This window comes from Nonomuraea harbinensis (assembly GCF_019396385.1).
Lineage (GTDB): Bacteria > Actinomycetota > Actinomycetes > Streptosporangiales > Streptosporangiaceae > Nonomuraea > Nonomuraea ferruginea.
The window spans coordinates 55,353-112,885 of record NZ_JAHKRN010000025.1 but is presented as its reverse complement, the minus strand read 5'-3'; the positions used below and the strand labels follow the sequence as shown (position 1 = coordinate 112,885).

The window sequence follows — 57,533 nt, the reverse complement described above, 5'->3', positions numbered from 1 at the left end:
GGCGATGGTCCCGACGTACACGAAGATCACGCCGGAGGTCGCTTCGGTGATCACGCTCGGCACCTACCCGAGCGAGCTGAACGCCGACCGGCTGCAGAAGGTCGCCGACCTGATGCTCGAGTACAAGTACCTCGAGAAGCCGATCGACGTGAAGTCGATCATCGTGGCTCCCCCAGCAGCAGGATGAGAAGTGCCCAACTGACCCGCGGCGCCATCGGCGTCGCGGGCTTCCTCATTCTCGGCGAGCTGGTCGTCAGACTCTGGGTGTCCCGGACGTTCGACTTCCCGGCTCCGTCGGTGATCCTGTACGAAGCCGCGCTCCTCCTGGCGGACCCCGAGTTCCTCGAAGGAATGCTGGTCACGATCGGCAACTGGGCGCTCGGCCTGCTGGTCGCGATCGGCGTCGGGGTGCCGCTGGGCGTGCTGCTCGGCGCGCTGCCCCGGGCGGAGCAGGCGGTCCGGCCGCTGCTGGAGTTCATGCGGCCGATCCCGTCGGTGGCGATCATCCCGCTGGCGATCCTGCTCATCCCCGAAGACTCGCTGATGAAGGTCTCGGTCATCGTCTACGCGTCGCTGTGGCCGATCCTCATCAACACCCTGTACGGCATGCATGACGTCGACCCGCTGGCCAAGGAGTCGATGCGGACCTTCGGGTTCGGCCCGCTGGCGGTGCTGGCCCGGGTCAGCCTGCCCAGCGCCGCGCCGTTCATGGCCACCGGCGTGCGGATCGCCGCCGGGATCGCGCTGGTGCTGGCCGTGAGCGCGGAGCTGCTGGCCGGCGGCGTCAACGGCATCGGCGTGTTCGCGGTCGCGGCCGGCTCGGGCAACCGGATGGACCTGATCATGGCGGCCACGCTGTGGGCCGGGATCTTCGGCGTAGTGGCGAACCTGGCGTTGCAGACGGCCGAGCGGCGCCTGTTCCGCTGGCACTGGCTGCGGACGGGAGGGGCGCGGACGTGAAAGTGCTCAACCGGCTCTGGTTCGTACCCCTGGTGATAGTCGCCTGGGAGCTGGTCACCCGTTTCGTCTACGTGGACGACGACTTCCCGCCTCCCAGCGAGATCGTCGTGCGGATGTACGAGCTGTGGTTCTCCGGACCGGCCTCCCGGCTGTTCCTCACCGATGACGCGTTCGCCAACATCATGCCCAGCCTCGGCCGCATGTTCGGCGGCTGGGTCCTCGCCTCGCTGATCGGCGTGGTGGTGGGGGTGGTCCTGGGGCGCTCGCGGACCATCTCCGGGTACGTGGACGGGCTGATCGAGTTCGGCCGGGCGGTGCCGCCGCCGATGCTGCTGCCGCTGTTCCTCGTGCTGTTCCAGTCGGGCCTGGCGACGCAGCTGGCCACGATCGTGTTCGGCGTCATCTGGCCGGTGCTGCTCAACAGCATCGACGGCGCCCGGTCGGTGGACCGCACCTACACCGAGACCGCCACCGTGTTCGGGCTGTCGAAGGCCCAGCACCTGCGGGTGGTCGTCATCCCCGCGGCGTCACCGAAGATCTTCGCCGGGCTGCGGCTGAGCCTGTCGCTGGCGCTGATCCTCATGGTGCTCTCGGAGATCTTCGGCGGCACCGACGGCATCGGCTACCAGATGCTGCAGGCGCAGCGGAGCTTCGACGCGGCCGGCGTCTGGTCGGCGATCGCGCTGCTCGGCGTGCTCGGCTATCTGGTGAACGCGCTGTTCGTGCTGGCCGAACGGCGGGTCCTGGTGTGGCATCGCCAGGCCACCCGCAGACCATGACGATACGAGATCGAGAAAGGAATCCATGCGTCACTCCGACGACCTCATCTGGGACGCGATGGCGGATCTTTCCCGCTTCGCGGCCCTGCTGACCATGGCCGAGCTGGGCGTGGCCGACGAGCTGGCCCACGGCCCGCTCGAGCCGGCCGAGCTGGCCAGGCGGTGCGAGGCGGATCCGCGCGCGCTCCGCAGGGTGCTGCGCGAGCTGGCGGCCATGGGCCTGGTGCGGCGTGCCGGAGACGACCGTTACGACCTCTCCGAACGGGGCACCGCGCTGCGCTCGGACGTCCCCGGCTCGCTGCGCTCGTCGATCCGGATGCTGGGCGACGAGAGGCTCTGGTATGCGATGGGCAACCTGCCCGCCACCGTCCGCTCGGGATCGTCGGCGCTCACGGCCCGCTACGGCCCTCTCTACGAGAGCCTGGCCACCGACCCCGAGGCGAGCAGGATCTTCGGCGAATACATGTCGACCAGGGCGATCCCGTTCATCGAGGGCCTGGTGAAAGGCTACGACTTCACCGGCGTGCACAGCCTGGTGGACGTGGGCGGCGGGCGGGGACACATCCTGTCGGCGATCCTGCGGGCCAACCCCGAGATGCGCGGAGTGCTGCTCGACCGGGAGCACGTCGTCGAGCAGGCCAGGCAGGCGCTCGCGGACGACGGTCTGGCCGGCCGCTGCGAGCTGGTGCCGGGCGACTTCTTCCGGTCGGTCCCGGAGGGCCGGGACGCCTACCTGCTCGGCAGCGTGCTGCACAACTGGGACGACGAGGACGCGGTGGCGATCCTGCGCACGGTGCGCCAGGCGATGAGCCCGACCGGCCGGGTGCTGATCCTGGAGATCGTGCTGCCCGACGACGACGCTCCCCACCTGGGCAAGGACCTCGACATGCGGATGCTCGCCGTCTTCGACGGCGGCGCCGAGCGCAGCAGGGCGGAGTACGGTGCGCTGCTCGCCCGCGCGGACCTCACCCTGACCAGGGTCGTCGGCCTGGAGGCCGCCGCCAGCGTGATCGAGGCGGTTCCCGCCTAGCCGTTCCAGCCGGGGACGGCGGTGCGCACGGTCAGGGCGTGCTCGACCAGGTGGATGAGCGCGCCCTTCACCGATTCCTTGGAGCGCGCGTCCAGGCGGATGAGCGGGATGTGCGGGACCAGCGAGAGCGCGTCGCGTACCTCGCTGTCGGGGTGCGGATACTGCCCGTCCCAGCCGTTGACGCCCACGATGAAGGGCAGCTGGGCCTCCTCGAAGTAGTCGATGGCCGGGAAGCTGTCGGCGAGCCGGCGCGTGTCGACCAGCACCACGGCCCCGATCGCGCCGCGCACCAGGTCGTCCCACATGAACCAGAACCGGTGCTGACCCGGCGTGCCGAACAGATAGAGGATCAGGTCACGGTCCAGGGACACCCGCCCGAAGTCCATGGCCACGGTCGTGGTCGACTTCAGCGGCGTCATGCCGAGGTCGTCGATCCCCGCCGACGCGTCGGTCATCACGGCCTCGGTCGTCAACGGCATGATCTCCGACACGGCGCCGACGAACGTCGTCTTGCCCACCCCGAAGCCGCCGGCCACCACTATTTTGGTCGAGGTCAATTCCCCGCTAGAGCCTGCGAAGTCCACTGAGCACCCTTTCCAGCAAGTTGACGTCCGGACGGCCGGCATCCAGCTGCGGCTGGTGCACGCGTACGAGCCCTTCAGCCGCCATGTCGGCGATCAGCACCCGCGCCACCCCCAGGGGGATGTGCAGCAGAGCCGACACCTCGGCGACCGACCGCACCTGACGACACAATCGGGAAATCGCTTGATATTCAGGGGTTATATGGGAGAACTCCCGGTGTTCGGCGGTGGCCGACGACACCAGCGCCTCCATCGCCAGCTTGACCCGCGGCGCCGTCCGCCCGCCGGTCACCGCGTAAGGCCGCACCGGCGACGCCGGGTCGGCCTGCGATCGGGGCGGGAGGCCCTGCTCCCAGCCGCCGCTGTTCCACCGCGAATCCGTCACCCGCATCACCTGGTCTGGGCCGCGCGCAGTTCCGCACGCACCGCGGGCGTGAGCACTTGCCCCGCCCGGTCCACCATCAAGGTCATCTGGTACGCCACCAGGCCCATGTCACAGTCGGGGGCGGCCAGCACCGCCAGGCAGGAGCCGTCCGAGACCGACATGATGAGCATCAGCCCCCGCTGCATCTCGACGATGGTCTGCGCCACCCCGCCGCCTTCGAACACCCGGGCCGCTCCCGCGGTCAGCGACACCAGGCCGGACGCGATGGCCGCGAGCTGATCAGCCCTGTCCGCGGGGAACCCCGACGAGGCCGCCAGCGGCAGCCCGTCGGAGGAGACCACCACGGCGTGCGCCACGCCCGGCACCGTGCTGACGAAATCGGTGATCAACCAGTCCACGCCACGTGCGGCATGGCTCAGCTCGTTCATAGGTCCTCGCCTGTGTCGTCGTTCCTGCCGTTGATGCCGCCGAAGGTGTTCCCTCCGGACGCGTTCCCGCCGAAGGCCGGGCCGGGCGGGGGCGTGTTCGCCGGTGTCCGGCCGCCGTTGATGTCGTCGCGCGCCGCGCGGAAGCCCTGCTGGAAGCTCGACAGCCGGGAGCGGGTCCGATCCGGCGAGACGGCGGGCACCGGCATGACGCCCTTGGGCGCCGACGCGGTCTCGGCCGAGCCGGGCACCAGGTTCGCCCTGGGCACCCGCTTGGGCAGCCCGGCCGCGGTCGAGCCGTCGCGTACCGGCTCCACGGCCGCCTGCGCCGCCGACCAGCCCTCGTCCGCCTTCGACGAGCTCCAGCTCGAACCGCCGCGCTCGAACCAGGCCGACTCCACCGCGGCGTAGATCGGCAGGTAGTCGTCCCCGCTGCCGGAGGAGCCGGGGCCGACGGCCGGGAGCGGGCCGGTGGACGGCTCGCTGCCGGGGAACTCGTACTTCGGCCGCTCCGGCGGGTCGATGCGCTCGCCGTACGCGTAGCCCATGGGCTGCCGCTGGTCGGGCATGCCACGGCGGGGCATCGGCGGGTTGCCGCCGTTCCATCCGGGGGTGCGCGGGGGCACCCAGTCGTTGGTCTCGTACGACCCGCCGCCGCCCCGGCTGGGCTCCGGCCAGCTTCCGTCCGGCGGCCACGGCGGGGCCGGCCAGACGGAGCCGGCGCCGTCCGCTCCGACGTCGGGGCCTGGGAAGGAGGGGTGTCCGGGGCCCATCGGGAAGACGTTGAGCGGCATCGGCGCGGGCTGGGGCCCGGTGTACGCGTCGCCCTGGCCGCCGGACGCGCCCGCGAGGGCGGCCGACTGGGCGAGCAGCGACTCGGGGATGAGCACCATCGCGGTCAGCCCGCCCGAGGCGTGCGGGCGCAACTGCACCCGGACGCCGTGCCGGTGCGCCAGCCTGGCCACCACGTACAGGCCCATGCGGCGCGAGACCGCGACGTCCATGCCGGGCGTGTCCGTCAGCCGTTCGTTGGCCTGGGCGAGCTCTTCCTGGGTCATGCCGATGCCCGAGTCGGTGATCGACAGCATCACGCCGCCGCCGTCGATCCGGCTGCCCGAGAGCGTCACGCGGGTCTCGCGCGGGGAGAAGGACAGCGCGTTCTCCACCAGCTCGGCCAGCAGGTGGATCACGTCGTTGACGGCCTGACCGGCGATCGACACCCCGTCGGGGACCTGGAGCACCACCCGCTCGTATCCCTCCACCTCCGACAGCGAGGCGCGGGCCACGTCGACCATCTTGACGGGCTGGCTCCACCGGCGGGGCGGGTCCTGACCGGCGAGGACCAGCAGGTTCTCGGAGTTGCGGCGCATGCGGGTGGCCAGGTGGTCCAGCTTGAACAGGTTGGCCAGCCGCTGCTCGTCCTGCTCGCCCTGCTCCAGGCCGTCGATCAGGGTGATCTGCCGCTCGACCAGCGTCTGGCTGCGCCGCGACAGGTTCACGAACATCGCGTTGACGTTGGCGCGCAGCCGCGCCTCCTCGCCCGCCAGCCGCACCGCTTCCCGGTGCACCTCGTCGAACGCCCGCGCCACCTCGCCGATCTCGTCCTCGGTCTTGACCCCGATCGGCGCGACGGGGGCGGGCGTCGCGTCACCGCTGTCGCGCAGCGTGCGCACGGTCTCCGGCAGGCGGTGGTTGGCCACGTCCAGCGCCTCTCGGCGCAGCCTCCGCAGCGGCCTGATCAGGGAGCGGGCGATGAGCGTGATGACGGCGAGCACCACGAGCAGCAGGATCATGATGAGCCCGGCCGAGATCAGCGCGGCCCTGTTGGCGCCGTCCTCCAGCGCGCGGGCGCGCAGGATGAGGGAGGAGGACAGCGAGGTCTCCACCTTCCGCATCGCCTCGATCTTGCCGGAGCTCACGTCGAACCAGGTGGCGACGTCCTTGGCCGGGTCGGTGCCGATGCTCAGCGGCCGGTTCTGCGCCGACTGCGCGATGGCCCGCAACCGGAACAGGTCAGTCTGGTCGATGTCCTGGCCCACGACCACGTTGCGGAAGAGTTCGAGCTGGTCCTGCGTCGCCAGCGTGGCGAAGAGCGTCTCCTCGCTCTCCTCCCGCGCCTTGGACGTGGTGAGGGAGTCCAGCTCGCCGGCGTCGAAGCTCTTCTTGTCCAGCGCGCTGGCCAGGATGCCGCGCTGCCTGGACGCCTGCTCCTTGGCCCGCGCGATCGCCGCCATGGCGCCCGCGGTGTGCGCGACCACGTCGTCGACGGCGACCTGGCCGAGCTGGTCGTGGAACTGCAGGATGCCCGCGTTGATCTGGGAGTACTTGACGATCGTCGGCAACGGCTGGATCTTGCCCTCGACGGCGGTGTCGCGCAGCGCCCGGATCTCCTCCAGCCTGCGCAGCACCGGGCGGACGGCGTCGCCGTGGGTGTCGTTCACGGCGGTGGCGCGCTGCCTGACGTCCGCGATGAGGTCGTCGACCTCGTTGTGGATGCCGCGCAGCTGCGGCTCGCGCACGTCGGGCCTGCCCTGGGCGATGTAGAGAGCGGTCTCGTCCCGCTCGGCGGCGAGCGCGTGGGAGACCGCGCCGAGCGACTCGCTCAGCTCGGCGACCTCGCGCAGGGTCTGGTACGTGTTCGCGTCCTGGAGCGAGGTGATCACGTTCAGGCCGCCCAGGGCGACGCCCACGGCCGTGGGCACCGCGATGAGCGCGACCAGGCGCGATCGCACGTGCCAGTTGCCCAGACGGAATCTGCTCGGGAAAGGTCTGGTCCGGTGTCGGTCCTGGTGGCCGTGCGGTTCGCGGTCAACGGAAGCTACAGCACCCTGCTTACTCACTGCCTTCGCAACCTCTCGCCCCGGACGGGGAATCTCGATGACCATTGCGGGTGGGGGCTCATTGACTATCGAGATGAGGGCCATTTCGAGCACGGGGCGCCTAATCGTCCCCGATATCGCGACACGGTCACCAGACCGCCCATCACGTCATGAGAAATGAGGGCAGCCGACTCACAGCTCGTATTGGCCGATCATCGAACGCATCACCAGTATCGGGAACCCACCCATCACCTCCTTCACCGCCCGACCCGAGCCCCTCAACCCCAGTCAAGGCAGGCGAAAGCACGAAGATTGTTAATTGTTCAAGCCAATCACCACGATAGAACGTCAAACCGGCAATGCAACCATAAGTGTTATTTTCGCGATGATGGAGCGCCATCTGGTGCTACCGTCAGTGCTTGTTGCGTGTCCAGGCGCACCTCCCGCGAGAAACAGACCACCCCCCTACCTTCAGGCTCCGTCTAACCGTGCGAAGGGAGTCCCAGACATGAGGCTTGGCCGTCCTAGCAGGGCCGCCGTCATCGGGCTGGTCCTGGCGCTGGGAATCACCGCGTGCAGCGGTGACAGCACCACGACCAGCGCGCCGACCTCAACCGCTGCCGCCAACGGCGGCCTGGAGAAGACCGAGATCAAGGTCGTCGGCCTGCCGGCCATCGACACGGCCGCCCTGTACGTGGCCATCGACCAGAAACTGTTCGAGAAGGAGGGGCTCAAGGTCACGCCGCAGATCGTGCAGTCGTCCCCCGAGGCCATTCCCATGCTCCTGAATGGCGAGATCGACGCCATGTTCGGCAATTACGTGTCCATGTTCCAGGCCCACGACCAGGGCGCGCTGAAGCTGCGGATCCTGGCCGAGGGCTCTCGCGCGGCCCCGGATTCCCTGAGTGTGATGGCTTTGCCTGATTCGCCGATCAGGTCGGCCAAGGACCTCGAAGGCAAGACGATCAACGTGAACGTCCTGCACAATTTCCAGGAGCTCGCGCTGACCCAGGTCCTAAAAGCAAATAATGTCGATCCGAAAAAGATCAAATACGTCCAGGTGACGTTCCAGAACATCATGCCGGCCTGGCAGAAGGGCCAGATCGACGCGGCTTACCTGGGTGAGCCCATGGTGACCGCGGCGACCTCCCAGATGGGCGCCCGTAAGATTCTCGACCCGGCGTCCGGCCCGGCCGCCGAGTTCCCCATCTCGGGCTACGTCAGCACCCAGGAATGGTACGAGAAGAACCCGAACACGGCCGCCGCCTTCCAGCGCGCGCTGCACGCCGCGGCCAAGATGATGGAGTCCAACCGCGAGCTCGTCGTCGACGTGCTGCCCAACTTCACCCAGATCGAGAAGGCGACCGCCGCCACCGTCACGTTCCCGTACTTCTCCAGCTCCGACAACCCGGTGCGGCTGCAGCGGGTGGCCGACTGGATGGTCGAGGCCGGATGGCTCGGCAAGGACATCGACGTCGCGTCGCTGATGTCGCCCACCACCTCGGGGTGAACGCCCCCGTACTCACCCGCTCGCCTCTGGCGCGTCCCCGGTCCTCCCGGTGGGCGCGCCGCGTGACGGGAGCGCTCGCGTTCGCCGCGCTGGTGGAGATCGCGGGGCGGGCCGGCCTGGCCGAGTTCCTGCCGCCCGCCTCGGAGATCCTCCAGCGCGCCGCAGCCCTGCTGTTCGACGAGGGCTTCCGCGCGCACGCGGGCACGAGCGTGCTCGCGTGGGCGATCGGGCTGGCCGTGGCGGCGCTGGTCGCGGTGCCGCTCGGCGTGCTGTTCGGCAGCGTCCCGGTGATCGACGCGGCGACGCGGGCGATCGTGGAGTTCCTGCGGCCCATCCCGTCCGTGGCGCTCATCCCGCTGGTGGCGCTGCTCATCGGGACCGGCCTGCAGCTGCGCGTCACGCTGGTGATCTACGCCGCCGTCTGGCCCATCCTCTACAACACGATGTACGGGTTGCGCGGCGTGGACCCGGTGGCCAGGGAGTCCCTGCGCTCCTACGGCTTCGGCCGTCTCTCGGTGCTGTGGTGGGTGTCGCTGCCCTCGGCGGCGCCGTTCATCATGACCGGCTTCCGGCTGGCCACCGGGGTGGCGCTCATCCTGACCGTCAGCACCGAGATCGTGGCCGGGCGGGGCGAGGGCATCGGCGTGTTCATCTACTTCGCCGGCATCGCGGTGCCGGCCCGGATGGACGACATCCTCGCCGGGGTCGTCTGGGTGGGGCTGTTCGGCGTGGTGGTCAACGCCCTGCTGGTGGCGGCCGAGCGGCGGCTGTTCCGGTGGCATCACACACGCGTGGGAGGCGGCTCATGACCAGGTTGGGCGGGGCGCTGCTCCGGTGGCCGCTGCTGATCGTGCTCGTGATCCTCTGGGAGGTCGCGACCAGGGCCGCGGGCAGCGCGTTCTTCCCGCCGCCGTCCACGATCGTGACCCGGATGCACGCCCTGTGGTTCTCCGGGCCGCCCGGCAGGCTGTTCCTGACCGACCAGGCCGTGGCGGACATCCTGCCGAGCCTGGGCAGGATGGCGGGTGGGCTGGCCGGCGGCGCCACCGCCGGGATCCTGCTCGGGCTGGCGCTCGGGCTGTCCTCCAGGGCCTACGACTATCTCGACGGCGTGCTGCAGTTCCTGCGGGCGATCCCGCCGCCGGCGCTGGTGACGGTGTTCCTCGTGGTGTTCGGCTTCGGGATGCGGATGCAGCTCGCCTTCATCATGTTCAGCATCATCTGGCCGGTGCTGCTCAACACCGCCGACGGCGCCCGCGCGGTGGAGCCGCTCTACCTGGAGACCGGGCGGGCCTTCCGGCTGTCGCGCCGGGAACGGGTGCTGCGCATCGTGCTGCCCGCCGCGCTGCCGAAGGTGTTCGCCGGGCTGCGGCTGGCCCTGTCGCTGTCACTGATCGTCACCGTCTTCGCCGAGCTGCTGCCCGGCACCACGAACGGCATCGGCTTCCAGCTGACGGTCGCGTACTCGATGTTCAACCTGCCGGCGATGTGGGCCGGGATCGTGCTCCTGGGCGTCCTGGGCTATCTGCTGAACGAGGTGTTCCTGGTCGTCGAGCGCCGTGTGCTGGGCTGGCATCACGCCCGCGAGACGGCGGGCGCCTGACATGAACCTGTGCGGCGTTACCATGTGCAACCAATCTGGCCTTCGGTAGAGTCGCCGTGTTATCTCTGGATTCGCCCCCTTTTAGGACAATCGCCTTGCTTGAGATAGAGAACCTCACCCACATCTACGGCGGCGGCGGGCCCAGCGCGCACCACGCCATCGACCAGCTCAACCTGAGCGTGGCCGAGGGCGAGTTACTGTGCATCGTGGGCCCCTCCGGCTGCGGCAAGTCCACCCTCCTGCGGTCCATCGCCGGCTTGATCACCCCGACCGGCGGCCGCATCAAGGTCGACGGAGAGCTGGTCAGGCAGACCCCCGACAACCTCGCCGTGGTGTTCCAGGACTACAGCCGGTCCCTGTTCCCCTGGATGTCGGTGGCCGACAACGTGGCGCTGCCGCTGCGCCGCAAGAACATGGACAAGAAGCGCCGCCGCGAGGCCGCGGCCGAGGCGCTGGAGTCGGTGGGACTGTCCGGCGCGGGCCGCAAGTACCCGTTCCAGCTCTCCGGCGGCATGCAGCAGCGGGTGGCGATCGCCCGCGCGCTGGCCTACCGGCCCACGCTGATGCTCATGGACGAGCCGTTCGGCTCGGTCGACGCGCAGACCCGCGAGGACCTTGAGGACCTCGTGCTCAAGGTGCGCGGGCATCACAAGATGACGATCGTGCTGATCACCCACGACATCGACGAGAGCGTGTACGTGGGCGACCGCGTGGTGGTGCTCTCCAAGGCGCCCGCGCACGTCGTCGCCGACCTCCAGGTGGACCTGCCGTCGCCGCGCGACCAGATCAACACCCGCGAGCACCCCGACTTCGTCCACCTGCGTGCCGAAGTGGGCCGCCTGGTCCGCGGCCAGCCGGTGGCCCACTGACCTCCCGGGGGCGCGCCGGAGACACACGGCGGCCGCCGCCGGAACGCGGCGGCGGCCGTTCTCCCGTCCGGATCAGGCGGGGGCGTGCATGTGGCGGGACAGCGCGTGCTCGACCAGCGCGATCAGGGTGGCCTTGACCGAGTCCCTGACGCGGGCGTCCAGCCGCACGATCGGGGTCTGCGGGCCGATCGACAGCGCCTCGCGCACCTCGTCCTCCGAGTGGGCGAACTGCCCGTCCCAGCCGTTGATGCCGATGACGAACGGCAGCTTGGCCTCTTCGAAGTAGTCGATCGCGGGGAAGCTGTCCGCCAGCCGGCGGGTGTCGAGCAGCACGACCGCGCCGATGGCGCCGCGTACGAGGTCGTCCCACATGAACCAGAACCGGTGCTGACCGGGCGTGCCGAACAGGTAGAGGATCAGCTCCCGGTCCAGCGACACGCGGCCGAAGTCCATGGCCACCGTGGTGGTCGTCTTGTTGGGGGTGAGCGAGACGTCGTCCACACCGGCCGACGCGTCCGTCATCACCGCCTCCGTGGTGAGCGGCAGGATTTCGGACACCGCTTTCACGAACGTCGTCTTGCCCACGCCGAACCCGCCCGCCACGACGATCTTCGTCGAGGTGAGCCCGGCGCTAGAGCCTGCGAAGTCCACTGAGCACCCTTTCCAGCAGGTTGAGGTCCGGCTTGCCCGCGTCCAGGGCAGGCTGGTGCACGCGGATCAGGCCTTCTGACGCCATGTCGGCGATCAGCACCCGGACCACCCCCAGAGGTTGCTTCAAGAGGGCGGAGATCTCGGCAACTGACCGGACGTTCCGAGTCAGCTGAATGATCGCCTGATATTCCGGACTCAGCATTGAAATGTCTTGGTATTCGGACGTCACGGAGGACACCAGCGCCTCCATGGCGAACTTCATCCGCGGGGCGGTTCGCCCCCCGGTCACGGCGTACGGCCGGACCAGGGAGCTGGACTTCGGCGGACGGGGAGCCGACGGATGCGGCGGAGTATTGCTATCACCAGCCCAACCCTGACCTGACACCATGATCTCCTGTCACCGCCCGGCTAGCGGGGGCGGGCCGCCTGCAGTTCAGCGCGTACGGCAGGCGTCAGCACCTGCCCCGCACGCTCGACCAACAGCGTCATCTGATAGGCCACCAGGCCCATGTCACAGTCGGGTGCGGCCAGAACCGCCAAACAGGAGCCGTCGCTGATCGACATGATCATCAACAGTCCGCGTTGCATCTCGATGACGGTCTGGGTCACCATCCCGCCCTCGAAAACCCGGGCGGCGCCCTGGGTCAGGCTGATCACGCCCGAGGCCACCGCGGCGAGCTGGTCGGCCCGGTCCTTGGGAAAGCCCTCGGAGTAGGCCAACGGCAGGCCGTCGGCCGACACCACGACGGTGTGCGCGACGCCGGGCACGTTGTTGACGAAATCAGTGATCAGCCAGTTGATGCCACGCGCTCCCTGGCTCAACTCTCTCATTGCTCCTCCTCATTCACATCTCCGCGGGTGAACGCGCGGCCTTGCCGTACACCTTGCTGGAAACTCGACAGCCGGCTCCGCAGCCGCTCGGGCGAGATCTGCGGAGCGGGCGAGGTGACCGCAGGTTCGGCGAGGCTCGCCGTACCGGGGACCAGGTTGGCCTTGGGCACGCGGCGCGGCAGGCCGGACGACGTGGTGCCGCCCTGCGCGGGCTGGGCGGCGGCCTGCGCGGCCTGCCAGCCGCTGTCGGCGGGAGAGGACCACGACGCGCCCGCGCCCGACTGACCCGGAGTGCGCTGCGGCAGCACCGGACGGTCGGTCACCGCCGCGTGCTGCGCCGTCTCCGCCTCCTCCACCGGAGCGGCGGCCCGGAGCTCAGGCTCCGCGCTCTGCTCGGACTCGGGCCGGCGGAACCAGTCGGAGCCGACGGAGGAGAAGATCGGCAGGAACTCCTCGCCCTGCTCCTCCATCGGCGAGTTGCGCACCGCGGGAAGCGGGCCGGTCAGGTCCTGAGAGGAGTACTCGCCGGGCCCGAACGGGTCGGCGCTGCCGTTCGACGGGTAGGACTGGGCGGCCTTGACCGTCTCCGCGAAGGAGGGCCAGCGCTGGTCGCCGAACGAGTTCGACTCCGCGCCGAAGGGCTGGCTCGGCTCCGCCCCGAAGGGCGCCTGCGGGGCCGGGTCGCCGAAGGATCCCCAGCGCGGCTCCTCCCGCTGCGGCGGCGGCTCCGTGGCGAAGGACGGCCACTGGGCCTCGTCGCGCCGCGCCGCGGGGTCCTCGGCGAACGAGGGCCAGCGCGGCTGGTCCTGCTGCGCGGGCGGCTCGTCGGCGAAGGACGGCCAGCGCGGCTCCTCGGCCTTGGCCGGCGGCGGCTGGTCGGCGAACGACGGCCAGCGGGAGTCGTCGGAGTTGACCGGCGGCTGCTCGGCGAAGGACGGCCAGCGGGGCTCGCCCTGCTGGCCGGCGGCGGGCTGCTCGGTGAACGGCGGCCAGTCCTGCTTGCCGGGCTCGGGGTAGGACGGCCAGCCCTCGCCACCGGGCGCCGGGATCGTGCCCGGCCACTGGGTGTCGAGCGGCGCGCTGTCGCTTCCCCGGACGTCCTTCGTCTCCATGGACAGGGACGACGGGGCGGGGAAGACCGAGCCGTTGGCCGCCGCGGCGGCGGAGTCGAACTGGGACGGGTCGAAGCTGGTGAACGCGTCGTACTGGGAGCGCTGGTGCGGCACCGAGCCCTGCCCGCCGATGAGCAGCGTCGCGGGCAGCAGCACCATCGCGCTCAGGCCGCCGCGCTCGCGCTGCTTGAGCTGGACGCGGACGCCGTGGCGCAGAGCCAGGCGGCCGACCACGAACAGGCCCATGCGCCGCGAGACGGCGACGTCCACGACCGGCGGGTTGGCCAGCCGCCAGTTTGCCTCGCCCAGTTCCTCGGGGCTCATGCCGATGCCCTGGTCGTTGATGGTCACCAGCACGCCGCCCTCGGCGGTCTGGCTGCTGACCTGCACCTTGCTCTCGCGCGGCGAGAACGAGATGGCGTTCTCGATCAGCTCGGCCAGCAGGTGGACGGTGTCGGTGACCGCCGGGCCGGCGACCTGGATGCCGGACGGGATCTGGATCTGGACGCGCTCGTAGTTCTCGACCTCGGACAGCGAGGCGCGGGCCACGTCGACCAGCGGCACCGGCTCGCTCCACTTCCGCGCGGCCTCCTGGCCGGCGAGGACCAGGAGGTTCTCGCTGTTGCGGCGCATGCGGGTGGCGAGGTGGTCCAGGCGGAACAGGTTGGCGAGCCGCTGCTCGTCCTCCTCGCCCTGCTCCAGGCCCTCGATGAGCTGCAGCTGCCGTTCGACCAGAGTCTGGCTGCGGCGGGAGAGGTTGACGAACATCGCGTTGACGTTGGCGCGCAGCTTGGCCTCGTCGCCGGCCAGCCGGATCGCCTCGCGGTGGACCTCGTCGAAGGCCCGGGCCACTTCCCCGATCTCGTCGCGGGTGTTGACGCCGATCGACGGGACCTCGGGGATCTGGGCGCCCTCGCCACCCTCGCGGAGGATGCGGACCGTCTCCGGCAGCCGGGTGGTGGCCACCTGGAGCGCCTCGGCGCGCAGCCGGCGCAGCGGGCGGACCAGCGAACCGGCTACCCGGCTGGTGATCACCAGGACGAGGAGCAGCAGGATCAGGATGGTCGCGCCGGAGATGATCGCGTTGCGCTGCTCGGCGTCGCTCAGCTCCCTGGTCTGGGTCACGACCCTGGTGGCCAGGCTGTCCTCGACCTTGCGCATGGCGTTGCCCGCCAGCGTCGTGCTCTCGTACCAGAGGCTGAGGTCACGCCGGGTGGTGATGTCGAGGTCCCTGATGGTGGAGTACTCGCGCAGCTGGGCCAGCGCCCGCTGGCGCATCGCATCGGCGCGGTCGATCTCCGGGCCGCGCATGGCCTGCCGGTAGGCGGCCTGGTCGGCGGTGCGCGCCTCCTGCGTGAAGCTGTCGAGCTCCGACTGCTGCCGGTTCCAGGAGCCCAGGAAGTCGGACAGGTCGTCGTAGTCCAGCTTCCGCTCGACCAGGGCGACGACCAGGATGCCCTGCTGGCGGGAGACCTCTTCCTTGGCCCGCTGCAGCGCCGTCAGCGCGGCCGCGTCACCCTGGAGCCCGTCGTCGGCGATGCCCTCACCGAGGTCGTTCTGCAGGTTGGCGAGCACCCCGATCATGTCGGTGAAGGTGCTGATGGACGCGCGGGGCGGGACGTTCTGGGCGGTCATCGAGTCACGCAGGCCGTCGAGGCCGTTCAGCCAGCGCAGGATGCCGTCGACGTCGGCGCGCACGCGGGCGGCGTGGCTGTCGTCGATCGCACCTGCCGCCTCAATTACCCGCTTTTTGGCGTTATCGACCGTTCCACGCTGGGTACGCAACTGGGCGAGACGCCCCGCACGACGGCGGTCGGCGATGTACCAGGCGGTGAGCGTGCGCTCCTTGCCCAGCTCGTGGGCGAGCGCTCCGACGCGCTGCGCCAGCTCGGCCACCTCGGTGAGGCGCCGATACTCGGTGCTCGTGTTGATCGCGCTCGCGAGCTGCAAACCGGCGAGCAGCACACCCACGACCGTGGGGATGAGGATCAGTGCTACCAGCCTCGAGCGCACGCGCCAGTTCGCCAGCCGGAAACGTCCGCCTGTGTTGTCCCCCGGCCTCGTGTGCTTGGGGTTTTCCGTCCTCACTGACTCTCGCTACCTCTCGCCTTACGTGCTCGAAGAAATCAGACACGCGTGTGGCGCATGGGAATCTGCCGGGCTGGGTAATTGGAACACACTCCGTACCAGATCGGCCAACCGAACATATCCCATCAAATGCGCCCAAGTAGGCATTTTGGGCGACATTCCGCCGCACACGCTTTCAGGCTGGCCTGAAGGAGTCCCGCTCAGCGGGCGCCGCGTGTTTGATCATGAGATGCCGCGTCACCGCGTACTCCAGGACCGCCTCCTGGCTCATGTCCTTGCCGGACCCGCTGCCCTTGACCCCGCCGTGCGGAGCCTCGCTGGCGATCGGGAGATGGTCGTTGACCCAGGTCACACCCACGTCCAGCCGGTGTGAGACGCGCATGGCGCGGGCCACGTCGCGCGACCAGATCGACGAGGCCAGACCGTAACGGGTGTCGTTGGCCAGCCGCACCGCCTCGTCCTCGCCGTCGAAGGGCAGGACCACGAGCACCGGCCCGAACAGCTCGCCCTGGACGATCTCGCTGTCCTGTGCGACATCCGTCACAAGCGTGGGCGGGTAGTAGAAGCCCGGCCCGGCGACCGGCGCGCCGCCGTGCGCGATCCGGCCTCCGGAACGTGCCACGAAGCCGTGCACGCGCTCCCGGTGCGTCTCGGAGATCAGCGGGCCGATGTCGGTCTCCGGGTCCCAGGGGTCGCCGGCCCGGATTTCGGCAAGAGTTGCCCGCAGCGCCTCCACGACCTCGTCGTAGACCTGCCGGGCCACGTACACGCGGGTGGCGGCCGTGCAGTCCTGGCCGGTGTTGTACGTGGCGCCCATGGCCACGCCGCGGGCCATCTCGGCCAGGTCGGCGTCCTCGAAGACCAGCGCCGGAGCCTTGCCGCCGAGCTCCAGGTGGACCCGCTTGAGCGTGGCTGCGGCGCCGGTCATGACGGCCCGGCCGGTCTCGGTGGAGCCGGTCACGCTCACCATGTCGACCCCCGGGTCGGTGACCAGGGCCTGGCCGACCTCGGCGCCGCCGGTGACCGCCTGTACGAGCCCGGCGGGCGCGCCCGCCTTGGCGAACAGCTCGGCCAGCCGCAGCGTCGTGCGCGGCGTCTGGGGAGCCGGCTTGATCACCACGGCGTTGCCGGCGGCGACCGCCGGGCCGACCTTCCAGACGGCCATGACCAGCGGGAAGTTCCACGGCGCGATCGACCCGACCACCCCGACGGGGCGGCGCAGCAGCACCGAGGTGTAGCCGGAGCTGAAGACCCCGGCGCCGGTGCCGTCGAGCGAGCGGGCGGCCCCGGCGAAGAACCGCAGGTTGTCGGCGAGGAAGGGCAGCTCGCCGTCCCTGAAGACGGCCGCGGGCTTGCCGGTCTCCTCGACCTCCAGCCTGGTCAGCTCCTCGGCCTCGGCCTCCACCAGGTCCGCCACCCGGAGCAGCAGCTTGGCGCGCTCGGCCGGCGTGGCCTCGCCCCACTCCGCGGAGGCCGTGCGGGCCCGCCGGACGGCGGCCTCGACGGCCTCCACGGGAGTGTCGGGCACCTCGGCGCAGGCGGTGCCGGTGGCCGGGTTGATCAACGTACGCATGAACTTACTTTCCTCGCTGGCCCCGGCCGCCTAGCTGCGGCCGAGCTCCTCGATCAGGTCGGCGGCCCTGCGGAGGCCGTCGCGGCGGCGGATCTCCTCGCCGGCGGCGGCCAGCTTGGCGCGCATCTCTTCGTCGCCGAGGAGGCGGTCGAGCGCCCCCGTCAGCTCCTCGTCGGTGAAGGTGTAGGTGGAAAGCCTGACACCATAGCCGAGTTCGTGCACCCGCTGGGCGTTGTCGTACTGGTCCCAGAAGAGCGGCAGCAGGATCATCGGCTTGCCGAAGTGGAGCGCCTCGGTGGTGGTGTTGTTGCCGCCGTGCGTGATGACCAGGTCACACTGCGGGATGATCTTCGTCTGGGGCAGGAACTCGGCGCCCCACATGTTGCCGGCGAGCTTGATCTCCTCGTGCAGCGGGCCCATGGAGACGACGTACTGGTGAGGCGTGGTCCCCAGCACGTCGATCACCCGCTGCATGAGCCCCACGTCGGCCGAGCCGAGCGAGCCGAGCGAGAAGTAGACCAGCGAGGCGCCCTCGTTGCGCTCGAAGGGCAGCTCGAAGTCCTCGTCGGTCTCGCGCACCGAGGAGTCGAGCCGGTGCCAGTTGGCGCCCAGCGGGCGGGCGTCGACGTAGTCGAGCAGCTCCGGGTACACGTAGAGGTTCAGGTCGCCCTCGTGGATGAAGTCGAGCTCGGGCAGCGGCTCGGTGCCCTGCTCGACGCACCACTCGTTCCAGGCGGTCCACATCTCGCGGTGGGTGCGGTCGTACTCGGCACGGAAGGCGTCCCACTCGGCGCGGTCGGCGGCGGGCAGGCCGGAGAAGACCGGCGGGATGCCCTCGCCGCGGACCTCCAGCGGGTTGCAGGAGACGATGCGGACGAACTTCTTGCCGGCGGTCAGCAGCGCCGGGAAGGTGAGCACGTTGTCCTCGACGATGACGTCCGGCTGGACCCGCTCGATGATCTCCTTGAGCTGCGGCTCGCAGTACTTGGCGCCGTCGATCAGTTCCTTCCAGATCGGAGCGGTGACGGTCTCCAGCTGCTCGCGGGTGCTCTTGCGGTATTCGGGCGCGGTGTCGCGGATGAAGTCCTTCCAGAACTGGCCCGGGTCCTGCTCCTCCTCGGCCGGAGGCGCGAGGTCGACCAGGTCCTCCTCGAACCCGAGCGCCTCGAGCTTGCCCTTCCACGACGCCTCGGCGGCGAAGACGACGCGGTGGCCGCGGCGGCGGAGGATGTCGCCGATGCCGGCGCTGTTGTTGGTCGGGCCGTAGGCGCTTTCCGGCATGAACAGGATGGTGAGAGACATGTGCGCTCCGGGGGAGATCTAGCTTTTGAAGGGGAATTCAATTACGCATCTGGCGCGAAGGTCAACTTCAGGGCACTATGGTCAACGGATTCCTGAATGTAAAGCGAACTCTGGGAAGCGAAGGCGAAGATGGCCCAGCGCAAGAGCCGCAGTGACCGGCGCATCGACCTGATCGAGGCGGCGCGGCGGGCCATCATCCGGCATGGCATCGACCGGGTGCAGCTGTCGCACGTGGCCGAGGAGGCCGGGCTGACCTCCGGCGCGGTGCTCTACCACTACCCCGACCTGAGCGAGCTGCTGGTCGAGGCGCAGCACGCGGGCATGGAGCGCTTCTACGAGCAGCGGCTGCGGCAGCTCGCCGCGCACACCGACCCGGTCGCCAAGCTGGTGCTGACGATCCGGTCGGGGCTGCCCACCGGATCGCTCGACCCGGACGTGCGGCTGCTCAACGAGATGGGCGGCGCGGCCGGCCGCAACCGCGTCTACGGGGTGCTGCTCACCTCGCTCTACGACCGGCAGGTGTCGATGTACCAGTCGATCCTGGACACCGGGGCGGCGCTGGGCGTCTTCAGGCTCACCACCGACACGCTGACGATCTCGCGCAACCTGGTCGCGCTGGAGGACGCGTACGGCTACCGCATCACCGCTCGTCACCCGCTCATCGGCCCCGACGAGGCCGCGGAGCTGATCCTCTCGTACGCCCGCACGGTCACGGGCAACGATCTGCTTCATTGATCCACCGGGATGATGACCGCCTCATCGGCCTGCCAGTCGAGCCGGACCTCGGCGCCCGGCCGCACCTCGCTCGCGCCCTGGACGGCCGCCAGCACGGGCTTGCCCCGGCCGGGAACCCCGACCGAGACGTGGGAGACGCCTCCGTAGAAGCTTACGTCCACCACGGTGCCCTTCAGGCCGCGTGACTCGGTGGCCCCGATCAGCCTGACCCGCTCCGGCCGGACGGCCAGCAGCGCCTTGGCGCCCTGCTCCAGGCCCTCCGCCGGGGAGCCGGGCAGCACCCCGAAGTCCTCGGTCTCCAGCTCGTCCTTGGCGCCGGCCGTACCCTCGAAGAGGTTGTTGGCGCCGACGAAGTCGGCGACGAAGGGGGTGCGGGGCCGCTCGTAGAGCGCGACCGGCTCGTCCACCTGGCGCACCGCGCCGCTGTCGAAGACCGCGATGCGGTCGGCGAGCGACATGGCCTCCTCCTGGTCGTGGGTGACGACCACGAACGTGATGCCGACCTCGTTCTGCAGCCGCTTGAGCTCCAGCTGCATGTCGGCGCGGACCTTCTTGTCGAGCGCCGACAGCGGCTCGTCCAGCAGGAGCAGGCGCGGGCGCTTGACGATGGATCGTGCCAGCGCGACGCGCTGCCGCTGGCCGCCGGAGAGCTGGCTCGGCTTGCGGCCGGCCAGCTCCGACAGGCCCACCGTCTCCAGCACCTCGCCGACGCGCTTCTTGATCTCGGCGCGCGGCAGCTTCTCGCGCTCCAGTCCGTACGCGACGTTCTTCCGCACGGTCATGTGCGGGAACAGCGCGTACGACTGGAACATCAGGCTGATGGGGCGCCGGTTCGGCTGCTTGTCCAGCAGGTCCTCGCCGTCGAGCGTCACCGTGCCGGCGTCGGGCGTCTCGAACCCGGCGATGATGCGCAGCAGCGTCGTCTTGCCGCAGCCCGACGGGCCGAGCAGGGCGAAGAACTCGCCCTGGCCGATCTCCAGCGAGACGCCGTCGAGCGCGGTGACGTCGCCGAACCTGCGGGTGATCCCGTCAATCTTGAGCACGCGGCATCCTTTCCCCGATCTTGGTCATGCGCTGTCCGGCGATCACCGCCGTGAAGCTCACCAGGAGCAGGATCGCGGCCAGCGCGTTGATCTTCGGGGTGACCCCGAAACGGATCATCGAGTAGATGACGATCGGCAGCGTCTGCTCGTGGTTGCCGATCGTGAAGTAGGCGATCACGAACTCGTCCAGCGACAGCGTGAAGGCGAGCAGCGCGCCCGCGACGATGCCGGGGGCCAGCTGCGGCAGCGTGATCTTCATGAACGTGGTGAACGGGCCGGCGCCGAGGTCGCGCGAGGCCTCCTCCAGTGAGGTGTCCGCGCCGGTGAGCCGGGTGCGCACCACCGCCGCCACGAACGCCATCGAGAACAGCGCGTGCGCCAGCACCGCCGAGTAGAGCCCGAGCGTGAGCTGGATCAGGCCGTAGAAGAGCAGCAGCCCGATCGCGAGCACCAGGTCCGGCAGCACGGCCGGCATCAGCGCCAGCGCGTCCAGCGTCTTGGATCTGGAGTGCCTGGCCAGGCCGACGGCCAGCATCGTGCCGAGCACGGTGGCGATCACGGTCGAGCCGGTGGCCACGATGAGCGTGTTGACCACGCCGCTCATGATCCGCTCGTCGCCGGCCAGCTCGCCGTACCACTCGAGGCTGAACCCCTCGTAGGTGTACGCCGAGTCGCCGGAGTTGAACGACATCACGACCAGGACCAGGATCGGCGCGTACAGGAACACGTACGTCGCCCAGAACGGGACGTGCAGCCACCTTGATCTACGCACGGCGCGTCACCCACGCCTGCACGACCAGGAGCACGAGCAGCACCGCGATGAGTGCCAGCGCCAGGGCGGAGCCGAACGGCCAGTCGCGCGCCGACAGGAACTCGGTGCGGATCAGGTTGCCCACCATGGCCGACTTGCCGCCGCCGAGCATCTCGGGGATGACGAAGTTGCCGAAGCTCGGCACGAACACGAACAGGCAGCCGGTGAACACGCCCGGCACCGTCAGCGGCAGCGTGACCTTGCGGAAGGTGGTGAACGCCGAGGCGCCCAGGTTGGCCGACGCCTCCCGCAGCTGCGGGTCGAGCTTCTCGATGGAGGCGTAGAGCGGCAGCACCATCAGCGGCAGGTACGAGTAGAGCAGGCCGAGCACGACCGCGCCCCGGTTGTAGAGCAGCTCGTACGGGCCCAGCCCGAACGCCTGCAGCCAGCCGTTGATCAGCCCTTCCGGGCTCAGCAGGATGATCCAGGCGTAGACCCGGATGATGAAGTTCGTCCAGAACGGCAGCACGATCGCGACCAGCGCGATCGTCTTCCACTTACGCGGCAGGCGCGCGATCAGGTAGGCCGTCGGGTATCCGAGCAGCAGCGCGATCAGCGTCGCCAGCCCGGCCATCTCCAGCGAGTCGACGAGCACCCGCAGATAGAGCGAGTCGAACAGGCGCTCGAAGTTCTCCCAGGTGAACTCGTAGATGACGCCGCCGAAGCGGCCGCGCTGGAAGACCGTGTAGCTGAGCACCAGCGCCAGCGGCACCAGGAGCAGCACGACCAGGTAGGCCAGCCCTGGCGCCAGGAACACGAACGCGCCCAGCCGGCGCCCTCTTGAGAGGGACACCGGCCGGGCTTCTGGCTTGTCCTTCACACCTACTCGGCCTTGATCTCGGACGCCAGGCGGGTGTACTTGGTGCTGGCCTGGCCGATGTCGATGATCGACTCACCGTTGAGCAGCTCGGCCGGCTTGGTGCCGAGCAGCGAGCCGGGGACGATCTTCACCTTGTCCATGGCGGCCTTGTTCGGCACCATGTAGTTGATGTTCTCGGCCGCCCAGCGGTGCACGTCGGGGCTGAGGATGTAGTTGATGAAGGCGTGCGCGGCCTCCTTGTTCTTGGAGGTCTTCATGATCACCATGGTGTCCACCCAGAGGTCGCTGCCCTCCTTCGGGACCACGAACTTGATGTTCTGCTTCTCGTCCGTGGTCGGGCACCAGCCGTCCCACGCCTCGACCATGACGGCCTCGCCCTTGATCAGCCGGTCGCCGAAGGTCAGGTCGTCGTAGGCCAGCAGGTGCGGCTTGGCCTCAAGGAGCAGCTCCTTGACCTTGGCGATCTCGTCGTCCTTGTCGGTGTTGACCGAGTAGCCCAGGGCCTTGAGCGCGGGCAGGGCCAGCCAGCGCTCGGTGGTCATCATGGTGACCTTCTTCTCGGCCCAGGCCGGGGGCTTGAGGATGTCGTTCCAGCTCGTCGGCTCCTGCTTCACCAGGTCGCTGCGGTAGCAGATGCCGGTCGTGCCCCAGGTGTAGGGGACCGAGAACTTGTTGCCCTTGTCGTAGGAGAGCTGGGTGGCCTCGGGGTAGAGGTTGGCCAGGTTGGGGATGAGCTCGGCGTGGATCGGCTCCAGCAGGCCCTGCTCGTTGAGCGCCTGGGCGTACTGCCCCGAGACGAAGGCCACGTCGATGCCGCTGTCGCCCCCGGCGGTCAGCTTCGTCATCGCGACTTCGTTGGTGTCGTGGAGGGTGACGTTGAGCTCGGAGATCTTCAGATCCCGCTTGACCATGTCCTGCAGCTCTTTGGGCGTGTAACCGTCCCACACGGTCACCGCGAGCGACTGCTTGGTCAGGTCCGCGTTGGGGTTCAGGGCGGCTGCCGTCTGCGTCGCCGTCTCTGCGCTGTCAGTCGATCCACCGCCGCACGCCGCGACGGCGAGCGCGAGGCCGGCGGCCACGGCGGCAGCCGGAAGACGACGGGTGAACCGGGTTCGGAACACGGCCGCTACTCCTTATGAGATGTGCATGTACGGGGGGTCGCGCGACCAACCGGGCACGGCAGACCAGACCAGGAGTGTTGCAGCAGAAATCAACATGAGCAAGACTTTGGTAGACATTGCTACCTGGAAGTTTGATCTAAGTGTTGAATTCGGATTCAATTTGGGAACGGCTGCTGTCTCTGGGTGAGAAGCCGCTCACCGACCGAGAGCGCGGTCTCACAGCCGCGGTGCTGCGGCTGTTGGATGGCGAGGTGCCGCCGCCCTTCGAGGTCCGGCGCTTCCTTCCGTTGCCAAGCCTCTCGTACGACACGCCCGGATGTCACATCGGGGTGCCCGTCGAGCGGGACTTCGGCGCCCATGTCGATCAGACGAACTACTCGGTAGTGGTGGACGAGCGCATCGTCGTGAAATGGCTCACACCGCCGGTCCCGCTCCCCCATCCGGCGCTCGACGTACTCCCCCATCTGGCCCGCACCGGCTTCCCGCACACCGCGCCGCCGTACGCCGCGCTGCTCGCCGGCTCCCGTCTCCTGGCACTCGTCACCGGCTACCTCCCGGACGCCACGGACGGCTGGACCTGGTGCGTGGACGACGCCGAGGCCGGCGACACCGCCTTCGCCCCGGTCCTGGGCGCCCTGGCGGCCGACCTCCACCTCACGCTCGCCACCCTCCCCGGCGACGGCGGAGGCGCGGCCCCGCGCGACCACCGCCCGCGTGCCGAGGACGCCCTCGGCGAGGCCCTGGCGCTGACCGGCGGCCCCGACGGCGCCTGGCTGGAGACCGTCGCCGGCCGCCTGCGCGCGGAGCTGGCGCCGCTGGCCTCCACCGGCCCTACCCCGCTGATCCGGATCCACGGCGACCTGCACGCCGGCCAGATCCTGCGGTGGCGCGACGGCTACGCGGTCATCGACTTCGACGGCAACCCGACCGTCTCCGAGGCCGACCCGTACCAGCCCGCCGCCCGCGACGTCGCCCAGCTGACCACCAGCATCGAGCACGTCGCCCAGGTCGCGGTCAAGCGCCGCGACCTGCCCGCCGAGCGGGCGGCGCGCTGGGCCGCCGAGGCCCGTGCCCTGATGCTCGCCGCCTACGAGGGCCGCCTGGCCGCGGGCGGCCGACCGGACCTGCTGGACGAATCCCTGATCCGGCCCTTCGAGGTGGAGCAGGAGTGCCGCGAGCTCATCTACGCGGCACGCCACCTGCCCCGCTGGAGGTACGCCCCCATGGGCGTGCTGCGCAACTGGATGGAGAACCTGTGAACCCCGACCTCTTCCTGGCCGACCTGGAGGCCAAGCCCGCCGCTCTCACCGAACTGGCCGGGGCGCTGGACGCCGCGGATCCGTTCGCGGGGCTGCCCGAGGGCGTCGGGAGGGTGCTGTTCCTGGGCATGGGCAGCTCGCGGTACGCCGCCGGGGTCGCCGCGCTGCGCCTGCGCGCCGCCGGGGTGGACGCCTGGGCCGAGTACGCCTCGGCCGCCGCGACGTTCCCGCCCGGCCCCCGTACGCTGGTCGTCCCGATCTCGGCGACCGGCGGGAGCCGGGAGACGCTGGACGCGGTCGAACGGTACGCGGGCGGCGCGTCGTTCCTGATGGCGCTCACCAACGCGCCCGGCTCCGCGCTGGCGCAGGCCGCCGGCCTGGTGGTGCCCATGCACGCGGGCGAGGAGCGCGGCGGGGTGGCGTGCCGGACGTTCCAGCACACGCTCGCCCTGCTGCTCGCCCTGGAGTCCCGCCTCACCGGCGCGGGCCGCGACGTGGCCGGGCTCGTGCGGCGGGCCGCCGAGGCCACGGCCGACCTGCTGGAGCGGCGCGACGCCTGGCTGCCGATGGTGCTGGAGCTGCTGAACGGGCCGAACGGCGTCTACGCGATCGCCCCCGCCGAGCGGCTCTCGTCCGCGGAGCAGTCGGCGCTCATGGTGCGCGAGGGGCCCCGCAGGCCGGCCGACGCCTGCGAGACGGGCGACTGGGCGCACGTGGACGTCTACCTGACGAAGACGCTGTCCTACCGGGCGCTGCTGTTCCCCGGCTCCCGCTACGACGAGCAGGCCATGGACTGGGTACGCGAGCGCGGCTCCACGGTCGTCGCGGTCGGCGGCGAGGTGAAGGACGCGGCGGCCGTCGTGCGGTACGCGCACGACGACGATCCGGACGTCCGCCTGCTGACGGAGACCCTGGTGGCGGAGCTCGTGGCGGCGTACTGGTGGTCGGGCCGGCCTCAGTAGGAGCGGACGGTCAGCGCGTGCTCGACCAGGGTGATGAGGGTCGACTTGACCGCCTCGCGGCTGCGGGCGTCCGTGCGGACGATCGGGATGTGCGCGGCGAGGGTCAGCGCGTCCCTCACCTCGTTCTCCACGTGCGGGAACTGCCCGTCCCAGCCGTTGAGCGCGATCACGAACGGCAGCTTGGCCTCTTCGAAGTAGTCGATGGCCGGGAAGCTGTCGGCGAGCCGGCGCGTGTCGACCAGCACGACCGCGCCGATCGCGCCCTTCACCAGGTCGTCCCACATGAACCAGAACCGGTGCTGGCCCGGCGTGCCGAACAGGTAGAGGATCAGGTCGCGGTCCAGGGACACGCGGCCGAAGTCCATCGCCACCGTGGTGGTCGTCTTGGTCGGGGTGAGCGAGAGGTCGTCCACCGCGGCCGAGGCGTCCGTCATCACCGCCTCCGTGGTGAGCGGCATGATCTCGGACACCGCCCCCACGAACGTCGTCTTGCCCACCCCGAACCCGCCGGCCACCACGATCTTCGTCGAGGTGAGCCCGGCGTTAGAGCCTGCGAAGTCCACTGAGCACCCTTTCGAGCAGGCCCCTGTCCGGCTTGCCTGCGTCCAACTGCGGCTGGTACACCCTGACCAGCCCTTCCGCCTCCATGTCGGCGATCAGCACCCGTGCCACGCCGAGCGGCATGGCCAGCAGCGCGGAGATCTCCGCGACCGACCTCACCTGCCGGCACAGCTCGCTGATCTGCCGGTACTCACGCGTGTAGGTATGGCCGAGCTGGATGGACGTCGCCGACGAGACGAGCGCCTCCATCGCGAGCGTGCTGCGTGTACGGCCGCCCGTGACGGCGTACATCCTGACCAGTGAGCTGCGCTCTGGCTCCGGCTCCCCGCCATGCCACGATGCCAACGTCCTACTCCCATCACCACGGTCGCACGGCCGACAGTTCCGCGCGCACGTCAGGCGTCAGCACCTGCCCCGCACGCTCCACCAGGACCGTCATCTGGTAGGCCACCAGGCCCATGTCGCAATCGGGTGCGGCCAGCACCGCCAGGCAGGATCCGTCGCTGATCGACATCACCAGGAGCAGGCCGCGTTCCATCTCCACCAGGGTCTGCACGACGTTGCCACCCTCGAAGACTCTGGCCGAGCCCTGGGTCAGGCTGACCAGGCCGGCCGCGATGGCCGACAGCTGGTCTGCCCGGTCCTTCGGGAAGCCGCGGGAGAAGGCCATCGGCAGCCCGTCGGCCGAGACCACCACGGCGTGCGCGGCGCCGGGCACCTCCTCCACGAAGTTGGACACCAGCCAGTTGACGTCTCTTGCCGCCTGGCTCAAATCCTTCATCAGTCCTCCTCTAGCTCGGCGCGTCCCTTGCGGACGCCCTGCTGGTAGCTGGAGAGCCTGTTGCGGAGTCGGTCGGGGGACACCGGGGGCGCGGGCACCGGCGGCGGGGCCGGCGCCGCGGTACCCGGCACCAGGTTCGCCCTGGGCGTCCGTTTGGGCAGCCCGGAGCTGGTCGTGCCGCCGAGCGCCGGTTCGCGGGCCGCGCCGGCGGCCTGCCAGCCGTTGTCGGCGGGCGAGGACCAGCTGCCGCTGTGGGACGGCTCGGGCGGCGGCGCGGAGATGTCGATCTTGGGGATGGCGGCGGTGTCGCCCTGCGCGGACCACGAGTCGCCCGACGACCAGGCCGGATCGGGGCCGGGGCCGGCCTGGTCCCGCTCGTCGGTGAAGGCGGGCTTGGTGAACCAGCTCGACACCTCGGGGCTCGGCTCCATCGAGGCGTGGACGGGCAGGTAGTCGCCCTGCTGCGGGAAGGCCGGCTGCTCCGGCGGCAGGCGGCGCGGCAGCCCCCCGGAGGCCCCGTTGTCGGCGGCGAGGCGGCGCGGCAGCTCTCCGCCCGTGCCGTTGTCCGGCGGCAGGCGGCGCGGCAGTTCCCCGCCGAACGCGCCGTCCTGCTGGAAGTCCCGCGGGCCGTCGCCGGAGGCGCCGTCCCCGGCGAAGCCGCGCGGCGGGTCGGCGAACGCGCCGTCCGAGGGAAAACCCCGCGGCGGGTCGGCGCCGAAGACGCTGTCGCGTGAGACGTCACCCGACTGGGTGTGCGTCGAGTTGAACCACGACGACGGCTCGGGGAGCGAGTCCATCGACGGATGCGCCGTGCCCGGCATGGACGGGTGGCCGATGCCCGGGTGCGCGGTGCTGGCCTGCATCGGCACGTGCGCGAACGACGGCGGGTCCTGGGACGCGGCGGCCTGCGGGAACGGCGGCGGGGTGGCCGAGGCGCCGGGGACGGGGGTGAGCAGCGCCTCCGGGAGCAGGACCATGGCGGTGAGCCCGCCCACGTCCTGGCGGCGCAGCTGGACCTTGATGTTGTGCCGCAGCGCCAGCCGGCCGACCACGAACAGGCCCATCCGGCGCGACACCGACACGTCCACGACCGGCGGGTGGGCCAGCCGCCAGTTGGACTCGGAGAGCTCCTCCGGGCTCATGCCGATGCCCTGGTCGGTGACGGCGACCATGAGCCCGCCGCCGTCGATGCGGCTGCTGGAGATGATGACCTTGGTGTCGCGCGAGGAGAACGACACGGCGTTCTCGATCAGCTCGGCCAGCAGGTGCACGACGTCGTTGACGGCCTGGCCCGCGATGGCCGCGTCCGACTGGACCTGGATGCTGACCCGGTCGTAGCTCTCGACCTCGCCCAGCGCGGCGCGGACCACGTCCATGAGCTCGACCGGCTGGCTCCACTTGCGCGCGGCCTCCTGGCCGGCGAGGACCAGCAGGTTCTCGGAGTTGCGACGCATGCGGGTGGCCAGGTGGTCGAGCTTGAACAGGTCGGCCAGCCGGTCGTCGTCGCGCTCGCCGCGCTCCAGGCGCTCGATGAGGGTGAGCTGCCGCTCGACCAGCGTCTGGCTGCGCCGCGACAGGTTGACGAACATCGCGTTGACGTTGGCGCGCAGCCGGGCCTCGTCGCCGGCCAGCCGTACGGCCTCCCGGTGGACCTCGTCGAAGGCCCTGGCCACCTCGCCGACCTCGTCGCGGGAGAAGACGCCGATGGGCGGCACCTCCGCGTCGACCGCGCCGTCGCGGGACTCCCGCAGGTGCTGGACGAAGTCGGGCAGCCGCCTTCCGGCGATCTCCAGGGCCTCGGCGCGCAGCCGGCGCAGGGGGCGGACGAGGGAGCGCGCCACCCCGGTGGTGATCGCCAGGACGGCGATGAGCAGGGCGATGACCGCGCCCGCGATCAGGTACGCGCTCTGCTGCTCCCCGGAGCTGAGCGACTCGCTGCGGCTGAGAATGCCGGCGGCCTGGCGCTGCTCGACCGTGCGCAGGGAGTCGATGACGACGGTGGACGCCTCGAACCACTGCCCGGCGTCGTCGCGCTTGGCCAGGTCGAGGCCGCGCAGCGTCTGCCCCGCGGTGGCCCGGATGAGCACCAGTTCACGCAGGAACAGCATGTCGTCGGCGGAGCGGCCGTTGACGGTCTCGTCGAAGAAGCGCCGTTCCCCGGCGGTGGCCTCCTCGGAGAAGGCCTCGCGCTGGTTCTCCTCGCGGGACAGCTCGCCGAGGAAGGTCTTGAGCTGCTCCTGGCCGAAGGAACCTTCCACCAGCGCGGTGGTGAGCAGGGCCTGCTGGAGGGAGACGCTCTCCTTGACGCGGGCCAGCGCGTCGAGCATGCGGGTCTGCCGGAACAGCTCGTCGTCCTGGCTGCCGCTGACCAGCTCGTCGTGGATGGAGAGCAGGTCGTTGATCACGGTGGTGTAGAGCTCGACGGCCGGGGCGGGGAGCAGGTCGGCCTCGATGGCCTGGTCGCGCAGCCCGTCCAGGTCGTCGAACCGGTTGAGCATGTTCTCGATCTGGTCGGCGGTACGGCCGCTGACCCCGCCGAGCAGCTGGCCGGCGGTGTCTCTCACCTCGCGGATGGCGGCGTCGGTCCTGCCGATCTGAGCGCGTACGTCGGGAAGCTGAGCCTGGGGGCGGTTCCGGGCGATGTGCCAGGAGACTCTGGCGCGTTCCCCCGACATCTCGTGGATGAGACCGCCGACCTGCTCGCTCAGCCGGGCGAGCTGGTTGATGCGGGCGTAGTCGGCGGCCGCGCCCGTCGAGGCGAAGACCTGGATCCCGCCCAGGAGCACGGCGGCAGCCGTCGGCACCAGGATCAGGGCGACCAGCCTGGCGCGGACCCGCCAATTACGCAGCCGCCACCTGCCTTCCTCCGGCGGCCGCTCTGCTAACTCTGTACTCACCGAACGCAACCTCTCGCCCAGTATCGGCGTATATGCAAGGCCTCGTGACCTGTGGGGAAATCCATGCAAGCTCGGGTAATTGGAACACACCCGCGCCAGGCCAGCCAAGCGACCATAACGCGACATAAGTCAAGCAGTGTGACGCATGAGCATAGAACCTGGAGCTCCACTTATGAAGACCATATGGCGAGAAATATTGCATTACGCCCGCCTATGTCCAGAAATGGGTGTTTGGAACGATCCAACGACGTAACACCGCAGATGCACAGAGGTCTCCTAACGGTCACAACGTTGAGATTTGCTTTCTTAACCCCATATGTTGAGCCCCCTGGGCGAGAAGGCGAGGAGTACGGGGTGTCCCCTGACAACGCGGCCATCGCGGTCGAAGGGCTCTGGAAGATTTTCGGGCCCAAGTCCGAGAGAGTGCTGGCGAGCGAGGACAAACACCTGGATCCCGCCGCGCTTCGAGAGAAGACCGGCTGCACCGCCGCCGTCAGGGACGTCGGATTCGAGGTCCGCCCCGGCGAGGTCTTCGTCGTCATGGGCCTGTCCGGCAGCGGCAAGTCCACCCTCGTACGGTGCCTCACCCGCCTCATCGAGCCCACGGCCGGCCGCGTGACGATCGGCGGCGAGGACGTGATCGGCGCCTCCCCGGCCAAGCTCCGCGACCTGCGCCGGCACCACGTCAGCATGGTCTTCCAGCACTTCGGCCTGCTGCCGCACCGCAGGGTGATCGACAACGTGGCGTACGGGCTGGAGGTCCAGGGCGCAGCCAAGGCCGCCAGGCACGAGCGGGCCAGGGAGATCCTGTCGCTGGTGGGCCTCGACGGCCACGCCGACTCCTACCCCGACCAGCTCTCCGGCGGCATGCAGCAGCGCGTCGGCCTGGCCCGCGCGCTCGCCGTGGACCCGCAGGTGATGCTGTTCGACGAGCCGTTCAGCGCGCTGGACCCGCTGATCCGCCGCGACATGCAGGCCGAGGTCGTCCGCCTGCACCGCGAGGTCGGCAAGACGATGGTGTTCATCACCCACGACCTGTCCGAGGCGCTCAAGCTCGGCGAGCGCATCGCGATCATGCGGGACGGCCGGATCGTCCAGCTCGGCACCCCCGAGGAGCTGGTGGGCGCGCCGGCCGACGACTACGTGGCGGACTTCGTACGGGACGTGCCCAGGAGCCACGTGCTGACGCTGCGCTGGATCGCCCGGCCGCCGGAGGAGCGCGAGAACCTGGACGGGCCGGAGCTCCCCGCCAACACCTTGATCAAGGACGCCATCGGCGCCGTCTCCACCTCCTCCCGGCCGATCCGGGTGATGGACGGCGAGGAACTGGCCGGGGTGTTCGACCGGGTGGACATGCTCGCCTTCCTCTCCGGTCAGGAGACGCCCGCGACCGCACAGGTCGGCGCATGAGCAGCACCGCGGTCACGCCTGCCTCCAGGCTGCGCGTGCCGAGGTGGGTGGTCCCGGCGGGGATCGCGGCCCTGTTCGCGCTCGCGTACCTGGCCTTCCGCGGCACCGGCACGCTGCCGCACAACAGCGAGGCGGCGCCGTTCACCGCGGTCACCGAGCTGCGCGAGTGGATCGACGACCACCGCAACGACAATCCGCTCTTCCTGTACTTCCTCAACTACATCCGCCTGTTCGTGGACGCCCTCTACACCTCCTTCCACGCGGTGCTGGTGGCGATGGGCTGGCCCGGGCTGATCGGGGTCATGGGCGGGCTCGCCTGGCTGGCGGGCGGCTGGCGCGTCGCGCTGATGGCGGTGGCCGGGTTCTGCTCGTTCGGCGTGTTCGGGCTGTGGCAGTCGAGCGTCGAGACGCTCGCGCTGGTCTCGGCGGCGGTGCTGCTGTCGCTGGCGATCGGCGTGCCGCTGGGCATCTGGGCGGGCATGTCGGCGCGGGTGCGCAAGGCCGTCACGCCGGTGCTGGACGTCATGCAGATCATGCCGACGTTCGCCTACCTGGCGCCGCTCGCGCTGTTCTTCCACATCGGCGCGCCGGCCGGCGTGATCGCGACGATGATCTACTCGATCCCGCCCGCGATCCGCATCACGGCGCTGGCCATCGAGCAGGTCTCCCCCACCGCGGTCGAGGCGTCCGCCTCGCTGGGCGCCACCCAGGCGCAGACGCTGTTCAAGGTGTATCTGCCGTTGGCGCGCTCCACCATGGCGCTGGCGGTGAACCAGACCATCATGATGGCGCTGTCCATGGTGGTCATCGCGAACCTGATCTCCGCGCCCGGCCTCGGTTCCGACATCATCCGCGGCCTGTCCAGGGCCCAGGTCGGCATCATGCTGCCGGCGGGCATCGCGATCGTGATCATGGCCGTGATCCTGGACCGGATGATGGTCTCGGTGGCCAGGCGCGACCCGCACAGCCGGATCGGCCGCGGCAACGTGGCCGCCGCCGGGGTGCTGGCGGTCGCCGGGCTGGTGGCCGCGGCGTTCGTGCCCCGGCAGTGGCCGGAGGACCTGACGGTCAGCGTCACCCGCCCGATCAACGAGGCCGTGCTCTGGGCCGAGACGAGCTGGTACGGCGTCACCACGTTCGTCAAGGACACCGTCACGATCTACCTGCTCAACCCGCTGGAGACGGTGTTCACCACCGCGCCGTGGTGGCTGGTCGCCGCCGCGGTGCTGCTGGTCGCCTGGCGGGTCAGCGGGGTACGGCCCGCGCTGACGGCGCTGGTCTGCCTGCTCGGGATCGCCCTGCTCGGCACGTGGGAGCACTCGATGCGGACGCTGACCACGGTCGCCGTCGCGGTCGTCGCGACCCTGGCGATCGGCGTGCTGCTGGGCATCGCCGCCGCGCGCTCGGACCGGTTCTCCGCCGTGCAGCGCCCGCTGCTGGACGCCGCGCAGACCATGCCCGCGTTCGTCTACCTGCTTCCGGCGCTGGCCCTGTTCGGGACCACCCGGTTCACCGCGATCTTCGCCTCGATCATCTACGCCGTGCCGCCCGTGGTGCGCCTGGTCGAGGACGGCATCAGGCACGTGCCCACCTCCGTGATCGAGGCCGCCGCCTCCGCCGGCTCCACCTCCGCCCAGATCCTGTGGAAGGTGCAGCTGCCGATGGCCCGCCGGGCCATCCTGCTCGCCGCCAACCAGGGGATCGTGCTGACGCTCGCCATGGTGGTGGTCGGCGGGCTGGTCGGCGCCGGCGCCCTCGGTTACGACGTCGTGCTCGGGTTCTCCCAGCGCCCCGACTTCGGCATGGGCTTCGTCGCAGGTGTCGCGACCGTCCTGCTCGGAGTCATGCTGGACCGCATCACGCAGGGCGCCGACAGGCGTTCTCTGCCCCACAAAAGGAAATTCACATGAAAATTCGCCTGTTCGCAGGCCTCTTAGCGCTGGGCCTGGCCGCCGGTTGCGGCGGCGCCACCGTCGACGGCGGAGCGACCACCGCCGCCTCCCCCGAGGGCTCGGCCGACGCCGCCACCCCGGCCGGCACGGTGAAGATCGCGATCAACCCGTGGGTCGGCTACGAGGCGAGCGCCAACGTGGTGGCGTACCTGCTGAAGAACGAGCTCGGCTACACCGTGGAGCTGCCGGAGATCAAGGAGCAGCTCGCCTGGGAGGGCTTCGAGACCGGCGACGTCGACGTCATCATCGAGAACTGGGGCCACCCGGACCTCAAGAAGCAGTACATCGAGGAGAAGAAGGTCGCCGTCGAGGCGGGCTCGACCGGCAACAAGGGCGTCATCGGCTGGTACATCCCCAAGTGGATGGCCGACGAGAACCCCGACATCACCGACTGGAAGAACCTCAACAAGTACGCCGACCTGTTCAAGACCTCCGAGTCGGGCGGCAAGGGCCAGCTGCTGTTCGGCGACCCGTCGTACGTCAGCAACGAGGCCGCGCTCATCAAGAACCTCAAGCTGGACTTCAAGATCGTCACCGGTGGCAGCGAAGCGGCGCTGATCAAGAGCGCCCAGCAGGCGCAGGCGCAGAAGAAGCCGCTGCTGTTCTACTTCTGGGACCCGCACTGGCTGTTCAGCCAGACCGAGTTGGTCCGCGTGAACCTGCCGGAGTACACCGAGGGCTGCGACGCCGACCCGAAGAAGGTCGCCTGCGACTACCCGGAGATGGACCTCGACAAGATCGTCAGCAAGAAGTTCGCCGACACCGGCGGCAAGGCGTACGAGCTGGTCAAGAACTTCCAGTGGACCAACGAGGACCAGAACAAGGTGTCCGACGACATGACCAACGGCGGCATGTCCGGTGAGGAGGCCGCCAAGGCGTGGATCGAGGCCAACCCGGACAAGTGGCAGGCCTGGATCCCCAAGTAACCCCCTCCGATCCCTCAAGACCCGTGATCCCGCCCCGGCGGGGTCACGGTCGCCGGAGACTCTCATGCGAACCAAGATTCTCGCCGGCCCGCTCGCGCTGGCCCTGCTCCTGACCGCCTGTACGGGCGAGGAGCCCAGCACGCAGGCCGACGCCAACCAGACGGTCAAGATCGACATCCACGGCTGGGTCGGGTACGAGGCCCAGGCCGCCGTGCTGTCCCACCTGCTCGAAACTCAGCTCGGCTACAAGGTGGAAACGCGCGAAATGGCCGAAGCAGACTCCTGGAAGGGCTTCGAGACCGGTGAGGTCGACGTCATCGTCGAGAACTGGGGTCACAACGACCTCAAGGAGGAGTACATCGAGAAGAAGAAGGTCGCCCTTTCCGCAGGTCTCACCGGCAACAAGGGGGTGATCGGGTGGTACGTCCCCGAGTGGATGGCCAAGGAACACCCGAACATCACCGACTGGAGAAACCTCAACGACTACGCGAACCTCTTCAAGACTCCGAAATCCGGCGAACTCGGCCAGGTGCTCGACGGTGACCCGTCGTTCGTCACCAATGACGAGGCACTGGTCAAGAATCTCCGGCTGAATTACAAGGTCGTCTACTCGGGCAGCGAGGACGCATTGATCAAGGCCGCCCAGTCGGCGACCAAGAACAAGACGCCGCTGCTGCTCTACTTCTATGAGCCGCAATGGCTTTTCACCAAGGTCAAGCTGGTGAAGATCAATCTTCCCGCGCACGCCATCGGCTGTGACGCCCGCCCGGCCAGGGTCGCGTGCGACTATCCGCCGTACCTGCTCGACAAGATCGTCAGCAAGCGGTTCGCCGAGAACGGCGGCAGGGCGTACGAGCTGGTCCGCAACTTCCAGTGGACCAACGACGACCAGAACAAGGTCGCCAGCGACATGATCAACGAGGACCTGTCGGCCGCCGAGGCCGCGAAGCGCTGGGTCGAGGAGAACGAGATCGTGTGGAAGGACTGGATCCCCCGGTGAGCTACGACTATGTCATCGTGGGCGGCGGCTCGGCCGGCTGCGCCCTGGCCAACCGGCTGAGCGCCGATCCGTCCGTGTCGGTGCTGGTGCTGGAGGCGGGCCGCGCCGACTGGCGGTGGGACGTGTTCATCCACATGCCCGCCGCGCTGATGTTCCCCATCGGCAGCAGGTTCTACGACTGGAAGTACGAGTCGGAGCCCGAGCCGCACATGAACGGCCGGCGCGTCTACCACGCGCGCGGCAAGGTCCTGGGCGGCTCCAGCAGCATCAACGGCATGATCTTCCAGCGCGGCAACCCGCTCGACTACGAGCGCTGGGCGTCCGACCCCGGCATGGAGAGCTGGGACTACGCGCACTGCCTGCCGTACTTCAAGAAGATGGAGAGCTGCCTGGCCGACCCGGGCACCGACTTCCGCGGCGGCGAGGGCCCGCTCAAGCTGGAGCGCGGCCCCGCCGACGGGCCCCTGTTCCGGGCCTTCTTCGAGGCCGTCCAGCAGGCCGGGCACCCGCTCACCGACGACGTGAACGGCTACCGGCAGGAGGGCTTCGCCGCCTTCGACCGCAACCTGCACCGGGGCCGCCGGCTCAGCGCGGCCCGCGCCTACCTGCACCCGGTGCGCGGCCGCCGCAACCTGACGGTCAGGACCAGGGCCTTCGTGGAGCGGATCGTCTTCGAGGGCGACCGCGCGGTGGGGGTCATCTGCGACGGCGAGCGCATCACCGCGGGCGAGGTCATCGTCTGCGGCGGCGCCGTCAACTCGCCGCAGCTGCTGCAGCTGTCCGGCGTCGGCCCCGCCCCGCTGCTGGAGCCGCTGGGCGTCGAGATGGTGCACGACCTGCCGGGCGTGGGCGAGAACCTGCAGGACCACCTGGAGGTGTACGTCCAGCACGCGTGCAGGCAGCCGGTGTCGCAGCAGCCGTCGCTGGCCAAGTGGCGCAGGCCGGTCATCGGCGCCCAGTGGCTGTTCCTGCGCGGCGGGCCGGGGGCCACCAACCACTTCGAGGCGGGCGGCTTCATCCGCTCCAACGACGAGGTCGCGTACCCGAACCTGATGTTCCACTTCCTGCCGATCGCGGTGCGCTACGACGGCTCCGCGCCGGCCGGCGGCCACGGCTACCAGGTGCACATCGGCCCGATGTACTCCGACGCCCGCGGCTCGGTCCGCATCACCTCCGCCGACCCGCGCGTCAAGCCGGCCCTGCGCTTCAACTACCTGTCGACGGAGCAGGACCGCCGCGAGTGGGTGGAGGCGATCAGGCACGCCAGGAACATCCTGTCCCAGCCGGCCTGGGCGGACCTGGACGGCGGCGAGCTCTCCCCCGGCCCGTCCGTGGAGACCGACGAGCAGATCCTGGAGTGGGTGGCCCGCGACGCCGAGACGGCGCTGCACCCGTCGTGCACCTGCAAGATGGGCGTGGACGAGATGGCGGTCGTCGACCCCGCGACGCTGCGCGTGCACGGCCTGCGAGGGCTGCGCGTGGTCGACGCCTCGGTCATGCCGTACGTGACGAACGGCAACATCTACGCCCCGGTGATGATGCTCGCGGAGAAGGCCGCCGACCTCATCCTGGGCAACACCCCGCTGCCGCCGGAACCGGTCGAGTTCTACCGCCACCAGGTCAGCGGCCCAGCCGCTGGCACGTCCTGACCGACAGGACGGCGAAGACGGCCGTCAGCGCCAGCGGCCACAGCACGGCCGTCTAGCGCCCGGTTCAGGAGGTGCAACCGTACGGTGTACCGTACGTAGGGTGACAGTGGAGTACAGCGGCAAGGGAGACCCGGCGCGCAGCCTCGCGCTGCTCTGGCGCACCAGCGAGCGCGTCAGCCGGAAGGGCAAGCCCGACCTGAGCGTCGACCGGATCGTGCGCGCCGCCATCGAGGTGGCCGACGCCGACGGGCTCCAGGGGCTGTCCATGCGCCGGGTCGCGGAGAAGCTGGGCGTGGGCACGATGTCGCTCTACACGTACGTGCCGGGCAAGCCGGAGCTGCTCGACGTCATGCTCGACACCGTCTACGGCGAGACGGCCAGGCCGGAGGAGGCGCCCGGCGGCTGGCGGGCCCGGCTGGAGCTGATCGCCCGCGAGAACTGGGCGCTCTACCTGCGCCATCCCTGGCTGCTGCAGGTGGCCGCGAGCCGCCCGGTGCTCGGCCCCAACGTGACCGCCAAGTACGACTACGAGCTGCGCGCGGTCGACGGCATCGGGCTGACCGACGTGGAGATGGACTCGGTGATCACGCTGATCACCGGCTTCGTGCACGGCACCGCCCGGGGCGCGGTCGAGGCCGCCCAGGCGGAGAGCCGGACCGGCATGTCCGACGAGCAGTGGTGGGCCGCGCACGCGCCGTTCTTCAGCCGCATCGCCGACCCGTCACGCTTCCCCACCGCCGCACGGGTCGGCCAGGCCGCCGGCGAGACCCTCGGCGCCGCCTACAGCGCCGACCACGCCTTCGAGTTCGGCCTCCAGCGCGTCCTCGACGGCATCCAAGCCCTCATCGACAACCGCACCCCTCAACCACCTAAAACCCACTCCTGACCTGCAGCCCCACCCACGTCCGCCAAGCCTGCGGCGCCCGGCTCACTGGCGGCACCCCCGAGACCGGCAGCTCCACCGAAGTCGGGGCGCTCAGCGTCCGCCTTGCCTGCGACATCCGCCACGGTGGTGGCGTGCGTCCGTGACTCAGCTTGCCGGGCGTCGTTCCGTGGGTGGTTGCCCGGCGGCGAGCAGGGCTGCGCGGTGACGCTCGGCCGGTGGTTCGGTCCAGGTCAGGCCTGGGCCGTCCTCGGCCAGCAGGCGGAACAGCACGTCGCGCAGCAGCGCACGGGCGGGCATGCCGGGACGCTCGGCGCGGAGCTTCTCGTAGCGGTCGAGGACACGGGCCAGGTCGAGCAGCAGCGTGTTGCCCTCGTCGCCGCCCTCGGCCGCGAGGGTGACCACCAGGCTGCCCGCACTCTCGTCCGCGAACCGACCGGCGACGCCCCCGGCGCCGCCCGGACAGACGATCTCCCGTACGGCCTCCACGAAGGCGCGCCGGTCCATGCCGTCGACCTCGCCGCTGCCCAGCCAGCCGGGGCGCAGGTGCAGGACGCCCGGCTGCTCGGTGGTCACGCACGCGGTCACCAGCACGCGCACCGTCTCCTCGGGGTCGTGCAGCCCCTCCGGGCCGCGCGCGGCGAACCGGTCCGCGAGCAGGTGCAGGGAGACGAGCCTCGGCGGGTCGTGGACGGCCAGCAGGCCGTGGTCCTCGCGGAGGTGAAGCGGGCCCACCTTGTCCTGGTACGCCCGGAGCCCTTCCAAGAAGGCCACCCGGGCGTCCTCGCCGAGCCCGGCCGCCCAGCCTCGCGGGGACCGCTCGGGAGGCGCCTCCTCAGCGCGGGAGGCGTCGCGTCCGAAGGACCAGACGATCACACCGATGACGGCCAGGCCGCCCGCCAAGGCGATCCACACCATGCACGCCCTCACCATCAATTCCGGAGATATGCAGCGTAGTGTGGGCAAGCCTCATATTTCCGGTAATTCGCGTGACCTAAACCGGCGCCGCCCGGAGCCGGACCACGTGCTCCACCAGCGAGATCAGCGTCGACTTGACCGACTCGCGGTTGCGCGCGTCCGTACGGACGATGGGCACGTGCGGCGAGAGGGCCAGCGCCTCGCGCACCTCGGTGTCGGTGTGCGGGAACTGCCCGTCCCAGCCGTTGATGCCCACGATGAACGGCAGCTGGGCCTCTTCGAAGTAGTCGATGGCCGGGAAGCTGTCGGCCAGCCGCCGCGTGTCGAGCAGCACCACGGCCCCGATCGCGCCGCGCACCAGGTCGTCCCACATGAACCAGAACCGGTGCTGTCCGGGCGTGCCGAACAGGTAGAGGATGAGGTCCCGGTCCAGGGACACCCGGCCGAAGTCCATGGCCACGGTCGTGGTCTGCTTGTTCGGCGTCATGGCGAGGTCGTCGATCCCGGCGGAGGCGTCGGTCATCACCGCCTCGGTGGTCAGCGGGAGGATCTCGGACACCGCCCCCACGAACGTCGTCTTGCCGACGCCGAACCCGCCCGCGACCACGATCTTCGTCGAGGTGAGGCCGGGGCTAGAGCCTGCGAAGTCCACTGAGCACCCTTTCGAGCATGTTGAGGTCTGGCTGTCCCTGTTCGAGGCGTGGCGCGTGGAGGCGGACGAGCCCTTCATCGGACATGTCCGCCACCAGCACGCGGGCCACGCCCAGCGGGACCCGGAGCAGGGCCGAGATCTCGGCGACCGACCGGAACGAGCGACAGAGTTGCATGATCGCATCCTGCTCAGGAGTGAGCATGGCCATCTCGTCGTCCGGTATGGACATCGACGAGATCAACGTCTCCATCGCCAGGTGGTAGCGCGGCTCTGAACGGCCACCGGTCACCGCGTAAGGACGGAACAGGGGCTCTTCGTCCCCGTGCCCGTCACTCCCGTACACGGCCCTGTCCCTCCATGTCCATTCACATCACCGCGTCCTAGCCGCTTGCAGCTCGGCGCGGAGCGCCGGCGTGAGCGCCTGGCCCGCGCGGTCGACGAGCAGCGTCATCTGGTACGCCACCAGCCCCATGTCGCAGTCCGGCCCGGCCAGCACGGTCAGGACCGAGCCGTCGCTGATGGCCATGACGATGAGCAGGCCGCGCTGCATCTCCACCACGGTCTGCGTGACGGCCCCGCCTTCGAACACCCGCGAGGCTCCCACGGTGAGGCTCAGCAGTCCGGCCGACACCGCGGCGAGCTGGTCGGCCCGGTCCGGCGGGAAGCCTTCGGAGGCGGCCAGGCACAGCCCGTCAGCGGATACGACGACCGCGTGCGCGACCCCGGGCGTGTTCCGCACGAAGTCGGTGATCAGCCAGTCGAACCGGTGCGCCTCGTGACTGAGGGTCGTCACTCGCCCTCCTCAGGACGCTCGCTCACTCTTGCTCCTCCTGTTCGCGTACTTCCGCACGACCCCGCCGCACTCCCTGCTGGAAGCCGGCCATCCTGTTGCGCATCCGCTCGGCCGACAGGGGCGGCCTGGGCGGCTGAGCCTCCTGCTGAGGCGCCGGGCGACCGGCCGATCCCGGCACGAGGTTCGCCTTCGGCTTGCGCTTGGGGAGCCCCGCGGAGGTGACGCCGCCCAGGCTCGGGTCGCTCGCGGCGGCCGCCGCCTGCCAACCGGCGTCGGCGGCGTTCCGCCACGCTTCCTCCCCAGAGGGTACGGGCTGTGCGGAACTGTCCTCACTCCCGCCTGCCTCCTGCGCCTGCTCCTCCGGCGGCCGGCGGAACCAGGCCGACTCCACCGCGGCGAAGATCGGCAGGTACTCCTCCCGCTCGGCCTCGATCGGCGAGACGTCCGTCGAGGGCGGCGGCTCGGGCCTGCGCACGTCGTTCGCGGCGTGGCGGGCCGTCGGCGGCGGACCCTCCGGACTCGGGACGTCCGGGTTCGGGAAGTCGGAGCGTCCGGGCTGCCTGCGCGGCAGCTCCTGGCTCGGGAACGAGGGGAAGGATCCGGGCCGCTCCTGGGCGGGCGGCTGGACGGGCGGGTACGAGCCGGGCGCGAACCCCTGCTGGCCGGGCGGCTGGACGGGCGGGTACGAGCCGGGCGCGAACCCCTGCTGGCCGGGGGGCGCGCTCGGGTACGACGGGAACGTCCCCGAGTCGTAGGAGTGACGCGGCGCGTCGGTGTCGGCGCCGAACGGCCCCAGCCCGGGCCGGCCCGCTCCGGAGTCGTAGGAGTCGAGGCTCCCGTGCGAGCGGTAGCCGTTCTGCGCGGGCACCTGCGGCCGGTGCGGCACGGACGTGCTGCCCCCGCCGAACGCGGGCCGCTGCGGCAGCGGCTGCCTGGTGGCGTCCTGGATGAGCGCCGGCGGGATGAGCACCATGGCGATCAGCCCGATGCCCTCGCCCCTGCGGAGCTGCACCCGGATGCCGTGGCGCAGCGCCAGGCGGCCGACCACGAACAGGCCCATGCGCCGGGACACCGACACGTCCACGACCGGGGGCTCGGCCAGGCGGCGGTTGGCCTCGGCCAGCTCCTCCTCGGTCATGCTGATGCCGCTGTCGGTGACCGACAGCAGGGCGCCGCCGCCCTCGATGAGGCTGCTGGAGACGGTGACCTGGGAGTTGCTGGGCGAGAACTGCAGCGCGTTCTCCACCAGCTCGGCCACCAGGTGGACCAGGTCGTTGGCGACGCTGCCGAGCACCGAGGTGGCGCGGTGCACCTTGACCTGCACGCGCTCGTACCCCTCGACCTCCGACAGCGCGGCGCGCACCACGTCGACCAGCTTGGCCGGCTGGCTGCGCCGGCGGGTGGGCTCGTGGCCGGCGAGGACCAGCAGGTTCTCGGAGTTGCGGCGCATGCGGGTGGCCAGGTGGTCGAGCTTGAACAGGTCGGCCAGCCGGCCGCCGTCCTGTTCGCCCTTCTCCAGGCCGTCGATCAGCGAGATCTGCCGTTCGACCAGCGTCTGGGTGCGGCGCGAGAGGTTGACGAACATCGCGCTGATGTTGCCGCGCAGCTCGGCCTCCTCGCCCGCCAGCCGCACCGCCTGGCGGTGCACCTGGTCGAAGGCGCGGGCCACCTCGCCGATCTCGTCGTTGCCCGCGACGTCGATCGGGCGTACCTCGGGGGCGGTGGTCTCGCCGGAGACCCGCAGCTGGCGGACCACGTCCGGCAGGCGGAACCCGGCGATCTCCAGCGCTTCCGTGCGCAGGCGGCGCAGCGGCGTGACCATCGAGCGGGCGATGGCGACGGTGAGCAGCAGCACGATCAGGAGCAGCCCGACGATCAGCGTGCCGACGATGATCGCGTTGCGGACCTCGGAGTCGCGCAACTCCTGCGACCGCAGCGCCACCTGCTCGCCCAGCGAGCTCTCGACCGAGACGAGCGCGGCGATGACCTTGGCGTTGTCCTCGAACCACTGGTCCGGCGGCGCCGTGTCGGGGTTCGTCGAGGCGAGCAGGTTGTCCCTGATCCGGACGCCGGGCGCGCGGCCGCTGGCCAGCGTGACGGCCCGGGACTTGGTCAGCTCGCTGTTGTAGTACTCGGGGATGGTCAGCGCGCGCTGCAGCTCCATGCCGGTCACGGCGCCGGCCTCCTGCGTCACGACCTGGATCTGGTTGCGCTGGGCGGCGTTCGCCGCGATGAACCGCTCGACTTCCTTGGCGTCCACGCTCTCGGCGTTGTAGTAGCCGCGCAGGAGCTGGACGCGCTGGCGGGAGACCTGTTCCTTGGCCCTGGTCAGGGCGCTCAGGGCGCGGAACCGGCCGACGATCTCGGGGTCCTCGCTGAGCAGGCTCAGCTCGTCGTGCAGGCGGAGCAGGGTGTCGAGCACCGTGTCGTACCGGGTGGTGTCGCGCTGGCCCTCGGCCCTGGTCCTGGGCAGGTTGTCCAGGTCGATGTGGGCGCGGGCGACGACGTCGGTGACGCGGTCGCCGTAGGACTCGTCCATCGCGCCGAGGTCCGCCTTCACGGCCCTGACGAGCCGGTCGACCTCCGCCTTGCGCTCCTCGTACGGCTTCTCCAGCCGCTTGCGCTGGGTCCGGGCGGCGTTGTGCCAGCCACCGGTGTCACGCTCCAGCCCGAGGGCCTGCACCAGATCGCGGATCCGCCCGGCCTGCTCGGCCGCGACGGCCGTGCGGTCGAAGGCGGCGACACTCTGGACGGACTCCACCACGCGCGCTCCCCCGAGCACGACGCCGGCGATGGTGGGAACCAGGACGAGTGCGGTCAACCGCCATCTCACTCGCCAGTTGCGCAGCGCGAGCCGAGGCAGTGCCCGCTTGGCGCGTTCACGCCTGGCGGCGAAGCCGCCGTCGGAGTTCCCCGTAGTCACTGCTCCCGCTACCCCTCAATCATCCCGATCCCATGCGGTCATCAGGCCGTCCACAAGGTATCCGCAGCATCTGACGTAACGCACAAACCGGACACAATCGTTACAAATGTGACCGCGTGTCGTGTGCTGTCGGTTATCGCAGTGCGGCAAGCACGGCGTCGCGGACCTGGTTGCGTTGAGTGCTGTCGCTGAGGGGGCGTCCAGCACGGTCGACCACGTAGAACACGTCCACCGCCTCCGCGCCGAGAGTCTCTACGCGAGCGGCTCTCACGTCAAGACCGCAGTCGCCGAAGGCGCGCCCGATACGCCACAGAAGTCCGGGCTTGTCATGTGCCCTGACCTCGACCACGGTGGCGGTGGCGGAGGCGTCGTCCACCAGCGTCACCTTGGGCGGCGCGACCGGCACCCGGGCCGGTCGCATCGACCGCGTACGGCGGGCCAGTCTTTGCTCGATGTCAAGACGCCCGGCAAGCACCAGGCGGAGATCGGCTTCCAGGGTCGCAGGATCCGGCGGCGAGCCGTACTCGGGGATGACGGAGAACTCGATCACGGCGGTGGCGCCGGCGGAGGCGGCCGAGGCGGAGCGCACCACGAGCCGGTGCGCGGCCAGCACCCCGGCGGCGCTCCACAGCAGACCGGCCCGGTCGGGCGCGACCACCGTCACCGCGCCGCCGTTGACCCGCACCGCGCCGCCGCCGTGCCGGGCCAGCGCGGCCTGCTCGGGCGAGAGCGAGGGCGCCTTGGGCGGCGGCGAGCCGGACAGCACCGAGCGCACCCTGCGTACGAGGTCGGCGACAAGGCCGGCCTTCCAGGCGTTCCACGCGGCCGGGCCGGTGGCGTTGCCGTCGGCGACGGCCAGCGCCGCCAGCAGTTCCAGCACCTCGCGGGAGCCCACGGTGGCGGCGACCTTCTCGATCGTGACCGGATCGTCCAGGTCGCGCCGGGTGGCGGTCTCGGGCAGCAGCAGATGGTGGCGGACCACCGTGGCCAGGACGTCGACGTCCCGGGGCGGCAGGCCGATGCGGACGCCGATGTCGCGCACCACGACCTCGCCGGTCGAGGAGTGGTCGCCGGGCCAGCCCTTGCCGATGTCGTGCAGCAGCGCCGAGATCAGCAGCAGGTCGGGGCGCGAGACTTCGCGGGTGTGGCCGGCGGCGTTCGCGGCCGCCTCGATCAGGTGGCGGTCGACGGTGAAGCGGTGGATCGGGTTGCGCTGCGGACGGTGCCGCACCCGCTCCCAGTCAGGGAGGAGTCTGACAATGATCCCCGCCTGGTCCAGCTCCTCCCACACGGGCACGGCCGCGCGCCCCGCGCCGAGGATCGACACCAGGGCGTCCCGTGCCTCCTCCGGCCACGGCACGGGCATCGGCGCCGACTGAGCTGCGAGAACGGACACGGAGGCGGGAGCCAGCGGCAGGCCGGACTCGGCCGCCGCGGCGGCGGCGCGCAGCACCAGCACCGGGTCCTTGCGGGGCGAGACGCCCCTGGCGAGCACCACCTCGCCGCCGTGCTCGACCACCCCGTCGGCGAGCGGGCGGCGGCCACGGGGCGCCGGCCCTGACAGCAGCCTGTCAACCGTGCGCCAGGTCGCGTCGAACGCGTGGGAGATCGTCCGGCCCGCCTCGGCGAGCCTGCGCATGACCGCCTCGGCGTCGAGCAGGCCGAGGAGTCCGGCGACCGCGTCCTGCTCCTGCAGCACGAGCCTGTCGGTGCCGCGCGCGGTGACGACGTGGAGGGCGTGCCTGACGTCGAGGACGAACTCGTGGGCCTCACGCGCCCGGGGTCCGGGCGCGGAGGCCACCCAGGCCGCTGCCACGGCCTGCATCGCCTGGACGTCGCGGAGCCCGCCGCGGCCGTCCTTGAGGTCCGGTTCGAGGAGGAAGGCCAGCTCTCCGCTGGTCTGGGCCCGCTGGTCGGCCGCGTCGCGCAGCTCGCCCAGCCTGCGCCGGGAGTCGGCCCGCCACTCGGCGAGCACCGCCTCCCTGGCCCTCCTCGTCAGGTCCGGGTCACCCGCCACGTGCCGGGCCTGGATGAGGCCCAGCACGGCCTTGAGATCCTCGCGGGCCACCGCCACGGCCTCGTCCACGGTCCGGACGGAGTGGTCGAGGCCGATGGCGGAGTCCCAGACGGGGTACCAGATGCGGTCGGCTATCCGGCCGACGTCCGATCGGCCGTTGTGGAGCAGGACGAGGTCCAGATCGCTGCCCGGGGCGAGTTCGCCCCGCCCGAGGCTGCCGACCGCGACCAGGGAGACGTGCTCTCCGTCGCTCGCCGTGCGGAAGAGATCCTTGAGCCAGCGATCGGTGTCGGCGGTCCGCTCCTTGCGGGCCGCGGCGTACGAGCGCGCCTCATCCCTCACTGTTCCCCCTGCTCCACCCAGGCGCCGTCGTCAGAGGGCCTCCGGCCCGCGCTCGCCCGTCCGCACCCGGATCACGGTGTCGACGGGGACCGACCACACCTTGCCGTCGCCGATCTTGCCGGTCTGCGCCGCCTTGACGATGACGTCGATGACGTCCTCGGCGTCGTCCTCCTCGGTCAGGACCTCCACGCGGACCTTCGGCACCAGGTCCACCTGGTACTCGGCGCCGCGGTAGACCTCGGTGTGGCCGCGCTGGCGGCCGTAGCCGCTCGCCTCGCTGACGGTCATGCCCTTGATGCCGAACTGCTCCAGGGCGGCCTTCACGTCATCGAGCTTGAACGGCTTGATGACGGCTGTGATGAGCCTCATGCTTCCACCTTCTTGGGAGCCGGGGTGACGGGGCCGTTGGGGGAGGTCACGCCCGAGGCGTGCACGGTGCCGAGGTCGTAACCGGTCTCGGCGTGGGTGGTGACGTCGATGCCGGTGACCTCGTCCTCGACCGGGATCCGGAAGCCCATCGTCTTGTGGATGACCGTGCCGATGACCCAGGTGACCACGAACGAGTAGAGACCGACCGCGACCGGGCCGAGCACCTGCAGGCCCAGCTGGCCGAGCCCGCCGCCGTAGAAGAGGCCCAGGCCCTGCGCGTCGGTGGCCGGGTAGGCGGCCACGAAGCCGAGCGCGACCGCGCCGATCACGCCGCCGACCAGGTGCACGCCGACCACGTCGAGCGAGTCGTCGTAGTTGAGCTTGTACTTCAGGCCGACCGCGAAGGCACACACGGCGCCGGCGACGAGGCCGATGAGCGCGGCAGCCCAGGGGTCGACGAATCCACAGGCCGGGGTGATGGCGACCAGGCCGCTGACCGCGCCGGAGGCGACGCCGAGGCTGGTCGCGTGGCCGTCGCGGAGCTTCTCCACCACGATCCAGGCGCCGGCCGCGATGGCGGTGGCGAGCTGGGTGTTCATGAAGGCCAGACCGGCGATGCCGTCCACGATGAGCTCGGAGCCGGCGTTGAAGCCGAACCAGCCGAACCACAGCATGGCCGCGCCGAGCAGCACGAGCGTGAGGTTGTGCGGCCGCATCGGCTCCTTGCGCCAGCCCTGCCGCTTGCCGATGACCAGCGCCAGGGCGAGAGCCGCGGCGCCGGCGTTGATGTGCACGACGGTGCCGCCGGCGAAGTCCTCGATGCCCATCGAGTTGAGCCAGCCGCCGCCCCAGACCCAGTGGGCGACCGGGAAGTAGACGATCGTCGCCCAGACCGCCGCGAACAGCACCCAGGCGCCGAACTTCGCCCGGTCCGCGATCGCGCCGCTGATCAGCGCGACGGTGATGATGGCGAAGGTCAGCTGGAAGGCCGAGAAGACGAGGCTCGGCATGCCGGAGCCGTCGTCAGCCGTGGCCGTGTCGACGAGGCTCTGCAGACCGAGCGCGTCGAACCCGCCGACGAAGTTGTTGATCGCCGAGACGGGGTTCTCGGTGAAGGCGAGGGAGTGACCGTAGAACAGCCAGAGTACGGTGACGACGATGATCGCGGCGAACGACATCATCATCATGTTCAGGACGCTCTTGGCCCTGGTCATCCCGCCGTAGAACAGCGCGAGACCGGGGGTCATCAAGAGCACGAGCGCGGTGGCGGTGAGCATCCAGGCCGTGGTGCCGGTATCGATCTGCACGACGCGACCCTCCTTTGGTGTGACGTGATCGCCCCAGCGTGTTCGGCCTCCGTTTCGGGGCTCGACCTGGTGTGTTTCACGTTCGTGAATCTCGCCACACGGGTGTTTCGGGAGAGTTTCGGTCACCTCACGACCGGTATTCGGGAACTTTCCGGTCGCTTCCCGGCGTGTCGCGCTCAGTCCGCCGGGCGCAGCCGCACCGGGTCGCCGGTCACGATGGCGCCGGGACGCAGCACCCGCGCGTACACGCCCGCGCACGGCTCCGCTCCCAGGCCGGGGATGTCGACGCGGTTGTGCCGGGCCACCGTGCGCAGCGCGTCGGGATCGCGCGGCGACTCGCCGTGCGCCAGCGTCGGCACCGCGCAGCGCGGGGTGGGGATGACGATCTGGAGGACCAGCTCGTCGCCGATCTCCAGCTCGCGGCCCACCCAGCCGTTCTCCACGAACCCGGGCTCGTCCGTCCCGATCACCAGGTTGGGTCGGTAGCGCACGGCCTCCACCGTCCCGCGCGGGCTGAGCTCGCCGATCGCGGCCAGCGTCGACGTGGTCATCAGGTGTACGGGCGCGAAGTCGAAGAACGTGCCCGGCGGGGCGATCCCGCCCACCTGGCTGACCGTGAACGCCACGTCGGCCTCGACGCCCTTGCCCAGCACCTCCTCCGGCACCGACCGTTCCAGCTCCGCGCCGTCCGGCGGCACCTCCACCACCCGGACCTCGCGGCCCAGCAGCTCCGACAGTTCCTCGTCCCCGGGGACCGCGCTGCCGTGCAGGGCCAGCAGGCCGCGCCAGAGCCGCGGGTTCTTGGCGCTGGCGATCTTTCCCGTCGCGACGTCGAGCACGGCCCTGACCCGGTCGCCGTCCAGCCCTCGCTCGGTCACCCGTACACCGGAAACGTCCTCACCCAGCAGAGACTTCACCGGATAACGGCGGATTGTCTTCACGATCATGACCCCGAGCCTACGGTCCTCCTGCGGCCGGACAAGCGGCGAGGCCGGCCCCCGTCGGGGAACCGGCCTCGTGGAAGCCTTGTCAGGCGGCGGCGTCGGCCATGCGGCGCAGCCGCGCCAGCGCGTCGCGCTCGATCCGTCGGGCGCGGTCACGCCCGATGCCGTAACGCTCGCCCACCTCGGTGAGCGTGTGCTCGCGCCCGTCGACCAGCCCGTAACGCCAGCGCAACATGTCGCGCGTGTCGCCCTCCAGCCCGGTCAGCCACTCGTCGAGCCGCTCACGCTCCAGGATGTCGATCGCCTGCTGCTCCGGGTCGGCCCAGGTCTCGTCGGCGATCATGTCGCCCAGCTCGGTCTCGTCCTCGTCGCCCACGCCCAGCTGCAGCGAGACCGGGTCGGACGCCCAGCGGCGCAGCTCCCGTACGCGCTCGACGGGCAGCTCCAGAATCTGCGCGAGGTCCTCGTCGGTCGGCTCGGCGTCGAACTCCGCCAGCATGTCGCGGCGCACCCGCATCAGCCGGGTCATCTGCTCCCCCGCGTGCGTCGGCAGCCGCACCGGCCTGGCCTGCTCGTGGATGGCCCGCCCCACCGACTGCCTGATCCACCACGTGGCGTAGGTGGAGAACTTGTATCCACGCTTGTAGTCGAACTTCTCGACCGCCCGCACCAGCCCGAGGTTGCCCTCCTGGACCAGGTCGATGAGGGGCATCCCGCGCCCCGAGTACTTGCGGGCCACGGCCACCACCAGGCGCAGGTTGGCCTGGATGAACTCGTCCTTCGCCCGCTGGCCCGAGACCGCCAGGCGCTCCAGCTCCTCGTCCGCCGTGTCACCGATCCGCGGCTCCGACCCCCCACTGTCGAGCAGCTGTTCGGCGAAAAGACCCGCCTCGATCCGTTTGGCGAGCTCCACCTCTTCCTCCGCGGTGAGCAGCGGGACCCTGCCGATCTCAGCCAGGTAGGTCCCCAGTAGATCTCGGTCCGCGACGTGCTGCTCCTGCGCGCGACTCCCCGTAGGCCTTGCCATCCCCAGGCACCTCGTTCCGCAGCTGCGTTCTATACCCGGCCAACGTCCGAACGGAAGCAAAGATTCCCAAAAGAACTACGACCACGGGAGGGTTCTGGATGTCCTACTCAAGAAGGAGACCGCCGCGGAACACCTGGTGAACGAGGGGAACGCCGGGCCGGTAGGCGAGGTGGACGTAGGAGGGAGCGTCGAGGACGACGAGGTCGGCGCGGCTGCCCGGCCGCAGCAAGCCTACGTCCGTCCTGGCGAGTGCGCGCGCCCCGCCCGCGGTGGCCGCCCTGATCGCCTCCAGCGGCGTCATCCGCATCTCCCGCACGGCGAGCGCCACACAGAACGGCATCGACGAGGTGTACGAGGAGCCCGGGTTGCAGTCGGTGGCCAGCGCGACGCTCACCCCCGCGTCGATCAGCCTCCTGGCGTCGGGGTACGGGGAGCAGGTGGAGAACTCGGCCCCGGGCAGCAGCGTCGCGACCGTGCCCGACGAGGCGAGCGCGTCCACGTCGGCGCTGGTCAGGTGGGTGCAGTGGTCGGCCGACGCGGCGCCCAGCTCGCACGCGATCCGCACCCCAGGGCCCTCGCCGAGCTGGCCGGCGTGCACCCTGGCGCGCAGCCCCGCCTTCATGCCGGCGGTGAGGATCTCCCTGGTCTGGTCTCCGTCGAACGCGCCGCGCTCGCAGAACACGTCCACCCATCTCGCGTACGGCGCGCACGCCCGGAGCATGTCGCCGGTGACGAGCCGCACGTACGCGTCGGGATCGGCGCCGGCGGGCACCACGTGCGCGCCGAGGAACGTGGTCTCGTCGGTCAGCGTCGTGGCGATCTCCAGCGAGCGGCGCTCGTCCTCGACGGTCAGCCCGTAGCCGCTCTTGATCTCCACGGTGGTGGTGCCCTGCGCGTTCATCTCGGCCACCAGCGCGGCGGCGCGGACGGCCAGCTCGGCGTCGCTCGCGGCGCGGGTGGCGGCGACCGTGGTGCGGATGCCGCCGCCGGTGTACCTCTCGCCGGACATCCGGGCCTGGAACTCGGCCGTCCGGTCGCCCGCGAACACCAGGTGCGCGTGGCTGTCGACGAACCCGGGCACGACGCCCCGGCCCGCGATGTCCACCCGCGCGTCGGCGTCGGGGGCCTGCCCGGCCTCCCCCGTCCAGGCGACCAGGCCGTCCTCGATCACCAGGGCGGCGCCCTCGATCTCCTCACGCTCCGGGTCGCCCGTGTAGAGCAGCCCGATCCCGTCGATCAGCGTCGTGGTCACCGCAACTCCTCCATCGCCTCGGCCAGCAGCGCGCCCACGTCGCCGAGCACGTGCCTGCCCTCGTCCACGATCCGGCGGCCGCCCGAGATCACCGTGCGCACGTCGGCCGCCGTCGCCGCGAACGCCACCGCCTCCAGCCCGGACGCGCCCGCCGTCCGTACCGTGTCCATCCGTACCGTCACCAGGTCGGCCCAGGCGCCCGGCACCAGCAGCCCCGCGTCCGGGAAGCCGAGCGAGGTGTGGCCCGCGGCGGTGGCGGCGCCGAGCAGCTCGGCGGCGGACCAGTGGCCGCGCCGCTCGGTGGCGAGCCGCGCGTTCAGCTCGACGGCGCGCGCCTCCTCGAACAGGTCGATCACCGCGTGGCTGTCGGAGCCGAGCGTCATCGGCGACCCGCGGTCGAACACCTCGCGCGCCGGCCCGATCCCGTCGGCCAGCTCCCGCTCGGTCGTCGGGCACATGCACAGATGGGTGCGCGAGCTGCCGAGCAGCTCGATGTCCGCCTCCGACAGATGGGTGGCGTGTACGGCCGTCGAGCGCGGGCCCAGCGCCCCGTGCTCGTGCAGCACCCGCACGGGCGAGGCCGCGTACGCCGCCTCGCACGCGGCGTTCTCGGCCCGCTGCTCGGAGACGTGCGCGTGCAGCGGCGCGGCGTGCCGGTGGGAGAACTCCACCACCACCGGCATCTGCTCGGGCGGCACGGCGCGCACCGAGTGGATCGCCGCGCCGATCCGCACGCCCGGCGTTCCCCCGTACGCGGCGGCCAGCTCCTCCGCCCGCGCCGCCCACCCGCCGGCGTCGCCGTCGCCGAACCGCAGCTGCGTGCCCGCCAGCGCGCCGCCGGGACCGCCGGACACGTAGCAGGCGTCGATCAGCGCGATGCGCAGCCCCGCCTCGCGGGCCGCCGTGATCAGCGCGTGCCCCATCGCGTTGCGGTCCTCGTACGGGGTCCCGCCGGAACCATGGTGCAGGTAGTGGAACTCGCCCACGCAGGTGACCCCGGCCAGCGCCATCTCGGCGTACACCGCCCGCGCCAGCCTCAGGTAGGCATCGGGATCGAGCCGGTCGGCGACCTCGTACATACGGTCACGCCAGGTCCAGAAGTCACCCCGGCCCTTCTGCGTGGCGGCGCGCAGCGCCCGGTGGAAGGCGTGGGAGTGCGCGTTGGCCAGCCCGGGAATCGTCAGCCCCGCCAGACGCCGCGCCCCGCCGGGCTCCCCTCTGGTGACACCGGCGATCCTCGCCCCCTCGACCTCCACCAGCACGCCGTCGGCCACGCCTTCGGGCAGCCACGCCTGCTCACACCAGTAGATCAGCGACACAGCTCCTCCGCCACGTCATCAGCCGGACCATCCGGGAACCACCGGTGATTCAGCGGCACAACTCCTCCAGCACGTCGGCGAGCGCGATCACACCCGCCCGGCAGTCTGCCTCCTCGGCATGCTCTTCCGGCGCGTGGGACACGCCGGTGGGGTTCCGTACGAACAGCATCGCCGCCGGCACCCCCGCGGCGGCGAGGATCCCGGCATCATGCCCGGCCCCGGTCGCCAGCACCGGCACCTCCCCCGCCGCCCTCGCGACCCGCTCCCGCAACCCCCGCTCGAACTCCACAAGCGGCGTCCACGACTCCTCCCGCACCTCCACCGCACGCCTCCCACCCCGCCCGGGAGACCCCTCACCCCCTCCAGAGAGGTTCGCACCCCCTCCGGCAGGGGCTTCGCCCCCTCCAGGGAAACTCGCGCTCCCCCCGCGAAAACCCCCGCTTCCCGAGGGGTCAGCGCCACCTCCCGAAGGGACCCCTCCCCCTTCGGGGAAAGTCATGTTCGCGCGAGAACTCGCGCTCTCCCCGGGAAACCCCCCTCCTCCGGAGGGGTTCACCCCCCATCCGGGAGGGATCTCTCCCGCTCCGGGAATCTCTCCCGAGGGGCTCTCGATTCTTTCCCCGGTGGTGCCGGGTGGGGTGTCGTCGGTGAGCTGGTCGTACAGGTCTCGTACGAGGGCGCGGACGCTCTCCTCGGTGGGCCCGCGGGCGTCGAGCCAGGCGGCGACGTGGCCCGGGATGGCGTTGGCGTTGTTGGGGGTGACCAGGACCTTGCCGACGGTGGCCAGCGCCTCGTGACGGGCGGCGGCCGAGCGGGCGGACAGCACCAGGCGGGCCAGCAGGAGCATCGGGTCGTCGCGGTCCGTCAGCCGGGTGGTGCCCGCGTGGTCGGCCCGCCCGCGGAGGTCGAACCGCCACCGCCCGTGCGGCCAGATCGAGAGCCCCGCCCCGACGGGCCGGTCCAGCGCCGCCAGCGCCCTGCCCTGCTCGACGTGGAGCTCGACGAACGCCCCCACGGTGGCCAGCGTCTCCGGGTCGGGCCCGAGCCCGCGCGGGTCGCGTCCCGCCCTGGTGAGCACGTCGGCCAGGGTGTCGCCGCGGTCGTCGGTCAGCCCGAGCGCCCGCTCCGGCGCCAGCACCCCGGTGAGCAGCCGCGACCCCACGCACGGCACACCGAACCTGGCGCCCTCCTCGTCGGTGAAACACGCGACCCCGACCGGCCGCCCCGGCCGGAACCCCCGTTCGCGCAGCAGGTCGAGGGCGGCGAAGGCGGACACCACACCCAGCGGCCCGTCGTACGCCCCGCCCTGGCGGACGGAGTCGAGGTGGCTCCCGGCGACCACGCCCGGCTCCCCGGACGGGTCGCCCCACCAGGCCCACAGGTTGCCGTTGCGGTCCTCGTTCAGATCCAGCCCCCTGCGCGCCGACTCGCCGGCGAACCAGCCGCGCAGTTCGAGATCCGCGTCGGACCAGGCGTCCCGGACATAGCCGCCGGTGGCGGGGTCGCGCCCCACGTGCGCGAGTGCGTCGAGCATGAACACACTCTAGTGAATGGATCCATTCAGCTTCGCGACGCTACCCGGTGATCTTCCTCAGCGACCGCACGGACCAGGTCACGGTCAGCGCCGCCAGGCCCAGCATGATGGCGAACGCGAGCGGGATCGACACGTCGGTCAGGTTGCCCGCGAACAGCGCCCGCCCGGCCTCGACCGGATGGTAGAAGGGCGTGAACCAGGCGACCCGCTCCAGCCAGTCGGGCCCGAGCGCCATCGGCAGGAGCGCACCCGACAGCAGCATCAGCGGCAGCGCGAAGAACTGCATGATCTGCCCCATCGCGTTCTCGTCGCCGAGGCTGAGCGCCAGCCCGTACGCCACGCCCGAGGAGAACAGCCCCGTGACGGCCAGCAGGAGCAGCGTGAGCACCAGCCCGGCCGGGCCGATCCGCAGCCCCATGAGCAGCGCGATGAGGATGACCATGAACGACTGCACCACCAGCACGGCCACGTCCCGCAGCATGCGGCCGAGCACGATCGAGGGCCGCCAGGTCGGGGTGACCGCGATGCGTTCCAGCACGCCGCTGCGCATCTCGTAGATGGTCCCGTACGCGACGCCCATGGTGCCGAACAGGGCGGTGATGACGAGCATGCCGGGCGCGAACATGGTCAGCGCCTGGCCGAGGTCGCCGCCGTACGCCATGCCGGCGAAGAGCGGCGCGAACAGCAGCAGGTACATGACCGGCTGCATGATGCCGAACATCGGCCAGATCGGGTTGCGGAAGGTGTTGCGCAGTTCGTGGCCCAGGAAGAGGCCGGTGTCCCTGATCATGCTTCGGCTCCCGTGTCACGAAGGGACCGGCCCGTCTTGGCCAGGAAGACGTCGTCGAGCGTGGCCCTGTCGAGCGAGATGGACGTGAGGGCGAGCCGCTGCTCCTGCAGCTCGCTCAGCAGCTTGGGCAGCGTGTGCTCGCCGTCGTCGACGTAGACGCGCAGCACCTGGTCGTCCACCCTGGCCTCCCTGGCGAGCGGGCCGAGCACGGCGGCGGCCCGCTCCGGCTCGTCGAGGCGGAGCGTCACCACGTCGCCGGAGACCTCGCGCTTGAGCTCGGCGGGGGTGCCCTCGGCGACGACCACGCCGTGGTCGACGATCGCCAGGCGGTCGCAGAGCGCGTCGGCCTCCTCCAGGTAGTGGGTGCTGAGCAGGACGGTGGTGCCCTGCTCGCGCAGCTCCCTGATGCGGTCCCACAGGTTGGCGCGGTTCTGCGGGTCGAGACCGGTGGTCGGCTCGTCGAGGAACAGCAGCGGGGGCGTGTGGACCAGACCGAGCGCGATGGACACCCGGCGCTTCTGCCCGCCGGACAGGGTGCGGCCCGGCCGGTCGGCGATGTCGGCCAGGTCGAACCTCTTCAGCACCCGGTCGGTCGCCGCCGCGGCGTCCGCGACCCCGTACAGCCTGGCCGCGAACATCACCTGCCTGCGCGGCGAGTTCTGCTCCTCCACCCCGCCGGCCTGGCTGACGTAGCCGAGGGCGCGGCGGATCGCGGCGGGCTCCTTCAGCAGGTCGTGGCCGGCGATCGCGGCGGTGCCCGCGTCGGGCCTGATGAGGGTGGCGAGCATCCGGATCGTGGTCGTCTTGCCCGCGCCGTTGGGGCCGAGCACGCCGTAGATCTGGCCGGTCTTCACCTCCAGGTCGACGCCGCGTACGGCCTCGACGGTCCGCGTGCCCTTGCGGCCGCGCGAGGTGAAGGTCTTCTTTAAGCCTTTCGCGTCAATGATCATGCTTCTCCTAGGGAAGCTCGTCGTTCTCGACCTTGGCCAGTGCCTGCCGGCACCAGTCGAGCTGCGCCCGCAGCACGGCCGTGTTGAGCCTGAGCGTCTCGTCGATGTGGCGGGGGGCGCCGAAGCTCTGTTTCGTGCCGTACGACCGCTCGGCGCCGGCGATCGTCAGCTCCAGGAGCTCGCTCCGGCTACGGAGCGCGCTCATCAGGGTTTCCTTGTCGAGGTGGTTCATGAACGTGAGCGCAACCTGGAACGGGTCGACGATCGGCATCAGCTCATGCCAGACCGTCAGGAGCAGGCGGTGGAACTCGAACCGGCCGTCGTCGGTCATGGCGTAGACGGTGGCGCCGCCCTTGCCGGACTCGACGACCTCCAGCAGCCCTTCGTCGGCCATCTTGCCGAGCCCGTGGTAGATGGAGCCGAACTTCACGCTGGCCCAGCTGTCGGCGCCCCAGGTCTCCAGGTGCCGGCGGACTTGGTAGCCGTTGCGCGGGCCGTCTAGGAGGGTGCCGAGGATCAGAATGCGAGTCGTAGACACAGCTCAAGTTTGCACTCAAATTTGAATGACTGTCAACCGTGAAAAGCTGCTGTCCATGAGTGAACGACCCAAAGCCCTGATCACGGGCGCTTCGCGCGGCGTGGGCGCGGCCGTCGCGCGCGCTCTCGCCCCGACCCACGACGTCCTGCTCGGCGGGCGCGACGCCAAGGCGCTGGACGAGGTCGCGGCCGGGTTGCCCGGCGCACGGGCGTGGCCGGTGGAGCTGACCGAGATCACCGAGGCCGACGTGGCGGACGTCGACCGGCTCGACGTGCTCGTGCACAGCGCGGGCGTCACCCGGCTGGGCCGGGTCGGCGAGCTGCCCGTCGCGGCGTGGCGCGACACCATGGAGCTCAACCTGTTCGCGGTGGCCGAGCTGACCCGGCTGCTGCTGCCCGCGCTGCGACGGGCCGGGGGCCACGTGGTGTGCGTCAACTCCGGGTCCGGCCAGCGGGCCAACCCGGGCTGGGGGGCGTACGCGGCCAGCAAGTTCGCGCTGCGGGCCTTCGCCGACGCGCTCCGGCAGGAGGAGCCGGAGCTGCGGGTGACCACGGTCTACCCGGGCCGGATCGACACCGACATGCAGCGGAGCGTGCGCGAGCAGGAGGGCGGCGACTACCAGCCCGACCGTTACCTCACCGCGGACACCGTGGCCCGTGCGGTGCTGGCGGCGGTCACCGCCGGGCCGGACGCGCACCTGACGGAGCTGACCATCCGGCCGAGCGCGGGCCCGGTCACCTGAACCCTCTCCAGGCCCTTCCCGCGCTGTCCACGGAGGACGGCGGCCGGACGGCGGGCGACCGCTAAGGCAGTTCGCCGAGGAACGTGCCGGTCTCGTCCGTCATCCGCTCGTACTCCTCCAGCCGCGCCTGGGTGCGCAGCGGCGCCGCGTCGGCCATGGCCTCCACCAGGGCCATGGCCAGGGCCAGCGGCGCCGCGTGGGAGTCGAACACCAGCCGGTCGCCCACCGGCGCGTCGAGCACCACCTCGGCGGGGAAGCCGGGCCGGTCGCAGATCGCGGCCACCCTGTAGCCGAGCTTGCCCGCGTACTCCAGCGCGTTCATCACCTCGACCGGATAGCGCGGAAGCACCACGGCGACCAGCCACTCCGCGCCGGCACGGCGGGCGGAGTGCAGGCCGTCGATGAGCTCCGACCCGCCGTGCGTGAGCAGCCGCACGTCGGGGTGGATGCGGCGGGTGTAGTACGCGAACGTGGTCGCGAGCCCGGCCGACACCCGCAGCCCCAGCACCGGGAGCGGCTCGGCGGCGGCCAGGGACGCGCCCAGCTCCTTCAGCGGCAGCGACGGCAGCCGGTCGCGGACCGCGGTCAGGTTCCTGATCTCGCGGTCGATGGCTCCTTTGATCAGGCTCTCCTGCTGGCCCTCCGGCGGCCCGCCCAGCACCAGGGGGCGCAGCGCCTGCCGCAGCTCCGGGTATCCGGCGAAGCCGAGCACCATGGCGAACCTGGTCACGGACGGCTGGCTCACCCCCGCCCGGTCGGCCAGCTCCACGCTCGACAGGAAGATGGCCTCCTCCAGGTGCTCCGACAGGTAGTGAGCGATCCTCCTCTGCACCGGCGAGAGCCTGTGGCCGTCGAGAAGCCGGTCCAGCCCGCCGTGATATGCGCCAGTCACTCCTGCTGCAACACCGTGCGCACGGCATTCTCATCCCACATGGATCACTCAGGACTCACGCATCGGGACGCGGACCCCGCGCGCGGCCGCCACCGCGGCCGCCTCCTCGTACCCCGCGTCGACGTGGCGCATGACGCCGGTGCCCGGGTCGTTGGTGAGCACCCGGTCGAGCTTCTCCCCGGCCAGCGCGGTGCCGTCGGCGACCGTCACCTGGCCGGCGTGGATGGAGCGGCCGATGCCGACGCCGCCGCCGTGGTGGATGGACACCCAAGCCGCCCCCGAGGCCGTGTTGAGCATGGCGTTGAGCAGCGGCCAGTCGGCGATCGCGTCGGAGCCGTCGGCCATCGCCTCGGTCTCGCGGTAGGGGGAGGCGACGGAGCCGCTGTCGAGGTGGTCGCGGCCGATCACGACGGGTGCCCGCAGCTCTCCGGAGGCGACCATGTCGTTGAACCGCTCCCCCGCCACGTTGCGCTCGCCGTAGCCCAGCCAGCAGATCCGCGCGGGCAGGCCCTGGAAGTGGACCTTCTCGCCGGCCTGGCGGATCCAGCGGGCGAGCGGCTCGTTGTCGGGGAACAGCTCCAGGATCGCCTGGTCGGTGGCGGCGATGTCGGCGGGGTCGCCGCTGAGCGCCGCCCACCGGAACGGCCCCTTGCCCTCGCAGAACAACGGCCTGATGTACGCGGGCACGAACCCGGGGAAGTCGAAGGCCCGCGCGTATCCGGCCAGCTGCGCCTCGCCCCTGATGGAGTTGCCGTAGTCGAACACCTCGGCCCCCGCGTCCTGGAAGCCGACCATGGCCTCGACGTGCGCGGCCATGGACTGGCGGGCGCGCTCGGTGAAGCCCGCCGGGTCCTTGTCGCGTTCGGCGGCCATGTCGTCGAAGGCGACGCCCAGCG

General features: G+C 70.7%; 54 protein-coding genes (2 of these 54 cut by a window edge). 18 read left to right on the top strand and 36 right to left on the bottom strand.

What is annotated here, in order from left to right:
* The 4 genes in view from KME79_RS25105 to KME79_RS25090 are tightly spaced (at most 25 nt apart) and all read left to right on the top strand, a layout consistent with a single transcriptional unit that may run on beyond the window.
* Positions 1 to 187 carry the final stretch of an ABC transporter substrate-binding protein gene (locus tag KME79_RS25105; protein ID WP_246640377.1) on the top strand. It extends 803 nt beyond the left edge of the window, so the window shows 187 of its 990 coding nt (coding positions 804-990); the start codon falls outside the window, past its left edge; the stop codon is at positions 185 to 187.
* A complete protein-coding gene (locus tag KME79_RS25100) occupies positions 184 to 960 on the top strand; it encodes an ABC transporter permease (protein WP_148033786.1) in 777 nt (258 codons plus the stop codon). Before KME79_RS25105 ends, KME79_RS25100 begins: the two co-directional genes overlap by 4 nt.
* Positions 957 to 1,739 (top strand): ABC transporter permease, encoded by a 783-nt coding sequence (locus KME79_RS25095; RefSeq protein ID WP_219546583.1) that lies wholly within the window; start codon positions 957 to 959, stop codon positions 1,737 to 1,739. Before KME79_RS25100 ends, KME79_RS25095 begins: the two co-directional genes overlap by 4 nt.
* 25 nt (positions 1,740 to 1,764) lie before the next feature.
* Entirely contained in the window at positions 1,765 to 2,769 is a 1,005-nt protein-coding gene (locus KME79_RS25090; RefSeq protein ID WP_148033788.1) for a methyltransferase, read from the top strand.
* Here KME79_RS25090 and KME79_RS25085 read toward each other — a convergent pair.
* The 4 genes from KME79_RS25085 to KME79_RS25070 form a co-directional block, all read right to left on the bottom strand.
* A complete protein-coding gene (locus KME79_RS25085) occupies positions 2,766 to 3,326 on the bottom strand; it encodes a GTP-binding protein (protein WP_148033789.1) in 561 nt (186 codons plus the stop codon). The two genes, KME79_RS25090 and KME79_RS25085, sit on opposite strands and share 4 nt — an antisense overlap.
* A gap of 7 nt (positions 3,327 to 3,333) precedes the next feature.
* Positions 3,334 to 3,657, bottom strand: coding sequence for a DUF742 domain-containing protein (locus KME79_RS25080; RefSeq protein ID WP_148034881.1), 324 nt, complete (start codon positions 3,655 to 3,657; stop codon positions 3,334 to 3,336).
* A gap of 83 nt (positions 3,658 to 3,740) precedes the next feature.
* Positions 3,741 to 4,163, bottom strand: coding sequence for a roadblock/LC7 domain-containing protein (locus KME79_RS25075; RefSeq protein WP_148033790.1), 423 nt, complete (start codon positions 4,161 to 4,163; stop codon positions 3,741 to 3,743).
* Positions 4,160 to 6,892, bottom strand: a complete 2,733-nt coding sequence (locus KME79_RS25070; RefSeq protein ID WP_187281343.1) for a sensor histidine kinase — start codon at positions 6,890 to 6,892, stop codon at positions 4,160 to 4,162. The genes KME79_RS25075 and KME79_RS25070 overlap by 4 nt, the downstream gene beginning before the upstream one ends.
* Before the next feature lie 595 nt (positions 6,893 to 7,487).
* On the opposite strand from KME79_RS25070, the gene KME79_RS25065 reads away from it, so the two are divergent.
* The 4 genes from KME79_RS25065 to KME79_RS25050 all read left to right on the top strand — a co-directional run bounded on the left by KME79_RS25065 (position 7,488) and on the right by KME79_RS25050 (position 10,961).
* Positions 7,488 to 8,489 carry an ABC transporter substrate-binding protein gene (locus KME79_RS25065; protein WP_187281344.1) on the top strand — a complete coding sequence of 334 codons (1,002 nt, stop codon included), beginning with the start codon at positions 7,488 to 7,490 and terminating at the stop codon, positions 8,487 to 8,489.
* 62 nt (positions 8,490 to 8,551) lie between these two features.
* Positions 8,552 to 9,298, top strand: coding sequence for an ABC transporter permease (locus KME79_RS25060; protein ID WP_308249041.1), 747 nt, complete (start codon positions 8,552 to 8,554; stop codon positions 9,296 to 9,298).
* Positions 9,295 to 10,092 carry an ABC transporter permease gene (locus KME79_RS25055; RefSeq protein ID WP_219546581.1) on the top strand — a complete coding sequence of 266 codons (798 nt, stop codon included), beginning with the start codon at positions 9,295 to 9,297 and terminating at the stop codon, positions 10,090 to 10,092. Before KME79_RS25060 ends, KME79_RS25055 begins: the two co-directional genes overlap by 4 nt.
* A gap of 95 nt (positions 10,093 to 10,187) precedes the next feature.
* Complete coding sequence (locus KME79_RS25050) at positions 10,188 to 10,961, top strand: ABC transporter ATP-binding protein (RefSeq protein ID WP_187281345.1); 774 nt, start codon at positions 10,188 to 10,190, stop codon at positions 10,959 to 10,961.
* A gap of 72 nt (positions 10,962 to 11,033) precedes the next feature.
* Here KME79_RS25050 and KME79_RS25045 read toward each other — a convergent pair whose 3' ends face one another.
* From KME79_RS25045 to KME79_RS25020, 6 genes are all read right to left on the bottom strand, one after another.
* Entirely contained in the window at positions 11,034 to 11,612 is a 579-nt protein-coding gene (locus KME79_RS25045; RefSeq protein WP_148033795.1) for a GTP-binding protein, read from the bottom strand.
* Complete coding sequence (locus KME79_RS25040; protein WP_246640375.1) at positions 11,593 to 12,000, bottom strand: DUF742 domain-containing protein; 408 nt, start codon at positions 11,998 to 12,000, stop codon at positions 11,593 to 11,595. The genes KME79_RS25045 and KME79_RS25040 overlap by 20 nt, the downstream gene beginning before the upstream one ends.
* 20 nt (positions 12,001 to 12,020) lie before the next feature.
* Complete coding sequence (locus KME79_RS25035) at positions 12,021 to 12,443, bottom strand: roadblock/LC7 domain-containing protein (protein WP_148033796.1); 423 nt, start codon at positions 12,441 to 12,443, stop codon at positions 12,021 to 12,023.
* Positions 12,440 to 15,568 (bottom strand): sensor histidine kinase, encoded by a 3,129-nt coding sequence (locus KME79_RS25030; protein WP_219546580.1) that lies wholly within the window; start codon positions 15,566 to 15,568, stop codon positions 12,440 to 12,442. The genes KME79_RS25035 and KME79_RS25030 overlap by 4 nt, the downstream gene beginning before the upstream one ends.
* Before the next feature lie 250 nt (positions 15,569 to 15,818).
* Positions 15,819 to 17,216 carry an aminobutyraldehyde dehydrogenase gene (locus tag KME79_RS25025; RefSeq protein ID WP_148033798.1) on the bottom strand — a complete coding sequence of 466 codons (1,398 nt, stop codon included), beginning with the start codon at positions 17,214 to 17,216 and terminating at the stop codon, positions 15,819 to 15,821.
* A 30-nt stretch (positions 17,217 to 17,246) separates the two neighbouring features.
* Complete coding sequence (locus KME79_RS25020; protein WP_219546579.1) at positions 17,247 to 18,518, bottom strand: glycosyltransferase; 1,272 nt, start codon at positions 18,516 to 18,518, stop codon at positions 17,247 to 17,249.
* A gap of 129 nt (positions 18,519 to 18,647) precedes the next feature.
* Between KME79_RS25020 and KME79_RS25015 the strand changes: the two genes are divergently transcribed.
* Positions 18,648 to 19,253 (top strand): TetR/AcrR family transcriptional regulator, encoded by a 606-nt coding sequence (locus KME79_RS25015; RefSeq protein ID WP_148033800.1) that lies wholly within the window; start codon positions 18,648 to 18,650, stop codon positions 19,251 to 19,253.
* On the opposite strand, the gene KME79_RS25010 is transcribed toward KME79_RS25015, so the two are convergent.
* From KME79_RS25010 to KME79_RS24995, 4 genes are read right to left on the bottom strand one after another with little or no spacing between them, the layout of a single operon-like run.
* Positions 19,247 to 20,296, bottom strand: a complete 1,050-nt coding sequence (locus tag KME79_RS25010) for an ABC transporter ATP-binding protein (protein WP_219546578.1) — start codon at positions 20,294 to 20,296, stop codon at positions 19,247 to 19,249. The two genes, KME79_RS25015 and KME79_RS25010, sit on opposite strands and share 7 nt — an antisense overlap.
* Positions 20,283 to 21,068 carry an ABC transporter permease gene (locus KME79_RS25005; RefSeq protein ID WP_148033802.1) on the bottom strand — a complete coding sequence of 262 codons (786 nt, stop codon included), beginning with the start codon at positions 21,066 to 21,068 and terminating at the stop codon, positions 20,283 to 20,285. Before KME79_RS25005 ends, KME79_RS25010 begins: the two co-directional genes overlap by 14 nt.
* Positions 21,061 to 21,900, bottom strand: a complete 840-nt coding sequence (locus tag KME79_RS25000) for an ABC transporter permease (RefSeq protein WP_308249040.1) — start codon at positions 21,898 to 21,900, stop codon at positions 21,061 to 21,063. The genes KME79_RS25005 and KME79_RS25000 overlap by 8 nt, the downstream gene beginning before the upstream one ends.
* Before the next feature lie 29 nt (positions 21,901 to 21,929).
* Positions 21,930 to 23,048 (bottom strand): polyamine ABC transporter substrate-binding protein, encoded by a 1,119-nt coding sequence (locus KME79_RS24995; protein ID WP_219546577.1) that lies wholly within the window; start codon positions 23,046 to 23,048, stop codon positions 21,930 to 21,932.
* 227 nt (positions 23,049 to 23,275) lie between these two features.
* Here KME79_RS24995 and KME79_RS24990 point away from each other — a divergent pair, with 227 nt between their 5' ends.
* Together KME79_RS24990 and KME79_RS24985 are read left to right on the top strand one after the other, a co-directional pair.
* On the top strand, positions 23,276 to 24,307 hold the full coding sequence (locus tag KME79_RS24990) for a hypothetical protein (RefSeq protein ID WP_219546576.1): 1,032 nt from the start codon (positions 23,276 to 23,278) through the stop codon (positions 24,305 to 24,307).
* Positions 24,304 to 25,269 (top strand): SIS domain-containing protein, encoded by a 966-nt coding sequence (locus tag KME79_RS24985; protein WP_219546575.1) that lies wholly within the window; start codon positions 24,304 to 24,306, stop codon positions 25,267 to 25,269. The genes KME79_RS24990 and KME79_RS24985 overlap by 4 nt, the downstream gene beginning before the upstream one ends.
* On the opposite strand, the gene KME79_RS24980 is transcribed toward KME79_RS24985, so the two are convergent.
* The 4 genes from KME79_RS24980 to KME79_RS24965 all read right to left on the bottom strand — a co-directional run bounded on the left by KME79_RS24980 (position 25,263) and on the right by KME79_RS24965 (position 29,508).
* A complete protein-coding gene (locus KME79_RS24980) occupies positions 25,263 to 25,832 on the bottom strand; it encodes a GTP-binding protein (protein WP_148033807.1) in 570 nt (189 codons plus the stop codon). The genes KME79_RS24985 and KME79_RS24980 overlap by 7 nt on opposite strands.
* The gene (locus KME79_RS24975; protein ID WP_246640374.1) at positions 25,813 to 26,121 is read right to left on the bottom strand and encodes a DUF742 domain-containing protein; all 309 of its coding nucleotides are present in this window, start codon (positions 26,119 to 26,121) and stop codon (positions 25,813 to 25,815) included. The genes KME79_RS24980 and KME79_RS24975 overlap by 20 nt, the downstream gene beginning before the upstream one ends.
* Before the next feature lie 67 nt (positions 26,122 to 26,188).
* Complete coding sequence (locus KME79_RS24970; protein ID WP_148033809.1) at positions 26,189 to 26,611, bottom strand: roadblock/LC7 domain-containing protein; 423 nt, start codon at positions 26,609 to 26,611, stop codon at positions 26,189 to 26,191.
* Positions 26,611 to 29,508, bottom strand: coding sequence for a sensor histidine kinase (locus KME79_RS24965; RefSeq protein ID WP_219546574.1), 2,898 nt, complete (start codon positions 29,506 to 29,508; stop codon positions 26,611 to 26,613). Before KME79_RS24965 ends, KME79_RS24970 begins: the two co-directional genes overlap by 1 nt.
* Positions 29,509 to 29,862: 354 nt before the next feature.
* Here KME79_RS24965 and KME79_RS24960 point away from each other — a divergent pair, with 354 nt between their 5' ends.
* From KME79_RS24960 to KME79_RS24935, 6 genes are all read left to right on the top strand, one after another.
* Positions 29,863 to 30,918 carry a quaternary amine ABC transporter ATP-binding protein gene (locus tag KME79_RS24960; protein WP_308249039.1) on the top strand — a complete coding sequence of 352 codons (1,056 nt, stop codon included), beginning with the start codon at positions 29,863 to 29,865 and terminating at the stop codon, positions 30,916 to 30,918.
* Positions 30,915 to 32,828, top strand: a complete 1,914-nt coding sequence (locus KME79_RS24955; RefSeq protein ID WP_219546572.1) for an ABC transporter permease — start codon at positions 30,915 to 30,917, stop codon at positions 32,826 to 32,828. Before KME79_RS24960 ends, KME79_RS24955 begins: the two co-directional genes overlap by 4 nt.
* Entirely contained in the window at positions 32,825 to 33,796 is a 972-nt protein-coding gene (locus KME79_RS24950) for an ABC transporter substrate-binding protein (protein WP_148033813.1), read from the top strand. The genes KME79_RS24955 and KME79_RS24950 overlap by 4 nt, the downstream gene beginning before the upstream one ends.
* Positions 33,797 to 33,860: 64 nt before the next feature.
* On the top strand, positions 33,861 to 34,796 hold the full coding sequence (locus tag KME79_RS24945; protein WP_219546571.1) for an ABC transporter substrate-binding protein: 936 nt from the start codon (positions 33,861 to 33,863) through the stop codon (positions 34,794 to 34,796).
* Positions 34,793 to 36,445, top strand: a complete 1,653-nt coding sequence (betA, locus tag KME79_RS24940; protein ID WP_219546570.1) for a choline dehydrogenase — start codon at positions 34,793 to 34,795, stop codon at positions 36,443 to 36,445. Before KME79_RS24945 ends, betA begins: the two co-directional genes overlap by 4 nt.
* A gap of 100 nt (positions 36,446 to 36,545) precedes the next feature.
* Positions 36,546 to 37,331 carry a TetR/AcrR family transcriptional regulator C-terminal domain-containing protein gene (locus KME79_RS24935; protein ID WP_219546569.1) on the top strand — a complete coding sequence of 262 codons (786 nt, stop codon included), beginning with the start codon at positions 36,546 to 36,548 and terminating at the stop codon, positions 37,329 to 37,331.
* 144 nt (positions 37,332 to 37,475) lie between these two features.
* Here the strand turns inward: KME79_RS24935 and KME79_RS24930 are convergent, their stop codons facing one another.
* The 16 genes from KME79_RS24930 to KME79_RS24855 form a co-directional block, all read right to left on the bottom strand.
* Positions 37,476 to 38,246 (bottom strand): hypothetical protein, encoded by a 771-nt coding sequence (locus KME79_RS24930; RefSeq protein ID WP_219546568.1) that lies wholly within the window; start codon positions 38,244 to 38,246, stop codon positions 37,476 to 37,478.
* A gap of 76 nt (positions 38,247 to 38,322) precedes the next feature.
* The gene (locus KME79_RS24925; protein WP_148033818.1) at positions 38,323 to 38,898 is read right to left on the bottom strand and encodes a GTP-binding protein; all 576 of its coding nucleotides are present in this window, start codon (positions 38,896 to 38,898) and stop codon (positions 38,323 to 38,325) included.
* Complete coding sequence (locus KME79_RS24920) at positions 38,879 to 39,241, bottom strand: DUF742 domain-containing protein (protein ID WP_148033819.1); 363 nt, start codon at positions 39,239 to 39,241, stop codon at positions 38,879 to 38,881. Before KME79_RS24920 ends, KME79_RS24925 begins: the two co-directional genes overlap by 20 nt.
* A gap of 27 nt (positions 39,242 to 39,268) precedes the next feature.
* Complete coding sequence (locus KME79_RS24915) at positions 39,269 to 39,691, bottom strand: roadblock/LC7 domain-containing protein (RefSeq protein WP_148033820.1); 423 nt, start codon at positions 39,689 to 39,691, stop codon at positions 39,269 to 39,271.
* Between the two features lie 22 nt (positions 39,692 to 39,713).
* Positions 39,714 to 42,614 carry a sensor histidine kinase gene (locus KME79_RS24910; RefSeq protein ID WP_219546567.1) on the bottom strand — a complete coding sequence of 967 codons (2,901 nt, stop codon included), beginning with the start codon at positions 42,612 to 42,614 and terminating at the stop codon, positions 39,714 to 39,716.
* Positions 42,615 to 42,747: 133 nt separating this feature from the next.
* A complete protein-coding gene (locus KME79_RS24905; RefSeq protein WP_148033822.1) occupies positions 42,748 to 44,973 on the bottom strand; it encodes a [protein-PII] uridylyltransferase in 2,226 nt (741 codons plus the stop codon).
* 30 nt (positions 44,974 to 45,003) lie between these two features.
* Complete coding sequence (locus KME79_RS24900) at positions 45,004 to 45,342, bottom strand: P-II family nitrogen regulator (RefSeq protein WP_148033823.1); 339 nt, start codon at positions 45,340 to 45,342, stop codon at positions 45,004 to 45,006.
* Positions 45,339 to 46,649 carry an ammonium transporter gene (locus KME79_RS24895; protein WP_148033824.1) on the bottom strand — a complete coding sequence of 437 codons (1,311 nt, stop codon included), beginning with the start codon at positions 46,647 to 46,649 and terminating at the stop codon, positions 45,339 to 45,341. The genes KME79_RS24900 and KME79_RS24895 overlap by 4 nt, the downstream gene beginning before the upstream one ends.
* Positions 46,650 to 46,825: 176 nt before the next feature.
* Positions 46,826 to 47,596, bottom strand: coding sequence for an MOSC domain-containing protein (locus KME79_RS24890; RefSeq protein ID WP_246640373.1), 771 nt, complete (start codon positions 47,594 to 47,596; stop codon positions 46,826 to 46,828).
* Between the two features lie 82 nt (positions 47,597 to 47,678).
* Positions 47,679 to 48,620: a sigma-70 family RNA polymerase sigma factor gene (locus tag KME79_RS24885; protein ID WP_148033826.1), complete on the bottom strand. Its 942-nt coding sequence runs from the start codon at positions 48,618 to 48,620 to the stop codon at positions 47,679 to 47,681.
* A gap of 103 nt (positions 48,621 to 48,723) precedes the next feature.
* Positions 48,724 to 49,872: an imidazolonepropionase gene (gene hutI, locus KME79_RS24880; protein ID WP_219546566.1), complete on the bottom strand. Its 1,149-nt coding sequence runs from the start codon at positions 49,870 to 49,872 to the stop codon at positions 48,724 to 48,726.
* A complete protein-coding gene (locus KME79_RS24875; protein WP_219546565.1) occupies positions 49,869 to 51,191 on the bottom strand; it encodes a formimidoylglutamate deiminase in 1,323 nt (440 codons plus the stop codon). Before KME79_RS24875 ends, hutI begins: the two co-directional genes overlap by 4 nt.
* 49 nt (positions 51,192 to 51,240) lie before the next feature.
* Entirely contained in the window at positions 51,241 to 52,725 is a 1,485-nt protein-coding gene (locus KME79_RS24870) for an allantoate amidohydrolase (RefSeq protein ID WP_219546564.1), read from the bottom strand.
* Between the two features lie 40 nt (positions 52,726 to 52,765).
* Positions 52,766 to 53,515, bottom strand: coding sequence for an ABC transporter permease (locus KME79_RS24865; protein WP_219546563.1), 750 nt, complete (start codon positions 53,513 to 53,515; stop codon positions 52,766 to 52,768).
* Positions 53,512 to 54,465, bottom strand: coding sequence for an ATP-binding cassette domain-containing protein (locus tag KME79_RS24860; RefSeq protein ID WP_219546562.1), 954 nt, complete (start codon positions 54,463 to 54,465; stop codon positions 53,512 to 53,514). The genes KME79_RS24865 and KME79_RS24860 overlap by 4 nt, the downstream gene beginning before the upstream one ends.
* A 7-nt stretch (positions 54,466 to 54,472) precedes the next feature.
* Entirely contained in the window at positions 54,473 to 55,003 is a 531-nt protein-coding gene (locus tag KME79_RS24855; RefSeq protein ID WP_219546561.1) for a PadR family transcriptional regulator, read from the bottom strand.
* Between the two features lie 55 nt (positions 55,004 to 55,058).
* On the opposite strand from KME79_RS24855, the gene KME79_RS24850 reads away from it, so the two are divergent.
* Positions 55,059 to 55,745, top strand: coding sequence for an SDR family oxidoreductase (locus KME79_RS24850; protein ID WP_219546560.1), 687 nt, complete (start codon positions 55,059 to 55,061; stop codon positions 55,743 to 55,745).
* A 61-nt stretch (positions 55,746 to 55,806) separates the two neighbouring features.
* Here KME79_RS24850 and KME79_RS24845 read toward each other — a convergent pair whose 3' ends face one another.
* Positions 55,807 to 56,637, bottom strand: coding sequence for a MurR/RpiR family transcriptional regulator (locus tag KME79_RS24845; protein WP_219546559.1), 831 nt, complete (start codon positions 56,635 to 56,637; stop codon positions 55,807 to 55,809).
* Between the two features lie 48 nt (positions 56,638 to 56,685).
* Positions 56,686 to 57,533: the 3' portion of a urocanate hydratase gene (gene hutU, locus KME79_RS24840; RefSeq protein WP_187281347.1), read on the bottom strand. Its footprint extends 802 nt past the window's final position; the window shows 848 of its 1,650 coding nt (coding positions 803-1,650); the start codon falls outside the window, past its right edge; its stop codon occupies positions 56,686 to 56,688.

What these genes read in the sequence shown, in the direction of transcription:
- KME79_RS25100 (WP_148033786.1), top strand. Translation starts at nt 184, where the DNA reads ATGAGAAGTGCCCAACTGACCCGCGGCGCCATCGGCGTCGCGGGCTTC.
- KME79_RS25090 (WP_148033788.1), top strand. Translation starts at nt 1,765, where the DNA reads ATGCGTCACTCCGACGACCTCATCTGGGACGCGATGGCGGATCTTTCC.
- KME79_RS25075 (WP_148033790.1), bottom strand. Translation starts at nt 4,163, where the DNA reads ATGAACGAGCTGAGCCATGCCGCACGTGGCGTGGACTGGTTGATCACC.
- KME79_RS25065 (WP_187281344.1), top strand. Translation starts at nt 7,488, where the DNA reads ATGAGGCTTGGCCGTCCTAGCAGGGCCGCCGTCATCGGGCTGGTCCTG.
- KME79_RS25055 (WP_219546581.1), top strand. Translation starts at nt 9,295, where the DNA reads ATGACCAGGTTGGGCGGGGCGCTGCTCCGGTGGCCGCTGCTGATCGTG.
- KME79_RS25040 (WP_246640375.1), bottom strand. Translation starts at nt 12,000, where the DNA reads ATGGTGTCAGGTCAGGGTTGGGCTGGTGATAGCAATACTCCGCCGCAT.
- KME79_RS25035 (WP_148033796.1), bottom strand. Translation starts at nt 12,443, where the DNA reads ATGAGAGAGTTGAGCCAGGGAGCGCGTGGCATCAACTGGCTGATCACT.
- KME79_RS25025 (WP_148033798.1), bottom strand. Translation starts at nt 17,216, where the DNA reads ATGCGTACGTTGATCAACCCGGCCACCGGCACCGCCTGCGCCGAGGTG.
- KME79_RS25020 (WP_219546579.1), bottom strand. Translation starts at nt 18,518, where the DNA reads ATGTCTCTCACCATCCTGTTCATGCCGGAAAGCGCCTACGGCCCGACC.
- KME79_RS25015 (WP_148033800.1), top strand. Translation starts at nt 18,648, where the DNA reads ATGGCCCAGCGCAAGAGCCGCAGTGACCGGCGCATCGACCTGATCGAG.
- KME79_RS24975 (WP_246640374.1), bottom strand. Translation starts at nt 26,121, where the DNA reads ATGTACGCCGTCACGGGCGGCCGTACACGCAGCACGCTCGCGATGGAG.
- KME79_RS24970 (WP_148033809.1), bottom strand. Translation starts at nt 26,611, where the DNA reads ATGAAGGATTTGAGCCAGGCGGCAAGAGACGTCAACTGGCTGGTGTCC.
- KME79_RS24955 (WP_219546572.1), top strand. Translation starts at nt 30,915, where the DNA reads ATGAGCAGCACCGCGGTCACGCCTGCCTCCAGGCTGCGCGTGCCGAGG.
- KME79_RS24950 (WP_148033813.1), top strand. Translation starts at nt 32,825, where the DNA reads ATGAAAATTCGCCTGTTCGCAGGCCTCTTAGCGCTGGGCCTGGCCGCC.
- KME79_RS24945 (WP_219546571.1), top strand. Translation starts at nt 33,861, where the DNA reads ATGCGAACCAAGATTCTCGCCGGCCCGCTCGCGCTGGCCCTGCTCCTG.
- KME79_RS24930 (WP_219546568.1), bottom strand. Translation starts at nt 38,246, where the DNA reads ATGGTGTGGATCGCCTTGGCGGGCGGCCTGGCCGTCATCGGTGTGATC.
- KME79_RS24900 (WP_148033823.1), bottom strand. Translation starts at nt 45,342, where the DNA reads ATGAGGCTCATCACAGCCGTCATCAAGCCGTTCAAGCTCGATGACGTG.
- KME79_RS24890 (WP_246640373.1), bottom strand. Translation starts at nt 47,596, where the DNA reads ATGATCGTGAAGACAATCCGCCGTTATCCGGTGAAGTCTCTGCTGGGT.
- KME79_RS24885 (WP_148033826.1), bottom strand. Translation starts at nt 48,620, where the DNA reads ATGGCAAGGCCTACGGGGAGTCGCGCGCAGGAGCAGCACGTCGCGGAC.
- KME79_RS24870 (WP_219546564.1), bottom strand. Translation starts at nt 52,725, where the DNA reads ATGCTCGACGCACTCGCGCACGTGGGGCGCGACCCCGCCACCGGCGGC.
- KME79_RS24865 (WP_219546563.1), bottom strand. Translation starts at nt 53,515, where the DNA reads ATGATCAGGGACACCGGCCTCTTCCTGGGCCACGAACTGCGCAACACC.
- KME79_RS24860 (WP_219546562.1), bottom strand. Translation starts at nt 54,465, where the DNA reads ATGATCATTGACGCGAAAGGCTTAAAGAAGACCTTCACCTCGCGCGGC.
- KME79_RS24850 (WP_219546560.1), top strand. Translation starts at nt 55,059, where the DNA reads ATGAGTGAACGACCCAAAGCCCTGATCACGGGCGCTTCGCGCGGCGTG.